Genomic DNA, 57381 nt, shown 5'->3' with positions numbered 1-57381 from the left:
GGCCTTGAAGGTGATGAACCACGCATTGCCCGCCGCCTGGCAAAGCGCTGCTGGCTATATCGGCCTGATGCTCTTCGCCACCTTGACCCTGCGTTGTGGCGCGTTGCTGTTCAACGTCGTGCAGGCGCGCTTGTTTGCAGGCTTGGCCAAGGACATTGTGTATCGCCTGCGCCTGCGCTTGATCGAGCGCCTCAAGTGCATTTCCCTCGGCGAGTACGAGAGCCTGGGCAGTGGCACCGTGACCACGCATCTGGTCACTGACCTGGACACGATCGATAAATTCGTCGGCGAAACCCTCAGCCGCTTTCTGGTGGCGATGCTGACGCTGGTGGGCACCGCCGGCATCCTGATGTGGATGCACTGGCAGCTGGCATTGTTGATTCTGCTGTTCAATCCGCTGGTGATCTACGCCACGGTGCAGTTGGGCAAGCGGGTCAAGCACCTGAAGAAGCTGGAGAACGACAGCACCTCGCGGTTCACCCAGGCGCTGACCGAAACCCTGGAAGCCATTCAGGAAGTCCGTGCGGGCAACCGTCAGGGCTTTTTCCTCGGTCGGCTGGGCAAGCGCGCGCAGGAAGTGCGCAACTACGCCGTCAACTCACAGTGGAAGAGTGACGCCTCAAGCCGCGCCAGCGGTCTGCTGTTCCAGTTCGGCATCGACATCTTTCGCGCCGCCGCCATGCTCACGGTGTTGTTTTCCGACCTGTCCATCGGCCAGATGCTGGCGGTGTTCAGCTATCTCTGGTTCATGATTGGCCCGGTGGAGCAGTTGTTGAATCTGCAATACGCCTATTACGCGGCCGGCGGTGCGCTGAGCAGAATCAACGAGCTGCTGTCGCGTGCCGACGAACCCCAATACCCCGGTGGCGTGGACCCGTTCAAAGGTCGGGAAACCGTGGGCATCGAAGTGCAGGGCCTGAGTTTCAGCTATGGCGAGGAGCCGGTGCTGGAGCAGTTGAACCTGTCCATCTCGCCCGGTGAAAAGGTGGCCATCGTGGGGGCCAGCGGCGGCGGTAAAAGCACCCTGGTGCAATTGCTGCTGGGGCTATACACGCCGCAGGCGGGCAGTATTCGATTTGGTGGGGTGACCCAGCAGGACATTGGCCTGGAAACCGTGCGCGAGCATGTCGCGGTGGTACTGCAACACCCGGCGCTGTTCAATGACACCGTCCGCTCCAACCTGACCATGGGCCGCGAGCGCAGCGACGAGGCCTGCTGGCAGGCGCTGGAAATTGCCCAGCTCGACGGGACGGTCAAGGCCTTGCCCCAAGGGCTGGACAGTGTCCTTGGCCGTTCCGGTGTGCGTTTGTCCGGTGGTCAGCGCCAGCGCCTGGCCATTGCTCGCATGGTATTGGCCGAGCCAAAGGTGGTCATCCTCGACGAAGCCACGTCGGCCCTGGATGCCGCCACCGAATACAACTTGCACCAGGCACTGGCGCGGTTCCTCAGTGGCCGTACCACGCTGATCATTGCTCATCGGTTATCCGCGGTTAAACAGGCCGATCGAGTGCTGGTATTCGATGGTGGCAGCGTTGCCGAAGATGGCGACCATCAGCAACTGATTGCCGATGGTGGGCTGTACGCCAAGCTGTATGGGCATTTGCAGCAGCACTGATTAGCGGCGGGTAAGTTCGATTGGCTGGAAGGTCGCTCGGGTTTTGTGCGCGCTGGATAGGAGGGAGATCCTGCAGTCTCTTCATTGCCTGATCAATTTTCACGATGTCTGTGGCGAAGATAGAGCAGGCTCCGCTCGAGGGTGTCCTGCCGGTGAACAGATTATCGAGTATGTTCGCGCTAGATTCCTTTACGTCTGCCGATACACCGGCATTGGATTTCCAGAGTTCTTGCTACTGGATAAGTCGTTAGCAATCTCTTTCGTCCGGTGTTCAAGCATCAGGGCTTCGCCAGACAGTGCGATGGCACGTGCCTTGGCGTCGTGCAGATGAGTCAGTAATGCACCCAATTCGTCCAAATAGACCCAGATATTGCTGGTATGGCGTTGCAGAAGCATTCGTCGATTGCAGGGTAGAGGCTACTCTTGAAAGGAACTGTCAGTTTCAAGGCCTCTAAAACAATGCTGTCGGTACATATGTAGTGACGTTTGCAACTGTGCCCGCTTGCCGGGATCGACAACCGGCCCTAGTCTAGCTGTAGCGATCTGGCCCGAACGGCAGTCGGGCAGTGTTTGCGCAAGGAATCTCATGAAGCAAAAACGGACTCTCGGAACGCCACGGTTGTTAGGCATTGTCTGGCCATTTATTGCCGTCGTGCTGTTTCAGGCCCTCCTGGGTGGGGTCAGCCTTTATGTGTTGTCGGCGGTTCGTGGCTACGTAGCTGGTGAGAGCCTGTGGTCCAAGGGCCAGAAAGACGCGATTTACTTCCTGAATCTTTACGCTGACGATCACAGCGAGTCGACGTTTCTCAAGTACCAGGGCGCCATGGCGGTGCCTCAAGGTGGCCATGACCTGCGGGTTGCCCTGGACCAGCAGCCACCGGATCTGGAGGCAGCCCGGCGCGGTATCCTCCAAGGGGGGAATCACCCGGACGATGTGGCGCGCGTAATCTGGCTGTATTTGAATTTCCGCCATTTCAGTTACATGGAAACCGCCATTGATCGCTGGACGGTGGGCGATGAGTATCTGGTTCAGCTCGATAATGTCGCTCATGACATGCATCGGCGTATTGCGAGCAATCAAGCGACACCAGCCGATATCCAGCAGTGGAAAGCCCGGATATTTGCCATCAATGAAGCGGTAACACCCGCAGCCAAAGCGTTCAGCGATGCATTGGGCGAGGGGGCGCGAATGATCCTGCGGCTCCTGTTGCTCACTAACCTGGCGACGGCACTTGGGTTGATTGTCCTGGCGTTGTGGCGCACCCATAAGCTTCTGGCACAGCGCCATGCGTTTGCCGATGCCTTGCAGCTGGAAAAAGAGCGCGCGCAAATCACCTTGCAGTCGATCGGTGATGGCGTGATTACCACTGATGTGGACGGCGCCATTGCGTTCATGAACCCGGCGGCGGAGGCGTTGACCCACTGGAAGGCCGAGCAGGCGATAGGCTTGCCCTTGGCGGCATTGTTCAATCTGCTGGATGAGAACGCCCAGGCTGAAGGCTTCACCTTGATCGAGCACATCCTCAGCGGTCAGTTGAGGGGGGGCAGTGAGCATTCCAAGCTGATTCAGCGACTGGACGGCAGTACGGTTTCGGTCGCGCTGGTCGGGGCGCCCATCCACTCAGCCGGTAAAGTCAGTGGCACCGTGCTGGTGCTGCACGACATGACCCAGGAGCGGCAGTACATTGCCAACCTGTCCTGGCAGGCGACCCACGACGCCCTGACCGGGCTGGCCAACCGTAGGGAGTTCGAGTATCGCCTGGAGCAGGCGCTGCACAATCTGGCGCGCCAGCCTGCCCGGCATGCCTTGATGTTTCTCGATCTGGACCAGTTCAAACTGGTCAACGACACCTGCGGGCATGCCGCGGGTGACGAGCTGCTGCGGCATATCTGTGCGTTGTTGCAGTCGGGATTGCGCGAGGGCGACACCCTGGCCCGTCTGGGCGGTGACGAGTTCGGGATACTGCTGGAAAACTGTTCGGCGCAAGCTTCGGAAAAAATAGCCGAAGGCCTGCGCCAGACGGTGCAAAACCTGCATTTTGTCTGGAAGGGTCGGCCGTTCGTGACCACCGTCAGCCTCGGCCTGGTGCACATCGCGCACAATTCGACGACCCTTGAAGCGTTACTGCGTGCCGCTGATATGGCGTGCTACATGGCCAAGGAAAAGGGCCGCAACCGGGTTCAGGTCTATCATGCCGACGATTCGGAGTTGTCCTTGCGCTTCGGGGAAATGGCCTGGGTGCAACGCTTGCATATTGCGCTCGAGGAGAACCGTTTCTGCCTGTACGCGCAGGAAATCGCGGCCCTGGGGCACGTCGACGGTGGCAGGGGGCATATTGAGATCCTGCTGCGGTTACATGACGAAGCCGGGCGGATGATTTTACCGGACAGTTTTATTCCCGCGGCCGAACGCTACGGGCTGATGACATCGCTGGATCGCTGGGTTGTCGAGAACGTGTTCAAGGTTATTGCGCAATCTATTGCCCAAGAGCGCGAAGGGCCGATGGCCATGTGTGCGATAAATCTGTCAGGCATTACCATCGGCGATGATGACTTTTTAATCTTTTTGCGCAAACAATTCATTGCATATGACATTCCGCCTGAAATGATTTGTTTTGAAATCACCGAAACAAGTGCGATCGCCAACTTGGCCAGTGCAATCAAATTTATTAACGAACTCAAAGGCTTAGGTTGCCATTTTTCGCTGGACGACTTTTGTGCTGGAATGTCCTCATTCGCGTATCTGAAACATTTACCTGTAGACTTCCTGAAGATCGACGGGAGTTTCGTAAAGGATATGCTGGACGACCCGATTAACCGTGCAATGGTCGAAGTGATCAATCACATCGGTCATGTCATGGGTAAGCGCACGATTGCCGAGTTTGTTGAAACACCGCAGATCGAGCAGGCACTGCTGGAGATCGGCGTGGATTATGCTCAGGGTTACATTATTGAACGCCCGCAATTGTTTACCTGCGACAGCTTGTTATGTCGGCCCGCCAGACCGCAGCCACTGTTATTCAAGGCGCCTGGCACGTTCCGCTGAAGTCTCTTGCTGATCCGTACAATCACAATCAAAAGGAGTGTGACAGTGATCGATGCATTCAACAGATCCGGCCCGCTTATGGAAGCCGCAAGTTACCCTGCCTGGGCTCAGCAACTGATCCAGGATTGCAGCGAGAGCAAACGCCGGGTTGTAGAACACGAATTGTATCAGCGGATGCGGGATAACAAACTCAGTGCCAGGACCATGCGCCAGTACTTGGTTGGCGGCTGGCCGGTGGTTGAACAGTTTGCCTTGTATATGGCGCAAAACCTCACCAAGACCCGCTTCGCCCGCCACCCGGGCGAGGACATGGCGCGTCGCTGGCTGATGCGCAACATTCGGGTTGAACTCAACCATGCCGACTACTGGGTGCACTGGAGTCGCGCGCACGGTGTCAGCCTCGAGGACTTGCAGGCGCAACAGGTGCCCCCCGAACTCCATGCGCTGAGTCATTGGTGCTGGCATACCAGTTCGGCAGACTCGCTGATTGTGGCCATTGCCGCGACCAACTACGCCATTGAGGGGGCGACCGGGGAATGGTCGGCACTGGTGTGCTCCAGCGGGATCTACGCTGCAGCGTTTCCGGAAGAGGACCGCAAGCGTGCGATGAAGTGGCTGAAAATGCACGCTCAGTATGATGATGCCCATCCGTGGGAGGCTCTGGAGATCATCTGCACCCTGGCGGGTCTCAACCCGAGCAAGTCGCTACAGCTCGAGTTGCGTCAGGCGATCTGCAAAAGCTACGACTACATGTACCTGTTTCTGGAGCGCTGCATGCAATGGGAGCGCGCGGAAAAGGCGCCGGTAGTCCGTGAGCGCAGGGCGTTGGTCGAAAGCTGATCAGTCGTCAATGTGTGGGGGCACCGGGTCTGGGGGTTGAGTGGTGTTCCTGAAAGGCTCAACCGGCCATCGCCAGTCGATTACGCCCCTCGCGCTTGGCCACATACAATGCACTGTCGGCGCGGCGCAACAGGCTTTGCGCGGACTCGCCCGGCAGTAGCGTTGAACACCCGAGGCTGACGGTCAGTTCGATCAGCGTCTCATCGGCCTGGTAGTCTTCGGCTTGCGCGGCATACCGAAGACGTTCCCCCACCATGGCTGCGGCCTCGCGGCTGGTGTTGGACAGCAGGATCAGAAACTCCTCGCCGCCAAAGCGAAATACCATGTCGACGTTGCGCAACTGGTTCTTGATCGAGTTCGCGACGGCCTTGAGTACCTCATCGCCGGCACTGTGGCCGTGGGTGTCATTGATGCGCTTGAAGTGATCGATGTCGAGCATCAGTAGCGACAGCGGCTGCGTGTGCCTGCGGGCCATGTCGATTTCGCGCTGCAGCGTCTGATCCATGGCAATACGGTTGCCGGTACCCGTCAATGGGTCGCGCAGTGCGCTTTGCGTGGCGGCCCGATAGAGCAGGGCATTGCGCATCGGGAACAGTAGGGCCGACAGCAAGGACTCGAGGTTGGCCTGATCCTGTTCGTTGAAGCGCTGATTGCGACGGAACGCCAGTTCGCCCAACTGTTGACCTTCGTGGCTCAGGCTGTAGGTGATCGAGTGATGCCCGCGCTGACCGAATTCCAGCCGAAGGTCGCTGGCCTTGTGCTGGAAGCGCAACGCATCCAGTGGGACCAGGCGTTGAACTTCGCGAAAAAACAGTCCCAAGATACGCTGCGGCTCAAGGCTGGTTTGCAGTTGCAGGCCCATTTGCTGGCGCAGCTGACCCAGGCTGGCAGGGCGCTCCAGAAGGGGAGGGATTTGACCAAAGCCCAGGCGTTGCAATTTAGCGCTATCAAAGTCAATTGCGTCGGTCTGGGGCAGAAATTTCATATGGCGTGAGCCTCTAAGCAGGATGCTGTCTTACAGGCTGGGTGAGAGCGGCATTGGGCTGCACGTCATACTGTTCCATCAGTCTCGTAGGACATTTGGCTTGAGTTTAGACTGCTTTGCCAGGCCGAAGTGTAGGGTTTCCCGAGCACTCACACGCTGCATGTTTATGCAGGATTAGAGCGAAAGTCATGCCATTCGGTTCAGTCGGATAAAAGTCTTTAAAAATCAGTTTGTTAGTTTGAAATGACGAACAGTCTCGAATGCAATGATGGCATTTGATTGGCGGCTATGGCGGCTATGGCGGTCCGGCCGCGCTCAACAACATGCCGCGACGGAATGCCGTCGCGGCAGAGCCCTGTGCCTTAGGGTGTTACTGGGCGTCGAAGGCCTGACCGTTGATGCCGGTGCTGTCCGGGCCCATCAGGTACAGATAGACCGGCATGATCTCTTCCGGTGTCGGGTTGTTGACCGGGTTTTCGCCGGGGTACGCTTGAGCGCGCATGCTGGTGCGGGTTGCCCCGGGGTTGATGCTGTTGGCGCGAACCGGTGCGACGGTGTCGAGTTCGTCGGCCAGGGTCTGCATCAGCCCTTCGGTCGCGAACTTGGATACGCCATAGGCGCCCCAGTAGGCCCGGCCTTTACGCCCGACGCTGCTGGAGGTGAAGATCACCGAGGCGTCCCGGGACAGCTTGAGCAGTGGCAACAGGGTGCTGGTCAGCATGAACATGGCATTGACGTTGACTTGCATCACGCGCATGAAGTTCTCGCCGGACAGTTGTTCCAGTGGCGTGCGCGGGCCGATGATCGAGGCGTTGTGCAGCAGGCCGTCAAGGTGACCGAATTCGGTTTCGATCATGGCGGCCAGCTCGTCGTACTGGTGCGGCAGGGCGGTTTCCAGGTTGAACGGGATCACGGCGGGCTGTGGATAACCGGCGGCTTCGATGTCGTCGTAGACCTGAGTCAGATTGGCTTCGGTCTTGCCCAGCAGCAGCACGGTTGCGCCGTGAGCGGCATAGGTCTTCGCAGCGGCAGCGCCGATCCCGCGACCGGCACCGGTGACCAGGATGACCCGGTCCTTGAGCAGTTCAGGGCGGGCGGAGTAATCAAACATAAAAAACCTCAACAAATCAGTAAGCGGGCCATGGCGACCGCTGTGCGGTCATTCGCGGGCAATTCGGATCGCGAAGACGTCAGTGCTGACAGCTCGACTGCGCCTGTTTAACAGGAGCACAGCGCGCTATCGAGCACCTTGCGCAACTCCAGCGGATGATCCACGACCACATCGGCACCCCAGTGCCTTGGGTTGTCGTCAGGATGAATATAGCCGTAGGTGACCGCGGCGGTCCTGGTGCCGGCGTCGCGTCCCGACTCGATATCGCGCAAGTCATCGCCCACGAACAGCACATCGGCCGGGTCCAGGTCGAGCATGCGGCACGCCAGAATCAAGGGTTCCGGGTCGGGCTTGCTGTTCTTCACGTGATCGGGGCAGATAAGCAGGGCGGAGCGTTCGGCCAGTCCCAGCTGCTGCATGATCGGCTCGGCGAAACGCAGCGGCTTGTTGGTGACCACGCCCCAGATCAGCCTGGATTGTTCGATGTCGGCCAGCAGCTCGGCCATGCCGTCGAACAGTCGGCTGTGCACCGCGCAGCCTGCGACATAACGCTCCAGAAACTCCAGGCGCAACGCCTCGAAGCCTGGCGATTCCGGGTCCATCATGAAGGTCGCGGCGACCATGGCTTTCGCCCCGCCGGAAATCTCGTCGCGGATGCGTTTGTCCGGGATCGCCGGTAAACCACGGTCGGCGAGCATGGACTGGCAGATGGCGATGAAGTCCGGAGCGGTGTCGAGCAGGGTGCCGTCCATGTCGAAAAGAACTGCTCTGATTGCCATGGGCTTACTCCTCGCGCAAGGTCTGGATCATGTAGTTGACGTCAACGTCGCTGGCCAGCTTGTAGTGCTTGGTCAGTGGGTTGTAGGTCAGGCCGATGATGTCCTTGACGGTCAGGCCGGCCGAGCGGCTCCAGGCGCCGAGTTCGGAAGGGCGGATGAATTTCTTGAAGTCGTGAGTGCCGCGAGGCAGCAACTTCATGATGTATTCCGCGCCGACGATGGCAAACAGGTATGCCTTCGGGTTGCGGTTGATGGTCGAGAAGAACACCTGGCCACCCGGCTTGACCATGCGATAGCACGCACGAATCACCGACGAGGGGTCCGGTACGTGCTCGAGCATTTCCAGGCAAGTGACCACGTCGAACTGCCCGGGCATTTCCTCGGCCAGGGCTTCGGCGGTGATCTGGCGGTACTCCACGTTGACGCCGGATTCGAGCTGGTGCAGTTGAGCAACCGCCAGTGGCGCTTCACCCATGTCGATACCCATCACGGTGGCGCCGCGCTGGGCCATGGATTCGCTGAGGATGCCACCACCACAACCGACGTCCAGGACCTTCTTGCCGGCCAGGTTGACGCGTTCGTCAATCCAGTTGACCCGCAGCGGGTTGATGTCATGCAGTGGCTTGAACTCGCTTTCGCGGTCCCACCAGCGATGGGCCAGGGCCTCGAATTTGGCGATTTCAGCGTGGTCGACGTTGCTCATGGGTAATCCTCTGAATCTGAAAAATGCTGCTGTCAGCCTTGAGGTTCAACTCAAGGGATCGTTCTATTCGCTATGACCGCTGATACGCTTGCCCCAGGTGGTGGCGGTAGCGCACAGCTGTTGTTCATCAAGGCGCGTCAGGCGCCGGTCATCGAGCAGTTGCTTGCCGGCCACCCACAGGTGTTTCACGCAGTCCCGGCCGGTGGCATAGATCAGTTGCGAAACCGGGTCGTAGACCGGTTGCTGGGCCAGGCCGGACAGGTCGAAGGCCACCAGGTCCGCGGCCTTGCCGACTTCCAGGGAGCCCGTTTCGGTTTCCAGCCCCAGTGCTCGGGCACCGTTGAGGGTGGCCATGCGCAAGGCGCGGTGGGCATCCAGCGCCGTGGCCGAGCCGGCAACGGCCTTGGCGAGCAGGGCGGCGGTGCGGGTTTCGCCCAGCAAGTCCAGGTCATTATTGCTGGCCGCGCCATCGGTGCCGACGGCGACGTTGACACCGGCCTGCCACAGGCGCTCCACCGGGCAGAAGCCACTGGCCAGCTTGAGGTTGGATTCCGGGCAATGAATGACGCTGCTGTTGCTTTCTACCAGCAATGCCAGGTCTTCTTCGCTGATTTGCGTCATATGAACGGCCTGAAAGCGTGGCCCGAGCAGGCCCAGGCGCGCCAGTCGGGCCAATGGCCGCTCGCCGCGCTGTTCGGCCGACTGCTGTACCTCGAACGCGGTTTCATGAACGTGCATGTGAATCGCGGCGTCCAGTTCCTCGGCGATCACCCGGATTTTCTCGAGGTTTTCGTCACCAACGGTGTAGGGTGCATGAGGGCCGAAGGCAATGTTGATGCGCGGGTGATGCTTGAGGTCGCTGAACAGCTCGACACCCTGGCGGATGGCCTCATCGGCGTCGCTGGCACCGGGAATCGGAAAGTCGAGGATCGGAATGGCGATCTGGGCGCGAATGCCGCTGTTGTGTACGCGCTCACTGGCAACTTTCGGGAAGAAATACATGTCCGAGAAACAGGTGATGCCACCTTTGATTTGCTCGGCAATGGCCAGGTCCGTGCCGTCGCGCACGAAGGCTTCGTCGACCCATTTGCCCTCGGCCGGCCAGATGTGCTGTTCCAGCCAGGTCATCAGGGGCAAATCATCGGCCAGGCCGCGGAACAGGGTCATCGCCGCATGCCCGTGGGCATTGATCAGCCCGGGGCTGAGCAACGTGCCCGGCAGTTCGCGGACTTCGGTTGCCTCAAGCTTCAGGGCTTCATTACGTGGACCGATGAAGGCAATTCGCCCGTCACGAATGCCCAGGCCATGCTCCTTGAGCACCACGCCAGCAGGTTCGACAGGGACTAACCAGGTCGGCAGCAAGAGCAGGTCGAGCGCGGCGGCAGGGTTCGGCATCGGGGGTTCGGTCCAGTGCTTTTATAAAGGATGGCGAAGTATACCCGAGCGTCTTCGCCGGGGGATCGCTATAATCGACGGCTTTTGTTCATGAGTGCGGGGTGAGGGATGCGCGATCGACTGTTGGCAGCCGAGAAAGTGAAAGCCATCGATTGGCGGGACGGCGCCCTGTACCTGCTGGATCAGCGCATTCTGCCATTCGAAGAGCGCTGGATCGCCTATACCAGTGCGGCGGGCGTGGCCGAGGCCATTCGCGCCATGGTGGTGCGTGGTGCGCCGGCCATCGGCATCAGTGCCGCCTATGGCGTGGTGTTGGCGGCGCGTGCGCGCTTTGCCAAAGGTGGCGACTGGCAGGCAGCGCTGGAGGAAGATTTTGCGCTGCTGGCTGATTCGCGACCGACCGCGGTCAATCTGTTCTGGGCGCTGGGCCGCATGCGCGAGCGTCTGGAGCGACTCAAGGGGCACGCCGACCCATTGGCCGCCCTCGAGGCCGAGGCGCTGGCGATCCACGAAAGCGATCGTGAGGCCAACCTGACCATGGCACAGTTGGGCGTGGATCTGATCCGCAAGCATCAGGGCAATGCCCAGGCCATTCTGACGCACTGCAACACCGGCGCGCTGGCCACGGGGGGCTTTGGCACGGCGCTGGGAGTGATTCGCGGGGCGTTTATCGAGGGGATGGTCGAGCGGGTGTATGCCGACGAAACCCGGCCATGGCTGCAAGGCTCGCGCCTGACCGCGTGGGAACTGGCCAACGAAGGTATTCCGGTGACCCTCAACGCCGACTCCGCCGCCGCCCACATCATGAAGACCAAGGGCATTACCTGGGTGATTGTCGGCGCGGACCGCATTACCGCCAATGGTGATGTGGCGAACAAGATCGGCACCTACCAGCTCGCGGTCAATGCCATGCACCACGGTGTGCGCTTCATGGTTGTGGCGCCGAGCTCGACGATTGACATGAACCTGGCCAGCGGCGAAGACATCCCCATCGAAGAGCGTGATGGCAGTGAACTGCTGGATGTGGGTGGCAAGCGGGTGGGGGCGGATGTCGAGGCCTTCAATCCGGTGTTCGATGTCACCCCGGCGGACCTGATCGATGTGATCGTCACGGAAAAAGGCATCGTCGAGCGGCCCGATGCCGCGAAAATGGCGCAATTGATGTGCCGCAAGCGTCTGCATTGAGGGCTTTGGCGCCTGCCAGGTCGCCTTCGCGGGCAGGCTCGCTCCCAAAGGTTGTGTGATTGTCACCGGCCGATGAGGGAGCGGGCTTGCCCACGAAGAGACCCGAAAGCCAATGATCCAGCCTGAATCAGACCCTGATTCTTCATTCAAAGCAGCTCTAAGCCCCTCTGGCCCCCTTCAAGCCTGTCACCGGTCAACTAACTATGCTCCATGCGCATCAGGGGGATAGGTGCGTGGCGGCTCTTGTGATAACATCCGGCGGTTTCCAAGGCAGCCTCGCGGGCTTGCCTTTACTGCGCAGATCCATGGTTTAACTCGTTGATTTGTCGTAAGTCGGTGTATGGCACTCAGCCTGCAGCGGCGAGCTTCGTTCGTCCCATATGGATGTGACGAAGTTTCACCAGAAAAAGGAATCAGGCTTCTCATGGGCGAACTGGCCAAAGAAATCCTCCCGGTCAATATCGAAGACGAGCTGAAACAGTCCTACCTCGACTACGCGATGAGCGTAATTGTCGGGCGGGCACTGCCTGATGCGCGCGATGGCTTGAAGCCCGTGCATCGGCGTGTGCTGTTCGCAATGAGCGAGCTGGGTAACGATTTCAACAAGCCGTACAAGAAATCTGCCCGTGTTGTCGGTGACGTGATCGGTAAGTATCACCCGCATGGTGATACCGCGGTGTACGACACCATCGTTCGTATGGCGCAGCCATTCTCGCTGCGCTACCTGCTGGTAGACGGCCAGGGCAACTTCGGTTCGGTGGACGGCGACAACGCCGCGGCCATGCGATACACCGAAGTGCGCATGACCAAGCTGGCGCACGAGCTGCTGGCTGACCTGCACAAAGAAACCGTGGACTGGGTGCCGAACTACGACGGCACCGAGATGATCCCGGCGGTCATGCCGACCCGTATTCCCAACCTGCTGGTCAACGGCTCCAGCGGTATCGCCGTGGGCATGGCGACCAACATTCCGCCGCACAACCTCGGTGAAGTCATCGACGGTTGCCTGGCCCTCATCGACAATCCCGAGCTGACTGTCGACGAGCTGATGCAATACATCCCCGGTCCGGACTTCCCGACCGCAGCGATCATCAATGGTCGTGCCGGCATCATCGAAGCTTACCGCACCGGTCGCGGCCGCATTTACATGCGCGCCCGCTCGATGATCGAAGACATCGACAAGGTCGGTGGCCGTCAGCAGATCGTTATCACCGAACTCCCATACCAGCTGAACAAGGCCCGTCTGATCGAGAAGATCGCCGAGCTGGTTAAAGAGAAGAAACTCGAAGGCATCACCGAACTGCGCGACGAGTCCGACAAGGACGGTATGCGCGTCGTGATCGAGCTGCGTCGCGGTGAAGTGCCTGAGGTGATCCTCAACAACCTCTACGCCCAGACCCAGCTGCAAGCGGTATTCGGTATCAACATCGTCGCGCTGATCGACGGTCGTCCGCGGATCCTGAACCTCAAGGACCTGCTGGAAGCCTTCGTTCGTCACCGCCGCGAAGTCGTTACCCGCCGTACCGTGTTCGAGCTGCGTAAAGCGCGCGAGCGCGGTCATATCCTCGAAGGCCAGGCGGTTGCCCTGTCGAACATCGATCCGGTCATTGCCCTGATCAAGGCCTCGCCAACCCCGTCGGAAGCCAAGGAAGCGCTGGTCAGCACGCCTTGGGAGTCGTCCGCCGTGGTGGCGATGGTGGAGCGTGCCGGTGCGGATTCCTGCCGTCCGGAAAACCTCGACCCGCAATACGGTCTGCGCGAAGGCAAGTACTTCCTGTCGCCAGAGCAGGCGCAAGCCATTCTGGAGCTGCGTCTGCACCGCCTGACCGGCCTGGAACACGAAAAACTGCTGGCCGAGTATCAAGAGATCCTCAACCAGATCGGCGAGCTGATCCGCATCCTCAACAGCGCCACGCGCCTGATGGAAGTGATCCGCGAAGAGCTGGAAGTGATCCGTGCCGAATACGGCGATGTGCGCCGCACCGAAATTCTGGATGCGCGCCTGGACCTGACCCTGGGTGACATGATCCCGGAAGAAGAGCGCGTCGTGACCATTTCCCACGGTGGCTATGCCAAGACCCAGCCATTGGCTGCGTACCAGGCCCAGCGTCGTGGCGGTAAAGGCAAGTCGGCAACCGGCGTCAAGGATGAGGACTACATTGCTCACCTGCTGGTCGCCAACAGCCACACCACGCTGCTGCTGTTCTCCAGCAAGGGTAAGGTCTACTGGCTGAAAACCTACGAAATTCCGGAAGCCTCCCGCGCTGCCCGTGGTCGTCCGTTGGTCAACCTGCTGCCGCTGGATGACGGTGAGTACATCACCACCATGCTGCCGGTCGAGGAATACACCGAAGGTCACTACATCTTCATGGCGACCGCTAATGGCACCGTGAAGAAGACCCCGCTGGAATCCTTCAGTCGTCAGCGCAGCGTTGGCTTGATCGCGCTGGAGCTGGATGAAGGCGACGTATTGATCAGCGCTGCCATTACCGATGGCGAGCGTGAAGTCATGCTGTTCTCCGACGGCGGCAAGGTCACTCGCTTCAAAGAGTCCGACGTACGTGCCATGGGCCGTACCGCTCGTGGTGTGCGTGGCATGCGCCTGCCGGAAGGCCAGAAACTGATTTCCATGCTGATCCCGGAAGAAGGCAGCCAGATCCTCACGGCTTCCGCGCGTGGTTTCGGTAAACGTACCGCCATCACCGAGTTCCCTGAGTACAAGCGTGGCGGCCAGGGCGTTATCGCCATGGTCAGCAACGACCGTAACGGCCGTCTGGTCGGTGCAGTCCAGGTGCTCGACGGTGAGGAAATCATGCTGATTTCCGACCAGGGGACCCTGGTGCGTACCCGGGTTGACGAAGTGTCGAGCCTGGGTCGTAACACCCAGGGCGTGACCCTGATCAAGCTGGCCGGCGATGAAACGCTGGTAGGCCTGGAGCGGGTTCAGGAACCGTCGGAAGTCGAAGGCGAAGAGCTGGAAGGCGAAGAGGGTGCTGAGCTTGACGGTGTCGTACTCGATGCCGGTGCCGAGCCGGATGACGGTGTTGAAAGCCAGCAAGCCGACGCAGCTGACGAAGAAGAGCCGCAAGACTAACCAAATCGTAGCAGGGCAGAGTGTTTGCTCTGTCCGCTACCGTGATTGCATAGCGAGAGTGGATGTGAGCAAACGAGCCTATAACTTCTGCGCAGGTCCCGCTGCGCTGCCTGAAGCTGTCCTGTTGCGTGCCCAGTCCGAGTTGCTCGACTGGCATGGTAAAGGCCTCTCGGTCATGGAAATGAGCCATCGCAGTGATGAGTTCGTGTCCATTGCCACCAAGGCCGAGCAGGATCTGCGTGATCTGCTGAATATCCCCTCGAACTATAAAGTGCTGTTTCTGCAAGGCGGCGCCAGCCAGCAATTTGCTCAGATCCCTCTGAACCTGTTGCCGGAAAACGGCTCGGCCGACTATATCGATACCGGTATCTGGTCGCAGAAAGCCATCGAAGAAGCCTCGCGTTTTGGCCGCGTCAACGTTGCTGCTACCGCCAAGCCTTACGACTATTTCGCAATCCCCGGTCAGAACGAATGGAAGCTGTCGCAAGACGCGGCCTACGTGCACTACGCGCCGAACGAAACGATCGGCGGTCTGGAATTCCAGTGGGTCCCGGAAACCGGTGATGTGCCGCTGGTGGCCGACATGTCTTCGGACATTCTGTCGCGCCCGATCGATGTGTCGCGTTTCGGCATGATCTACGCCGGTGCGCAGAAAAACATCGGTCCGAGCGGTATCGTCGTCAATATCGTGCGTGAAGACCTGCTGGGCCACGCCCGTTCGCTGTGTCCGACCATGCTTGACTACAAGGTCGCGGCTGACAACGGCTCGATGTACAACACCCCGCCAACCCTGGCCTGGTACTTGTCCGGTCTGGTATTCGAGTGGTTGAAGGAGCAAGGTGGTGTAGAGGCCATCGGCAAGCTCAACGACGTCAAGCAGCGCACTCTGTACGACTTCATTGATGCCAGCGGCCTGTACAGCAACCCGATCAACAAGGCTGACCGCTCGTGGATGAACGTGCCGTTCCGTCTGGCTGACGATCGTCTCGACAAGCCGTTCCTGGTGGGTGCCGAGGCTCGCGGCTTGTTGAATCTCAAGGGTCACCGTTCGGTAGGCGGCATGCGTGCCTCTATCTACAACGCCGTCGATATCAACGCCGTCAATGCGCTGGTTTCGTACATGGCAGAGTTCGAGAAGGAACATGGCTAATGTCTGAGCAAGAACTCAAGGCACTGCGCCTGCGCATTGATGCTCTGGACGAGAAGGTCCTGGAGCTGATCAGTGAGCGTGCACGCTGCGCCCAGGAAGTCGCGCGAGTAAAGATGGCCTCGCTGGCCGAAGGCGAAGTGCCGGTGTTCTATCGTCCTGAGCGTGAGGCTCAGGTGCTCAAGCGCGTCATGGAGCGCAATCAGGGGCCGCTGGGTAACGAAGAGATGGCGCGGTTGTTCCGCGAAATCATGTCCTCGTGCCTGGCGCTCGAGCAGCCGCTGAAAGTGGCTTACCTCGGCCCCGAGGGGACCTTCACCCAGGCGGCGGCCATGAAGCACTTCGGTCACGCGGTGATCAGCAAGCCGATGGCGGCGATCGACGAAGTGTTCCGTGAAGTGGCGGCCGGTGCGGTGAACTTTGGCGTGGTGCCGGTGGAAAACTCCACCGAGGGTGCTGTCAACCACACCCTCGACAGCTTCCTCGAGCACGACATGGTCATCTGTGGCGAAGTCGAGTTGCGTATTCACCACCATTTGCTGGTCGGTGAAAACACCAAGACCGACAGCATCAGTCGAATTTACTCCCATGCCCAGTCCCTGGCGCAGTGCCGTAAATGGCTGGATGCCCATTACCCGAACGTCGAGCGCGTGGCGGTATCGAGCAACGCTGAAGCGGCAAAGCGGGTCAAGGGTGAGTGGAATTCGGCAGCGATTGCCGGTGACATGGCCGCGGGCTTGTACGGCCTGACCCGCCTGGCCGAGAAAATCGAGGATCGCCCGGATAACTCCACGCGATTCTTGATGATCGGTAACCAGGAAGTGCCACCGACCGGCGACGACAAGACGTCGATCATCGTGTCGATGAGCAACAAGCCGGGCGCGCTTCACGAATTGCTGGTGCCATTCCATGACAACGGCATCGACCTGACGCGTATCGAGACCCGTCCCTCGCGCAGTGGTAAGTGGACCTATGTGTTCTTCATCGACTTCGTCGGCCACCACCGCGATCCGCTGGTAAAAGGTGTGCTGGAGAAAATCAGTCAGGAAGCAGTGGCACTTAAAGTGTTGGGTTCCTACCCCAAAGCAGTTCTCTAAGGGCGTTAACAATGAGTGGCGACTTCCTCGCTCTGGCACAGCCGGGCGTGCAACAACTTTCGCCTTACGTTCCGGGCAAGCCCGTGGACGAACTGGCTCGTGAGCTGGGCATCGATCCGGCCGGCATCGTCAAGCTGGCGAGCAACGAAAACCCGCTGGGGGCCAGTCCCAAGGCGCTGGCGGCGATTCGCGACGAGCTGGCCGAGCTGACCCGTTATCCGGACGGCAATGGCTTTGCCCTCAAGACCCTCCTGGCTGAGCAATGCCGGGTCGAGCTCGATCAGGTGACGCTGGGCAATGGCTCCAACGACATTCTGGAGCTGGTCGCACGTGCCTACCTGGCGCCGGGCCTCAACGCAGTGTTCAGTGAGCATGCATTTGCGGTCTATCCGATCGTTACCCAGGCGGTGGGCGCTGATGCGCGAGTGATTCCGGCCAGGGACTGGGGGCATGACCTGCCGGCCATGCTGGAGGCTATCGATAGCAACACCCGCGTGGTGTTTATCGCCAACCCGAACAACCCGACCGGGACCTGGTTCAGTGCCGAGGCGCTGGACGAGTTCCTGCAGGACGTGCCTGAGCGTGTACTGGTGGTGCTGGACGAGGCCTACATCGAGTACGCCGAAGGCAGTGATCTGCCCGATGGCCTGGACTTCCTCGCGGCCTACCCGAACCTGCTGGTGTCCCGCACCTTCTCCAAGGCCTACGGCCTGGCGGCGTTGCGCGTGGGTTACGGCTTGTCGACCGCGGTGGTTGCCGATGTATTGAACCGCGTTCGTCAGCCATTCAACGTGAACAGCCTGGCGCTGGCAGCGGCCTGTGCGGCATTGAAAGACGAAGAGTACCTGGCTGAAAGCCGTCGCCTGAACGAATCCGGCATGCAGCAGTTTGAAGCGGGTTTTCGTGAATTGGGCCTGGGCTGGATTCCTTCCAGGGGCAACTTCATTTGCGTGGACCTGGGGCAGGTCGCTGCGCCGATCTTCCAGGGGCTGCTGCACGAAGGTGTGATCGTGCGTCCGGTGGCCAACTACGGGATGCCGAATCACTTGCGCATCACCATTGGCCTGCCAGCGGAAAACAAGCGCTTCCTCGAGGCGCTGAGCAAGGTCCTGGCTCGTGGTTGATGTGATTGCCGTGCAACCTGCTGTACCTGTGATCGGTCGCCTGGTGGTGGTCGGTCTCGGCTTGATTGGTGGATCCTTTGCCAAGGGCTTGCGTGAAAGCGGGCTGTGCCGTGAAGTGGTGGGGGTCGATCTTGATCCGCAATCGCGAAAGCTGGCGGTCGAGTTGGGGGTGGTGGATCGTTGTGAAGACGATCTCGCTGCTGCCTGTGTCGGCGCCGATGTGATTCAGTTGGCGGTACCGATCCTGGCCATGGAAAAACTGCTGGCGTTGCTGGCAGGCATGGAGCTGGGCGGGGCGATCCTGACGGACGTCGGCAGCGCCAAGGGCAATGTGGTGCGCGCCGCGACCGAGGCGTTTGGCGGCATGCCGGCACGCTTCGTTCCCGGGCATCCGATTGCCGGATCCGAGCAGAGCGGGGTAGAAGCCTCCAATGCCCAGCTGTTCCGTCGACACAAAGTGATTCTCACGCCTCTGGAGCAGACCGATCCGGCAGCCCTGGCGGTGGTCGACCGGCTGTGGCGCGAACTGGGCGCCGATGTCGAGCACATGCAGGTCGAGCGTCATGACGAAGTGCTGGCAGCGACCAGCCATCTGCCGCATCTGCTTGCGTTCGGCCTGGTCGACTCGTTGGCCAAGCGCAATGAAAATCTTGAGATCTTCCGTTACGCTGCGGGCGGTTTCCGCGATTTCACAAGAATCGCCGGTAGCGACCCGGTCATGTGGCACGACATCTTCCTCGCTAACCGCGAGGCTGTCCTGCGTACACTCGATACATTTCGCAGCGATCTCGACGCCTTGCGCGACGCGGTCGATGCAGGGGATGGGCATCAATTGCTGGGCGTATTCACTCGCGCCCGGGTTGCCCGCGAGCATTTCAGTAAAATCCTGGCCCGTCGGGCCTATGTGGACGCTATGAATTCCAACGACCTGATTTTCCTGGCACAACCTGGTGGCCGCCTGACTGGGCGGATTCGTGTACCGGGCGATAAATCGATTTCCCACCGTTCGATCATGCTCGGCTCCCTGGCTGAAGGCGTGACCGAAGTCGAAGGTTTTCTTGAGGGCGAAGACGCCCTGGCAACCTTGCAGGCTTTCCGCGACATGGGTGTGGTGATCGAAGGCCCGCACCATGGCCGTGTGACCATTCACGGGGTTGGCCTGCATGGCCTGAAACCGGCACCTGGTCCGATCTACCTAGGTAACTCCGGCACCTCGATGCGTCTGCTGTCTGGCCTGTTGGCTGCGCAGAGCTTCGACAGCACTCTGACCGGTGACGCATCGCTGTCCAAGCGCCCGATGAATCGCGTCGCCAACCCGCTGCGTGAAATGGGCGCCGTGATCGAAACCGCTGCTGAAGGTCGTCCGCCGATGATCATTCGCGGTGGCCACAAGCTCAAGGGGCTGACCTACACCATGCCGATGGCCAGTGCCCAGGTGAAGTCATGCCTGTTGCTGGCGGGGCTGTATGCCGATGGTAAGACCACGGTGACCGAGCCGGCGCCGACCCGCGACCATACCGAGCGCATGCTGCGCGGCTTCGGTTATCCGGTCAGCGTTGACGGGGCAACCGCTTCGGTCGAGTCCGGCCACAAGCTGACCGCGACTCACATCGAAGTGCCGGGTGATATCTCCTCGTCCGCCTTCTTCCTGGTGGCGGCCTCGATTGCCGAGGGTTCGGAGCTGGTGCTGGAGCATGTCGGCATCAACCCGACCCGTACCGGCGTGATTGATATCCTGCGCTTGATGGGGGCAGACATTACCCTGGAAAACCAGCGTGAAGTCGGTGGCGAACCTGTGGCTGACCTGCGCGTGCGAGCGGCTAGACTCAAAGGTATCGAGATTCCGGAAGCGCTGGTTCCTTTGGCGATCGACGAGTTCCCGGTGCTGTTCGTTGCGGCGGCTTGCGCTGAGGGTCGGACCATTCTGCGTGGTGCTGAAGAGTTGCGGGTCAAGGAGTCGGATCGTATCCAGGTCATGGCGGATGGCCTGTTGGCACTGGGCGTCAAGTGCGAACCCACGCCGGATGGCATCATCATCGATGGCGGCCAGATCGGCGGCGGCGAAGTGCATGGCCACGGCGATCACCGGATTGCCATGGCGTTCAGTGTTGCGTCCTTGCGCGCCAATGCGCCGATTCGCATCCATGACTGCGCCAACGTCGCGACGTCCTTCCCGAACTTCCTGGCGCTGTGTACCCAGGTTGGAATCCGCGTTGCCCAAGAGGCCCAGTCGTGATCAATATTGCTCCTGTCATCACCATCGACGGACCTAGCGGTTCCGGCAAGGGCACCATCGCCGGGATGCTGGCCAGGCGCCTGAACTGGAATCTGCTGGATTCCGGTGCGCTGTACCGTTTGCTGGCGTTCGCGGCGCGTAATCATGGTGTCGACCTGACCAATGAAGAGTTGCTCAAGAAACTGGCCGCTCATCTGGATGTGCAGTTCATCGCGGCGACGGACGGTCAGTTGCAGCGAATCATTCTGGAAGGCGATGAAGTCAGCGACGCCATCCGTACCGAAACCGCCGGTGCCGGTGCCTCCCAGGTTGCCGCGCTGCCCGCGGTCCGTGAGGCGCTGTTGCAGCGTCAGCGCGCTTTTCAGGAAGCGCCGGGCCTGGTAGCCGACGGTCGGGACATGGGCACGGTGGTGTTTCCCGATGCGCCGTTGAAGATTTTTCTGACCGCCAGCGCCGAGGAACGGGCGCGTCGTCGATATTTGCAGTTGAAGGGCAAAGTCGAGGGTGTTAGTCTGTCGAGTCTGCTAGATGAGATCCGTGTGCGCGATGAGCGCGACACCCAGCGAGCGGTAGCCCCGCTCAAGCCGGCGGTCGACGCGATTCAGCTGGATTCCACGGAGTTGTCCATCGATCAGGTGCTGGAACGCATCATGAGCGAAATCACCCTTCGCGATATCGCCGGGTGACCAAGAAGGCCGTAGGGGACCAGTCATAGTCCTGCGGTGCTTCTTTTAAATGAAACTAACCCACACCGTCTGGGGTGTGGAGATGGGCGTATTCTTCGCCCTTATCGACAGGAATTAAAATGAGCGAAAGCTTTGCGGAACTCTTTGAAGAAAGCCTAAAAACCCTGAACCTTCAGGCAGGCTCCATCATCACCGGTGTTATCGTTGATATCGATTACCAAGCTCGCTGGGTAACCGTTCACGCTGGCCTGAAGTCTGAAGCACTCATCCCGCTTGAGCAGTTCTACAACGACGCTGGCGAACTGAACATCAACGTCGGTGACGAAGTTCACGTTGCTCTGGACTCGGTTGAAGACGGCTTTGGTGAAACCAAGCTGTCCCGTGAAAAAGCCAAGCGCGCTGAATGCTGGATTGTTCTGGAAGCAGCCTTCGCAGCCGAAGAAGTGGTCAAGGGCGTTATCAACGGTAAGGTTAAAGGCGGCTTCACTGTCGACGTTAACGGCATCCGTGCGTTCCTGCCAGGTTCTCTGGTTGACGTTCGTCCAGTGCGCGACACCACGCACCTGGAAGGCAAAGAGCTGGAATTCAAGGTCATCAAGCTGGACCAGAAGCGCAACAACGTTGTCGTTTCCCGTCGCAGTGTCCTGGAAGCCGAGAACTCCGCCGAGCGTGAAGCTCTGCTGGAATCCCTGCAGGAAGGCCAACAAGTCAAAGGTATCGTCAAGAACCTCACCGATTACGGCGCATTCGTCGATCTGGGTGGCGTCGATGGCCTGCTGCACATTACCGACATGGCTTGGAAGCGTATCAAGCATCCTTCCGAAATCGTCAACGTTGGCGACGAGATCGATGTCAAGGTTCTGAAGTACGATCGCGAGCGCAATCGTGTTTCCCTGGGCCTCAAGCAACTGGGCGAAGATCCATGGGTTGCTATCAAAGCCCGTTACCCAGAAAGCACTCGCGTTACCGCTCGTGTAACCAACCTGACCGACTACGGCTGCTTCGCTGAGCTGGAAGAAGGCGTTGAAGGCCTGGTACACGTTTCCGAAATGGACTGGACCAACAAGAACATCCACCCTTCGAAAGTCGTACAAGTCGGCGACGAAGTGGAAGTCATGGTTCTGGACATCGACGAAGAGCGTCGTCGTATCTCCCTGGGCATCAAGCAGTGCAAATCTAACCCATGGGAAGATTTCTCTGGCCAGTTCAACAAGGGCGATAAAATCTCCGGCACCATCAAGTCGATCACCGATTTCGGTATCTTCATTGGTCTGGACGGCGGCATCGACGGCCTGGTTCACCTGTCCGACATCTCCTGGAACGAAGTGGGCGAAGAAGCCGTACGTCGTTTCAAGAAGGGCGACGAGCTGGACACCGTTATCCTGTCGGTTGACCCAGAGCGCGAGCGTATCTCCCTGGGTATCAAGCAGCTGGAAAGCGATCCGTTCTCCGAGTACGTTCAAGAGAACGACAAAGGCGCAATCGTTAAGGGCATCGTGAAAGAAGTTGACGCTAAAGGCGCCATCATCACTCTGGCCGACGATATCGAAGCGACTCTGAAAGCCTCCGAAATCAGCCGTGACCGCATCGAAGATGCACGTAACGTTCTGAAAGAAGGCGAAGAAGTAGAAGCCAAGATCATCAGCGTTGATCGTAAGAGCCGTGTAATCCAGCTCTCGATCAAGTCGAAAGACGTTGAAGACGAGAAAGAAGCCATCCAGAGCCTGCGCGACAAGCCAGTAGCTTCGGATGCTCCAGTAGCCACCACCCTGGGTGACCTGCTGCGTGCTGCACAAGCGGAAAAACAGAACTAAGTTCTGACTTTCTGTAAAAAAGGGCGACTTCGGTCGTCCTTTTTTGTGCCTGCGATTTGTGGTTTTGAGTGTGTAGTTGGCAATCATTGAAACCAACTCCTTGAAATGCTGTCTTTTCTTTGACGGAACATCCCTTTGTTTGGGCTAGGCTTACCTGAAGCCAACGGCAATCGGGCGGCTGCCCGGTCTAAGGATGTGAATGAGCAGGTTCGTTTTCGTACTTGTTGTGCTGGCTGTGACAGGCTGCACCACCAATGTGAAGACCCATGCAGTGCGTGGTGTCAGCGGGATCGAGATCGATTGTTCAGGGTTGGGCTCGGGGTGGGACAAGTGCTACAAGCGAGCCGAGAGGGAGTGCAAGGAGGCAGGGTATAAGGTTGTTGTCAGGTCCAGTGATGCCAAGGAGGAGGGTGAGGACTATCCATTTGGCTGGAATCCCGCGGGGTATCTGACGCGGACCATATTGGTTGTCTGCAGGTGAGTGTGCGGGATGTGTCGCCTGTGTCGGCCCGGCCCTGCACCCGAACCGTGTCCATTTTTTGGTGGATGAGCGGTAGCGCAGATAAGTCAATGCCTGGGCTGTTCAAATTCCTTCGGGCATGCTAAAACCTTTGAAGCGCTGATCTAGCTGCTTGAAAAAGAAGGGAAAAATATGACGAAGTCGGAGTTGATCGAACGAATTGTCACCCATCAAGGGCTGCTCTCATCCAAGGATGTGGAACTGGCCATCAAGACCATGCTTGAACAAATGTCCCAATGCCTGGCTACCGGCGATCGTATCGAGATCCGTGGTTTTGGTAGCTTCTCCCTGCACTACCGTGCACCTCGCGTAGGCCGTAATCCGAAGACTGGCCAGTCCGTCAGTCTGGATGGGAAATTCGTTCCTCATTTCAAGCCGGGTAAAGAGCTTAGGGATCGCGTGAATGAGGAAGAGGATGAAGGGCTTTAGTTAGGTAGGAGGTGAGGGAATGTCGGTATTGATGCGTTGGGGGGGAGTCGCTTGTATTCTGGTTTTTGGACTTATGGTGCTTGCGTTTTTTTTGGAGAATCAGGAACCCTCTAGTCTGCAGCTTTTTGGCTGGTCGACGCCTTTCCTTCCTATCTCGGTATTCATCGGGAGTTCCCTGCTTGCCGGTATGTTGATTGGCTCGATTCTCACCTGGCTCAGGTTCAGTGTTTTCAGAAAAAAATAGCCATGTCAATGACGGCTTCGCACATAAAATAATCTAATCTGAATTGCTTAACGGCGCGGAGCTTGTGTACTCCGCTGTTACAATAAGTCTCTGATGAAAGCGCGGCATGTAAATAATCGTTCTTCCATTCAGATGTGCATGAGTTTAAGTAAACGCGCGCATCACGTGAGTGGTGCGTTGTACTGAATAGAAGGGCGAGAAAGGTATGCAAAGTAGTTCGGCAGGGGCTTGCAGCAGTTCGGAGATTGATCTCCAGGCATTGGTACGCTCGCTCTGGAAACGAAAGTGGCTTGTTTTAAGTATTGCATTGGTGACCACATTGGTGGCGGCTGTGTATGCGTATACAGCTAAGCCAGTTTATGAGGCCAAGATTTTTTTGGTGCCGCCCACAGCAAATGACATTGCTAGTATCAATTACGGCCGCACACAGGATTCTGATCTGGAGCCCTTGAAGGTCAAGGATGTATACCAGGTATTTCTACGATCACTCGACTCGGAAACTCTTCATCAGGATTTTTTCAAAAGTGTCTATTTACCGTCGCTTTCTGATGATGAGCACGAGGGGGGGCAAGATTCGCTGTATTTTCGCTACCTAAAAAAATTGCAAGTTAAGCTTCCGACAGAAGATGCTGGTGATAGAGCCTATGTTGTTATGGAAAATGATAGCCCCGATGAAGCGTTGAGTTGGGCTAAGGCTTATGTTGATCATGCGTCCGTGATGGCCAAGGCTGAAATATATAAGGACGTTTCCAGCGAAAGTGCCGTCCATGCACGTAACCTTTCTCAGCAAATTGATTCTTTGCGCGAACGTAGTCTGAAGCTCCGTCAGGACTCTATGACCCGATTGCGGGAAGCATTGCGCGTGGCGGAGGCCATTGGTCTGGAGAAGCCGCCGATCATCACGGGTAATCCCGCCGTTGAGTTAGCTGGAAGTATGGATGGGCAAGTTCTTTATATGCGCGGTTCAAAGGCACTCAAGGCAGAAATTGAGAACCTGGAGCGACGTGAGTCCGACGACCCATTCGTGACAGACCTGCGTAGACTTCAGTCAAAATATGATCTTTACAAAGAGCTTGAAGTCAATAAGCCCGATATTTCGGTTTACAGGCAAGACGGTGTTGCTGAGCGCCCTGATTCACCAGTCAAACCGAAAAAGGCGCTGATAGCTGCTCTGGGTCTAATATTGGGTTTGATGGCTGGTGTGGGGATTGCTCTTGTCCTTTACCTCTTGGATAAAAAACACTCAACCCCCCGCCCACTCGCTTGAGGGGTGTCGCCAGCCTTTCTGGGGGGGAGTGTTGTCAGAAATGGCAACATAGTGTTTTTCGGGAGGGTGTGAACCCGATTGATCAGGCAGCGTCCTGGTTGGCCGGTCGAGTTACCGGCCGGCCAGTATGATTTCCGACACGGTGCTGTTCGGATCCTCTCCCACTGCTCGTATAATCCCAATCGTTTTTTTGGGGGGGGCTCTAGGACAAGCTAATTTTTTGGAGGGGGGGGCAGAACTCCCAAAGACGAATCCAGATGAGACTACATCACTGCTGTATGTTGGTGTACGCCATATTTCATGCTGTGAGTAAAGTTGTCGTGTGCTTGGTACAAGGGTGACGAGGTTGAAATGATGGGTGTAAAAGTAATACCTTTTTTTATTGTGTTGTTCTCATGTGTATTGATCGTGTTAGGTGATTTGAGAAATATTATTACTCCAGCGGGTTACTGGGGGCTTTGGGGGGGCGTGCTTTGTGTCGGTCTTTTGTCTGGTGGATGGAGCAAGCTGAGGTCTGATTGGGCGTTGATCGGTGTTTCGTTCGGTTTTTTAGTTCTAATCGTATCGCTTTTAGTCGCCAGTTTGACCAATACCGATGAATATACAGCTTATCAGGCTTTAAAGTATCTGGTTATATATGCTGTGATGATTGTGATCTTTAAGAGTTCGCAGTGTCTGAGTATCGATCAACTGTACCGCATATCGGCGGTTGTTACATTGGTCGGGCTGTGTGTTTTTCTTCTCTGTAAGTATGTATTTCCAGATTATTATATCTTGCTAGGAGATGGGCGGCAGGGGAGCGTATTTGCGTTTCCTGGCGTCCTCTGGAAAACCAGTGCTTTTTTTGTTTCTTTCATTATTGCTGGAGTTTGTACTCGTCCATTTTTTAAATGTGTGAGTTCTATATTGATAATACTGGGCGCAGTATATTTGCTATTGGCTGATTCAAGTCGTACCGGGTTTCTGTGGTTCTCAGTAATAGTCGCTGTGTTTGCAGTGCTGCAGTTTATACTAAAGACTGGTCGATTCATGTGTGTGGCGTCTATTATTGCTGTTTTGGCTTGTGTGGTAGTTGTTTTTAATTCGGAGGTGATTTATCAGGTTGTAACTGGTGATTCCTTTTTGGTGATCAACAGGTTGTTTGAGGGTGACCCCATTCGAGCAAAAATGATTGCCGATGGTGTTATAAATGCAGAAGCCTGTCTTCCTTTGGGATGTGGTTTCGGGAGTTCTACTTCATTGGTCAATGATGAACCTATGGTAGTGCATAATACCTACTTGGCAGTCTTGGGCGATCTTGGGGTGCTAGGCGGTGTTGGACTTCTAATAGTTATAATGTCGCCAATAGTTGTATTTGTTTTACGAGAATGGGAGGGGGCTGCGGCGCGTGGATCCAGTATTTATTATAGGGTTGCCGCTTTCCTTGGCGTTTTATGTTTTTGTTTTGTGTTGTTGTTTCACCCTCTAAGTTCGGAGATGTCTGAGTGGGGGTATTGGGCCGTTATGCTATCTTGGTTGTCTCGCTTGTCAAATATGAAGCCTGGCGAAATAAATAATGACTTACATGGCCTTGGATTACAGAGAGTTTAAATTTGAAACGTCTGTTGAAAAATATGGGGTTGCTTTTTTTTGCGCAGCTTTGTGGGTACTTGATTCCTATACTCGAAATTCCAGTGCTGGCGCGGGCCCTTGGAGTGCAGGAGTATGGGAAGGTGGTGCTTATCCAATCTGTCGCTTTACTAACATCACTGCTCGTTGAGTATGGGTTTTCCTTAAGTGGGTCGCGACAGATTGCTATCGCTCGCGATGAAAGGGGCGCGCTTGCGCGCATCTTTGGCGAGGTTCTTTCTGCGAAGTTGATGATTTTTTTTGTTGTGTCCATGGTAGGGGTGATTGTTTTTCTAGTACAGGGATCGGTATTTTATGACCGTGAATTGGTTTTTATGGGGTTTTTGTATTTTCTAGCATTTGGGTTCAGCCCATTTTGGTTTTTTCAAGGGTTGGAAAAAATCACTGTTGTAGTTGTAGTTGAAGTTACTTTGCGTTTTGTTGGTTTGTTTTTGTTGTATGTTTTCATACGAGGGGAGCAAGACGCGGTATTAGCACTTGGTATTATGGCAGGGTTCGGTTTGCTGAATACATTGGTCGGTAATGTGATGTGTGTCAGCAAGGTTGGAAGGTTTTATCTGAGTTTTGTCGGTGGATTACATCAGATTAAGCTGGGCTTTCATGTTTTTGTATACAAAAGTTCGAGTAACATACTTATGAGTGCGGGGCCGTCTTTGGTGGGGGCGACTTCAGGGCATATTGCGGTAGCCTCTTATGTTCCAGCCGAGAAGATTATTCGAGGCTTTGTTGGTTTTGTGAATCCGATTTTGATTGGCCTCTATCCCTATCTGAATCGTCAATTTCAATTCTCGCAAGGCAATACTATGCGGTTGTCGTGGATGATTGTAGTCGGGATGTTTGTTGCTGGTGTTGTGGCGGCAGGGCTAATATTTTTCATCGGGGACTTTTTGATTTTAAAGGTGCTAGGCGCAGGTTTCATGGTTGCCAGCGATATTTTGAAAACGTTTGTTTGGATTATTCCATTCAGGTTGGCCAACCAGGCATTGGGTCTCTGTATGCTGATTCCGATGGGAAGGGATAAAGTGACCAGCTTCCTTATGATGTCTTCTTCGATAATGTCTATGCTCTTGGCTGCGATCATGTCGGTTTGGTATGGTGTCGATGGGGTTGTAATGGGATTTGTAATAGCTGAAATATGCTTGTTTTTTGCATTGTTCACAGTTGTATTTGAAGGGAAAAATAAATATCAGAATAAGGAGGGCGTGTGATAACAATTTTGACTCCGACTTATAATCGTGCAATGACCTTGCCTCGCTTGTACGAAAGTCTCTGTGCTCAAACGTGCAAGAACTTCGAGTGGTTGGTTATCGATGATGGAAGCCAAGACGAAACACAGCGCCTGCTGCTTGAGTATTCTCATATTGCACCGTTTAAAATGCGTGTTTTGCACCAAGCTAACTCAGGAAAGCATGTTGCTCTAAACTTAGGGGCACGAAATGCGAATGCACCATGGGTTTTCATAGTTGATAGTGATGATTCGTTGGTTTCTCGGGCTGTTGAGTGTGTAATTGATGCCTTATCTCATGTCAGTGATGAGAATGTTGTCGGTCTTTGTTATCGCCGGGCGTATTTTGATATGCGATTTATTGGTCGTGATGTCGATTGCTCTGACACCCCGGTTGTTATGAGTCCTACCGAGGCTGGTCATTTTTTCAAAGGTGATCTTGCCTACGTTTTCAAAGTTGAAGCTTTGTTAAATAATGCGTTCCCCGTGATTGCTGGTGAGCGGTTCGTTCCGGAGTTATATGTTTGGAATAAAATTGGTGATGAAGGGAGTATTTATTATTATGGAAATACCGCTATTTATCTCTGTGATTATCTTGAGGATGGCTATTCTAAGAACTTTTCTTCTAATTTGAGGCGGAATCCGAAAGGGTTTTTAACTTTTTACTGGGCGCAAATAGCCCGAGAAAATAAGCTTTTGTTTAAGGCTAAATACGTGCTTCGTTCCGTTCAATGCTATTTTTACGCGTTGCTCAATAGGTTCTCATGAGAATATTATTTTTCATTACCAGTTTGGATGTGGGTGGCGCCGAACGCCAGGTTCTGGACTTGGCTCAACGTCTTGATTCAGAGAATCACCAAGTCCTGGTAGCCTATCTAACAGGGGGCGCAGCATTATTGCCTACCAATACCACACTTAAAACAGTGGGTTTTCAAACTACCAAGTCATTTTCCAGTCTTGCGCGAAGCTTCTTTCTTTTGCGAAAGACTATTAAAGCCTTCAAGCCGGATGTGGTTCACAGCCATATGGTTCATGCCAATCTGTTGGCTAGGCTTGTGAGGGGCGTGACCTATATTCCGCGGTTGGTATGTACCGCCCATAATACAAATGAGGGTGGGCGGATGAGGATGTTGGCTTATCGAGCCACAAACTTTCTTGCCGATGTCACCACGAACGTCAGTCGGGATGCCGTTGAGGCATTTGAGGCGAAGGGGGCCATCAAGCCCGGTCAGATGCTGATGATCCCTAACGGAATTGATACTGACAGGTTTACGTTTAACGAGTCGTTACGTGTAGCCATTCGGGATAGAGAAGGTATACAACTTGGTGAGAAAGTTATTCTTGCTGTGGGGCGCTTCGCGGAGGCGAAAAACTATCCTGGGTTACTCCATGCTTTCGCAACCTTGTGCAAAAACGACAGTAGTTTGAAACTTTGGATTGTTGGCGATGGAGGGCTGAGAGAGACGCTGGTCGCTCTTGCGAATAATCTGGGTGTTTCCCAACGAATCAAATTTTTCGGCGTAAGAGATGATGTCGCAGATTTTTACGGTGCTGCTGACATCTATGTGCTTTCGTCTCTGTGGGAAGGATTTGGTCTCGTTGTTGCTGAAGCGATGTCAGCAGAGAGAGTTGTTGTAGCTTCCGACTGCGGCGGGGTAAAGGAAGTGATAGGTGATCAGGGGATTTTAGTGCCCCCGGGCGATTCAGATGAGTTGGCGAAGGCTATACGATCGGGGCTCAACATGGATCCGGCATCGGCGACGGCAATGGGGCAGCGAGCAAGGCAGCGGGTGATTGATAACTATTCTCTGGATAGGGTTGTCAAGAGATGGATTGAGCTGTATCAATCTTGAGTGCATTGCGGGTCAGGCGCTCGGTTAGCATCGCTCCATGAAAGCAGGCATGCTATCTTGCTTGTATTGATCTCCGTGCATGAGCTTCGTGTTTCATGTTTTGGTAGGGTAACGGGCTAGCTGCATTGTGATTATGGATAAGTCCATTGTGAGCCTGTCGAGACTTTAATGGATGTTGGGTCAAATGAAAATAGCATTAGTTGGAACGACGGCAGCTTGTGTTCTCGGATTTCGAGCTGATTTGATCGGAGCGCTGGTGAAAGAAGGTCATCAAGTATTCGCTTTTGCTCTTGATTATGACACTGATACACGAGCTAAAGTCAGGCAGCTTGGGGCCGAGCCGGTAGACTATGAATTTAGTCGTGCCGGGTTGAACCCGTTAGGTGATCTTGTCAATACTTTTAAGTTATCCAGGCAACTAAAGCATATTGCACCTGATATTGTATTTAGCTATTTCGCGAAGCCAGTGATTTTTGGAACCCTAGCCGCTAAGTTGGCAGGGGTAAAGCGCCGTTTGGCAATGCTCGAGGGCCTCGGTTATGTCTTTACGGAGCAGCCAGGTGGCGCCTCGTTAAAGGCTAGATTGTTAAAGAAAATACAGGTTTTTCTTTACAGGGCATCCTTTCCGTTTCTTGAACGCTTGGTGTTTTTGAATAAAGACGATTGTGCCGACCTGGTTGAGCGATATCGAATAAAAGTATCTACCGTTAGTGTGCTTGGTGGTATAGGGCTAAAACTTTCAGACTATCCTTATTCTACCCCTCCTAAAAGTCCAGTTAGCTTCATATTTATCGGGCGCTTGTTGGCTGAAAAAGGGGTAAATGAATTTGTTGAGGCAGCACGGTTAGTCAAAGCGCAATGTGCTGACGCTCAGTTTGTCATGTTGGGCGGTCTCGATGAAACTAATCCAGGCGGGTTGAATGCCGACGGCGTTCGCTCTCTTATCGATGAAGGATTGGTTGACCACAGAGGCCATGTTGAAGACGTCGTGAGTTGGATTACGGACTCGAGCGTGTTTGTCTTGCCATCCTACCGGGAAGGTGTTCCTAGAAGTACTCAGGAGGCAATGGCCGTTGGTCGAGCGGTTATCACAACGGACGTGCCAGGCTGTAGGGATACCGTCGTCAACGGTGTTAACGGCTTTATAGTACCACCATGGTCGGCGAAGGATTTAGCTGAAAAAATGATGTATTTCATTAATAATCCAGACCAGATAGAAACGATGGGGTTACAGAGCTATAAGATTGCGCAGCATGATTTTGATGCAGCAATTGTTAATCAGCGATTGATGGGTTACTTCGCATGATTTTTAGAGATGAAGTCAGTTTCTGCGCTATTGTAGTTTCGGTGAGTGAATGGAAAATTTAAGTAAAAAAATACTGCTGACCGGCGCGACAGGGTTTGTCGGGGGGGCGATTTTACGTTACCTGTCCGACCGTCAAGAATACAGTGTCCGTGTAGCGACCCGAACGCGTTCTGCTTTTTCAGGCGCGGCTTATGACTCGGTATTGTTCGATGACCTGAATTCAACGCAGTCCTGGACCCACGCACTTGATGGGGTTGACGTGGTCATTCACTCGGCGGCGCGCGTACACGTCATGACTGAAACTGCGTTGGACCCGTTGTCTGAGTTCCGAAAGGTGAATGTCGAAGGTACGTTGAATCTTGCGAGCCAATCAGCCGCGTCTGGTGTAAAACGCTTTATTTTCATAAGCTCAATAAAAGTTAATGGCGAAGAAACAACTCTTGGGAATCAGTATACGGCTGATGGACCGGTACAGCCAGTTGATGAGTATGGCATCTCTAAGTTTGAGGCCGAAAGTGGCTTGTTGAAAATTTCCACCGAAACGGGCATGGAGGTTGTGATCATCAGACCTGTATTGGTATATGGGCCCGGTGTTAAAGCAAATTTTCTCAGTATGATGAAGTTTGTTGATAAGGGTATACCTCTTCCATTCTCATCAATTGATAATAAAAGAAGTTTTGTATCTCTCGAAAATCTCGTCGATTTCATTGCTCTTTGTACGAGGCACCCAGCGGCAGCCAATCAGGTATTTCTCGTCAGTGACGGGGAGGACTTGTCCACGCCCGAGTTGTTGGAGAAGATGGCGAAAGCACTCGGGAAAAAGGCAACCCTGTTACCCTTTCCAGTGAGCTTGATGAGGGGGATCGCGCGGCTCTTGGGCAAAGAAAAAATAACAGATCGCCTTTGCGGTTCGCTTGAAGTTGATATTAGCAAAAATCGAGAACTCTTAGGTTGGATCCCACCGGTAAGTGTTGACAATGCATTGCTTAACACGGCCAAGCATTATCTAGGAACCCGTAATCCATGAGCGTCTGGTTCGTATTACCTATTATTTTCCTGTGTTCTCTTTTTTTGACTGGGAGACTTCGTAGCTATGCACTCTCGCATAGTCTTATCGATGTACCGAATGATCGTAGCTCACATTCTATCCCCACGCCCCGAGGCGGAGGGGTAGCTATTGTATTGAGTTTTCTTGTATTTCTACCGTTTCTAGCCTTTGAGGACCTGCTGTCTTGGGAACATACGGTTGGTCTGCTCGGCGCGGGAGCGGGTATCGCGGTGCTGGGTTTTTTGGATGACCATGGTCACATTGCTGCCCGGTGGCGATTGCTAGGACACTTTAGTGCCGCCTGTTGGGCTTTGTACTGGGTCGCAGGTTTGCCACCATTGTCGTTGTTTGGGCTGCGATTAGATCTTGGGGCGTTCGGTTACGTTATAGCCGCGTTGTACTTGGTTTGGATGCTGAATCTTTATAACTTCATGGACGGCATCGATGGTATTGCCAGTATTGAGGCGGTAACGGTTTGTCTGGCAGCGGCCCTTCTTTATTGGGTCAGTGGTTTCACTGAGTTAGTCTGGGGGCCCTTGCTGCTTGCTTTCGCCGTGCTTGGCTTTCTCTACTGGAACTTCCCTCCGGCGCGAATTTTCATGGGGGACGCAGGGAGCGGCTTCCTCGGGATCATCCTGGCCATTTTTTCATTGGAGGCGGCTTCTGTATACCCTGATTTCTTCTGGGTTTGGTTGATTCTGCTCGGTGTCTTTATCGTTGATGCGACAGTGACATTGATACGCCGGCTATTTAGAGGTGAAAAGGTTTACGAGGCGCACCGCAGTCACGCCTATCAATTTGCATCACGTCAACTCGGCAAGCACCGACCGGTATCGTTGGCGGTCGGAGTAATCAATATCTTTTGGTTGCTTCCGTTAGCCTATTGCGTGACGACGGACATCCTGGATGGGGCTGCTGCATTGCTAGTTGCTTACGTTCCTTTGGTCATCGTGGCGATCAAATACAACGCAGGGATGCTGGAAGCGCGTTAATGAAGCGTACTCATTGGCTATCAGATACACATACAATGGCATTTATGTTGGAGTGGGTAAGGTGTTCGGAGGATTTATGGATAGATTGAGAGCGTTCCTTCTGGGCTTGCCCCGTCGCCAGAAGCGGCTGCTTCAAGTCCTCACCGATACGTTGTTGGTCTGGCTTGCTCTGTGGATGGCATTTGTAGTGCGCCTGGGGGTGGATGAAATCATTAACCCGTTGACTCACCACACTTGGTTGTTCGTTAGCGCACCTGTCGTTGCTATCCCACTGTTCATACGGTTTGGTATGTATCGAGCAGTTATGCGCTATTTTGGCAATGATGCGTTGATTGCAATTATCAAGGCAGTAACACTGTCGGCACTGATTTTGGGAATAGTAGTTTATTGGTATAGCAATCATCAAAGCGTTGTTCCGCGCTCAATAATATTCAACTACTGGTGGCTAAGCCTGATGATGGTCGGTGGCTTGCGTTTGGCCATGCGTCAGTATTTTCTTGGAGATTGGGTTGCCGCAGCGCGACATGTTCCTTTTGCGAGTCGTGATGACGGGCTCACTCGTGTTGCCATTTATGGTGCGGGTGCAGCGGGCAATCAGCTTGTCGCGGCGTTACGGATGGGGCGCGTCATGCGACCGGTGGCGTTCATTGATGATGATAGCGGAATAGCTGACCGCGTTATTTCAGGCCTTCAGGTTTACAAGCCAAAGCACATCCAGCAAATGATTGATTCCACTGGAGCTCAAGAGATTCTACTGGCTATTCCGTCATCAAATCGGGCCCGTCGTAGAGAGATTTTGGGGTTCTTGGAAGGGTTTCCTCTACATGTTCGTAGCGTGCCAGGATTTATGGACTTGGCGAGCGGGCGGGTAAAAGTTGATGACATCCAGGAAGTTGACATCGCCGACTTGCTCGGTCGCGATTCGGTGCCTGCTCAGTCGGACTTGCTTGAGCACTGTATTAAAGATCAGGTCGTATTGGTGACGGGTGCCGGTGGGTCGATCGGTTCGGAACTGTGTCGTCAGATACTGACACAGCGCCCGAGGCTACTTCTGCTGTTCGAGCACAGTGAGTTTAACCTCTATAGCATCTTGTCAGAGTTGGAGCAGCGTGTTTTACGTGAGTCGTTGTCGGTAAGGGTGTTACCAATACTTGGATCCATACGCAATCAGGAAAAGTTGCGTGATGTAATGAAAGTATGGCATGTCAACACGGTTTACCATGCCGCAGCATATAAACATGTCCCAATGGTGGAGCACAATATTGCGGAGGGTGTGCTGAACAATGTCATGGGTACGCTCAATACCGCTCAGGCTGCGTTGCAAGTTGGTGTTGCGAATTTTGTATTGATCTCTACTGACAAAGCTGTTCGCCCCACCAATGTTATGGGGAGCACTAAGCGTTTGGCTGAACTCACCCTGCAAGCCCTAAGTCAGGAACTGGCACCGGTTCTATTTGGAGATGGTTCCAGTGTTTCACAAGTAAACAAGACTCGCTTTACAATGGTGCGTTTTGGTAATGTCTTGGGGTCTTCCGGTTCGGTAATTCCGCTTTTTCACAAACAGATAAAGTCGGGTGGGCCATTGACGGTTACCCATCCAAAAATCACACGTTACTTCATGACTATCCCTGAAGCGGCTCAGTTGGTAATCCAGGCAGGATCCATGGGCCAAGGAGGGGATGTTTTTGTATTGGATATGGGTGAGCCAGTACGGATTGTAGAGCTGGCTGAAAAGATGATTCATTTGTCAGGGTTAAGTGTACGCTCAGAGAAAAATCCTCACGGAGATATAGCTGTCGAGTTTACCGGGCTTCGACCAGGTGAAAAGCTTTATGAAGAGTTATTGATTGGTGACAATGTTGCAGCCACTCAGCACCCGATGATCATGTGTGCTAATGAGGATCATCTGCCTTGGGATGTTCTCAAGGTAAAATTGGCTGAATTGCTTCACGCTGTCGATCAAGATGATTACTCACGGGTTCGTCAGTTATTACGCGATACCGTGAGTGGTTATGCGCCAGACGGTGACATAGTCGATTGGATATATCAACAAAAGCGCCTTGACCCTTGAGTTTTGGGTGGTAGTGAGTTGGGCTTGATATTGAGTGTCTTGATTTGGTTTTTGGAGCCTGGTTGTAAGCGTTTTAGAATATTGCGTAGCCCGTATGCATTGGCAAGTACGGGTTGCGCAAGCTAAATTGATTTTATGACTTTAGATTTCTTAGGGTTTAGGTGTTAGAACAGGGTCGCAGTTCGCAGTGCAGTAAGTTCTGTGGGCCACCTATGAAGGTGGATGGTGTGTTTCTAGTATCTCTGGCTTTGTACTGTTCGGTCTTTTATATTTTAGTTTTTTTGGGCGCTCAGGAGTTTTGATATTCCGACACTCATTGGTGTAGTGTCTGAAAAATAAATCGTTGTAGTAGGCAGCTATTGTCGGTTCTTGAGTGTCGTATGTCGCCAGCACGAGCAGGCTGGAAGCAAGCCTTTCTGTGCTTGCTCGCTAAAGATGCTGATGACGCCTGAATATGGTGAAGAAGGGTCTTGGTGTGGGCCGAATATATTAAAGAAGCGAAATATAGTGGGTTCGAGTGAGTGTGCCCGACGATAGAAGTCTAAGTAGTGCTCACTTGCCAGTTTGTCCAAGGCATAGGGTCTTAATGGTAGCTTGGGTGTGTCCATCATTGATGGCCTCTCCTTCACCGTTATTGCCATATATAACGGCGCTAGATGCAAAGATCTGCCTTACGGCCTTTCATCGCATGTGATACTAATTCTGCGTCGGCGACATTACCTTCGATCAATTACACCCATGGATTGCCCATTGGTAAGTTATGTCGTTTTCCAGTGCTCAAGTTATCGAGAATTCGGACCGGATAGCCTTTTACGATTAAGGATTCTGTCAGAGGTGAACCAATGAATCCGGCACCGCCGGTGATCAGAATAGGGACGTTGGCCATAATGTTATCTTTCCAAAAAATAGGCGAGCCCACCCACGGCTTGAGTGACGCTGGGCTTGTGAATTTCGGAGCGCTTGTATGGATGCGAGTTGTCGATGTAGCAAGTTTTCGTTTCGGTATTTTGGCGACGATACCTGATGAGCAAATGTCCCACAGCCATGCAACTCAATCGAGTGATGTGATCTTCACAGGATGATTCGATCTGAAAGATATTTGCCGTCGCCTGATTGTTACACATTCTGCAACGGACACATTTTTGACAGAATCGCCCCATGACCTAGGTTTGGGAGGCAGCCTCGTAAAGCTGCTTCTTCCCTAACGATGTCATGGAGTGTCACTTATGCGTACAGGTTACTTCCACTCTCTGGTTTTCGCCCTGATGACCAGCCTTTCCACTACCGCACTGGCGGCGCCAGCGGCAAAAACAGACGCGGGTGCTGCACCGGCGACGGTGCAGGCGGTATCGTCGGTCGGGTCCGCAAAGGTTGATTTGAACAAGGCGGATGCCGTGACCTTACAGCGAGATCTCCAGGGAATCGGTGAGGCCAAAGCCAAGGCGATTGTTGCGCATCGTGAAAGTAATGGTCCATTTACATCGGTGGACGAGTTACTGGAGGTCAAGGGTATTGGCAAGGCGATCCTGGACAAGAATCGCGACAAGGTTGCAGTGAACTGATACGTAGATGGGGGTGCAGGGCCGGTCATCGATCGGCCTTTTTTGTGTCTGACGGTTGAGTCTCTGTGAAGTGACGCCACGTCGCCATTTGTCTGAAATGAAATATTACGAGTGTAATATTGTCGTTGGATCATGCCTATAATCAATCCGCCAACCCATTCGGCATTCCGCGAGTGGGGGCATCCAGGTTTCCTATGGCATCTTCCAGGAGTACGGCTATGAATTCTGTTCAGTCCAAAGGTACAGCGCTGATTACCGGGGCTTCTTCTGGCATAGGCGCTATCTACGCCGAGCGCTTGGCGGCTCGTGGTTTTGACTTGCTATTGGTGGCTCGCGATGAACAACGGCTGCAAAGTGCTGCAATGCGCTTGCGGGCTGAGCATGGCGTGCAGGTGGAGGTGTTGAAGGCGGACCTGACGCTCAAGGCGGATGTGATTGGCGTCGAGCAGCGCCTGCGCAATGATGCGAGTATCAGCCTGCTGCTGAACAACGCCGGTGTTGCGGCCGATGGGACTTTGGCGGACGCAGACCTGGATCAACTGGAGCGGATGATTCAGCTCAATGTGGTGGCGGTGACGCGTTTGGCCTCGGCGGCCGCGGCGAGTTTTGCACAAGCCGGCAGAGGAGCCATTATTAACATTGCCTCGGTGGTTGCCCTGTTCCCTGAGCGTTTCAACGCGACCTACAGTGCGAGCAAGGCTTACGTGCTGAGCCTGACGCAGTCCCTCAACGCGGAGCTCAATGGTTCGGGTGTTCAGGTCCAGGCTGTTTTGCCGGGTGTGACGCGTACCGAAATCTGGGAGCGTTCAGGGATCGACGCCAGTGCCATACCGGCGGAGATGGTCATGGAGGCTGGGGAGATGGTCGATGCGGCGTTGTCCGGGTTCGATCAGGGGGAACTGGTCACCATTCCTTCGCTACCCGATGCCGCGGACTGGGAAGCTTTTGTTACCGCGCGCCACGTGATGGGGCCGAACCTGTCCAGGAATACGGCGGCTTCGCGCTACAAGTAAGGGCGCTCTTCACTCGACCTGTTTTTTAAGATGTTCGCGGGTGACATCGAGGATCTGCCGGGCCAGCTCCGGGTTTTCGACACTGCGTGACAACAGCAATGCGCCGACCAGGGTCGACATGATGATCAGGCTTTGGTCGGCGGCATTCTCTGTGTCCAGCGCGTGCTCGACCTGTTCGAGTCGCGCATTGAGTACCGCGTCGCTGGTGGGACTGGCCTGGCCACGCAAGCCCAGCTCCGAAGACATGGTAGGCAACGGGCAGCCCTCATGGGGAGAGGAGCGGTGCCACTCGGACAGATAGGCGTCGATGAAGGCTTCCAGGGGGCGGTTTTCGGCGAAAAGCTGCGCGCAACGGACACTGACTTCCTCACCGGCCGCTTGCAGGGCTTTCTCCACCAACTCGTCCTTGGACTTGAAGTGAGAGTAAAAGCCACCGTGGGTCAGGCCCAGGGCTTTCATCAAAGGTTGCAGGCCGGTGGCGCCGATACCGTCGCGGCGAAAGCGTGCAGCGGCTTCCTTGATAATGCGCTGATGGGTCTGGGCTTTATGGTCCTGCGAGTAGCGCATCTGAAAATCTCCACGGCGATGCGCCATCTTAACCAAGGTAAATAAGATGGTGACTGTACTTTTACTTCTATAAGCATGCAGATGCGTCCAACGTGTCAGCAACGCGTACAAACAGGTGGCACGAATAGTGATTACTCATTGACTGACGATTGTTCAACAATTGCGAGGTAATGAGTATGAGTAGCGAATTGTCCCTGGCAGACCACATCACATTGGAGTTGCGTGCCGACATCATTGGTGGCCGTTTGCTTCCAGGCAAGGCGCTTGTAGAAGCGGACCTGGTGCTCGCTTACAACGCTTCGCGCAACACCATCCGCGAAGCGCTGCACCGCCTGGGGCAGGAAGGTCTCACCCGGTATGTACGGCATAAGGGCGTGATGGTTCGCCAGCCGGGGGCCGAGCAGGTGCGCGATCTGTTCAAGGTCCGGCGTACGCTGGAGCTTCAGGCGATCACCGCCGGCCGGCCCCTGTGCGAGTACCAGTCCGATCACATGCTTGAGGCGATCGAGGTCTCGCAACTGGCCCGCGAGCGCGAGGACTGGCGGGCGGTCGCTACCCACAGCCTGCGTTTTCATCAACATATTGTCGGTTTGTTGAGCAGCCAGCTGTTCGACGAGTTCTTCACCACTATTGTTGCGCAATTGCGTCTGGTGTTCAGCGCGGCGCCGGATGAGTCACGTTTCCAGGCGCCGTGGCTTGATCGCGACCGGCGTATTCACGAATTGCTGGTTGAGGGCAACAGGTCCGGTGCCCTGGAGGCACTGGGCGACTACCTCGACGACTCCGAGCAGCAACTGCTCGCTGTGTTTAACCCTCCTGCCCGCTACTGATCAAGGACTGCCGCCATGTACAAAGACTATCCCGCCGCTTATCAGGTCAGCAAAGGCTCTGCGTTGCAGGTCGATACGGCCTTTTACGAGCGGATACGCGATACGCCCCAAGGTCGCACCCTGATCGAGCAATTCGAGGTGCCCATTCGCAGTGGGCGGGCTTGGCATGTGCCGGCAGGCCATGTGTTTCGGGTGACCACACCCGTCGGCCCGCAGGTGGGGGATTTCAACGTCTGGAATGCCCATGACCCCCGTGAGCGACTGTGGGCCGCGCGAACCCGGCAACTGCAGGGCGCGCATGTCAGCACCCATGATCGGCTCTGGTCGAACCTGCCGTTTCTACGACCCTTGGTGACGATTACCGACGACAGTCTGGCCCATTACGGCATCGACGAGCACGGTGGTCGCTTGCACGATCTGCTGGGCACGCGTTGCGATCCTTACGTGAACAAAATGCTCACGGGCGAGGACTTTCATCACCATTGCCATTCGAACCTGACCCGCGCGGTACTGCCCCATGGCTTGACCGAGTTCGACGTGCATGACGTGCTGAACATCTTCCAATGCACGGGGCTCAACCACGATGACCTGTATTTCATGAAGGCTTGTCCGGCGCAGAAGGGCGACTACCTGGAGTTCTTTGCCGAGATCGACTTGCTGTGTGCGTTGTCGACCTGCCCGGGAGGCGATTTGTCGCTGGCAATGTGGGGGCCTGAGGCGCAAGACCCGTTAAGCGTCTGCCGGCCGTTGGGGGTGGAAATCTATCGCCTGGACGATGACCTGCTCGACGGCTGGCACCAGCCTGAACGGGCGGCTTACAAAGGGCAGCACGGACTGCACATCGCCAAGGCGGATTGGCAGGTGTAGAGAATGTCGTGGCGAGGGGGCAATTCCCTCGCCACGTTTTTCAATCAGCGATCCTGAGCGTCCTTGGCGTCCATTTCCGCATTACGCTCAGCCACGCGCTTACGCTGTTCATCGGTCAGCTCCACCTTGTTCGCGGTGTCGCGCAGCAGCATCAGGCCACCGACGATCGAGCCGATTGCAAGTATCAGAATCAACCAGCCATACCAGGGCATAGGGCTCTCCTTAAGTGCAGGCGTCAACGCCGTGCTTATCCATTTTGAGTCACTGCGTTTCTCAGTGGTTCCATTCTAGGCCGTTTCTGCGAGGTTGACCTCTTCAACGTCCGATCGGCATGGTTTCGCCCGGAGCACGCTGGCTAGCGATGGCCGGGTTCCATCCGCTGTAACAAAGCCATAAAGCCACTCTTTACGCTTTCTTTATGTCACGCCCACCCCCTCGCTCTCGCTCCTTTACAGCCTTCCTGCGGACAATGCCTCCACACGCGGCAATCGCCGTATGACGGAGAAATTCCATGAGCGTTCTGGACGGGGTGTCCCTGCTATTGGCGGTTGGACTGTTCATCTATCTATTGGTCGCGCTGTTGCGCGCGGATCAGCACTAGGAGCGGCTATGCACAGTTATGACTATTGGCTGATCCTTGCCTTCTTTGCCGTGGTGCTGGTGCCGGCACCGTTTCTGGGGCGCTTCTACTACAAGGTGATGGAAGGCCAGCGCACTTGGCTGACGCCGGTTCTGGGGCCGGTGGAGCGCGGCTGTTATCGCGTGGCCGGGGTCGACCCGAAGCGTGAACAGAGTTGGCAGAAGTATGCCCTGGCGTTGCTCGCGTTCAACCTCGCGGGCTTTTTGCTGTTGTTCGCGATCCTGCTGTTCCAGAACTACCTGCCGCTCAACCCGCAGCATTTGCCGGGACAGGAGTGGACCCAGGCCTTCAACACCGCGGTCAGCTTCATGACCAACACCAACTGGCAGTCCTACAGCGGTGAGGCCACCCTGAGCTACTTGAGCCAGATGGTTGGCCTGACCGTGCAGAACTTCGTCAGTGCGGCCACCGGCCTGGCGGTACTGGTTGCGTTGTGCCGCGGTATCAGTCGCAAATCGGCGCAAACCCTCGGTAACTTCTGGGTCGACATGACCCGCGCCACGCTCTATGGGTTGTTGCCGCTGTGCTTGCTGCTGGCGTTGTTCCTGGTCTGGCAGGGTGTGCCACAAACCTTCGCGCAGTATGTGAATGCGCTGACCGTGCAGGGCGTTGACCAGGTGATTCCACTGGGGCCTGCGGCCAGCCAGATTGCAATCAAGCAACTGGGTACCAACGGTGGTGGCTTCTTCGGTGTCAACTCGGCGCATCCGTTCGAGAACCCCACGGCCTGGAGCAACCTGTTCGAGGTCGCCTCGATCATTCTGATTCCCGCAGCGCTGGTGTTCACCTTCGGGCATTACGTCAAGGATCTGCGCCAAAGCCGGGCCATCATCGGCTGCATGCTCGCGCTGTTCCTGATCGGCGGTGCAGTGTCGCTGTGGGCTGAAAACCAGCCGAACCCTAGCCTGAGCAATGCAGCGGTCGAGCAAGCCGCACCGCTGGAAGGCAAAGAAGCACGCTTCGGGACCACCGCGACCGTGCTGTGGTCGGTGACCACCACGGCCGCCTCCAACGGCTCGGTCAACGGCATGCATGACAGCCTCAACCCACTGAGCGGCATGGTTGCACTGGTCAACATGATGGTCGGCGAAGTGATTTTCGGCGGTGTCGGTGCCGGCCTCTACGGCATGTTGCTCAACGTCCTGATCGCCGTGTTCCTTGCCGGCCTGATGATCGGGCGCACACCGGAATACCTGGGCAAGAAATTGCAGGCCAGGGAAGTCCAGTTGCTGGTGGTGACCTTGCTGGTGATGCCGGTTGGCGTGTTGGTGCTTGGTGCCCTGGCGGCAAGCCTGCCTGGCCCGGCAGCCACCATCAGTAACCCCGGCCCCCACGGTTTCAGCCAGTTGCTGTACGCCTACACCTCGGCCAGCGCCAACAATGGCTCCGCCTTTGCCGGCCTGGGTGCCAACACGCCGTTCCACAACCTGATGCTGGGGCTGGGCATGTTGATCGGGCGCTTCGGCTACATCCTTCCGGTTCTGGCGCTTGCCGGCAGCCTGGCGATGAAGAAGGCCGCGCCGATTGGCCAGAACAGCTTCCCTACCCATGGCCCGCTGTTCGTCACTTTGCTGACCGTGACCATTTTGTTGGTGGGTGGCTTGACCTTCCTGCCGGCCCTGGCGCTGGGTCCTATCGCTGATCACCTGAGCATGGGCTTCTAAGGAATCCATCATGAATATGCACGTTCCTGCCTCAAAACAAGCCGCCCCCGCCCAATTGGCCGAGGCACCGAAAACCTCGATTTCGGCCCTGTGGCGACCGGCGCTGGTGCAAGCGTTCGTCAAGCTGGACCCGCGGCAGCTCAAGCGTTCGCCGGTGATGCTGGTGGTCGAACTGACGGCCATCCTCACCACGGTGTTGTGCTTTATCCCGGACACGGCGGTGCCATCCTTTGTCGCGGCGCAAATTGCCCTGTGGCTGTGGTTCACCGTGTTGTTCGCCAACTTCGCCGAGGCGCTGGCCGAAGGTCGTGGCAAGGCGCGCGCCGATAGCCTCAAGGCCGGCAGCGAAGGCCTGAGCGCGCGGCGCAAACAAGCTGATGGCCGCTTTCAGGTCGTGCCAGCGAGCTCATTGCGCAAGGGCGATGTGATACGGGTTGAAGCCGGGGAGATGATTCCCGGTGACGGTGAAGTGATCGAGGGCATCGCGGCGGTCAACGAAGCGGCGATTACCGGCGAATCCGCACCGGTGATTCGTGAGTCCGGCGGTGATCGTTCGGCAGTCACCGGCAATACCCGGTTGGTCTCCGACTGGTTGCTGGTGCGCATCACCGCCAACCCGGGTGAGTCGACCCTGGACCGCATGATCGCGCTGGTGGAAGGTGCCAAGCGGCAGAAAACGCCGAACGAAGTGGCGCTGGATATTCTGCTGATCGGCCTGACCATGATCTTCCTGGTGGTGGTCGTGACCCTGCAGCCGTTCGCCCACTTCGCCAGTGGCAACCTGCCGCTGGTGTTTCTGGTGGCACTGTTGGTGACGCTGATACCTACCACCATCGGTGGCTTACTGTCGGCCATCGGTATTGCCGGCATGGACCGCTTAGTGCGCTTGAACGTCATCGCCAAATCCGGTCGTGCGGTGGAAGCCGCGGGTGACGTGCATGTGTTGATGCTGGACAAGACCGGCACCATCACCTTCGGTAACCGTCGTTGCAGCGCTATTTACGCAGCGCCTGGTGTCAGTTCCAAGGAGCTGGCCGAAGGGGCGCTGTTCGCCTCGCTGGCCGATGACACGGCCGAGGGCAAGTCGATTGTCGAGTACCTGCGCGGCCTTTATCCACAGGCCGAGCCGTCCGCTGAGGCGCTGACCGCCGTGCCATTCAGCGCCGAGACCCGCTTGTCCGGTGTTGACTATCAAGGCCGTGTCTATCGCAAGGGGGCCGTGGATTCGGTGCTGGCGTTTGTTGGCCTGACGCGTGCCGACATGCTGCCGCCGATGTCCCGGGAAATCGACAAGATCGCCCAGAGCGGTGGTACGCCGTTGCTGGTGTGTGCCGATGGCAAGTTGCTCGGCGCGATCCACCTCAAGGACGTGGTCAAGCCGGGTATCCGTGAGCGTTTCGCCGAGCTGCGCAAGCTGGGGATTCGCACTGTCATGGTCACCGGCGACAATCCGTTGACCGCCGCCGCGATTGCCGCTGAAGCCGGCGTGGATGACGTGTTGGCCGAGGCCACACCCGAGAAAAAACTCGCCCGCATTCGTCACGAGCAAAACGACGGTCGTCTGGTGGCCATGTGTGGCGACGGCGCCAACGATGCTCCTGCACTGGCTCAAGCGGATGTCGGGATGGCGATGAACGACGGCACGCAGGCCGCTCGCGAAGCGGCGAACATGGTCGATCTCGACAGCGATCCGACCAAGCTGTTGGACGTGGTGCAGATCGGTAAAGAGTTGCTGGTTACCCGTGGTGCGCTGACGACGTTCTCCATCGCCAACGACGTCGCCAAGTACTTTGCGATCCTGCCGGCCTTGTTCGCCTCGATTTATCCACAGCTGGGCGTGCTGAACATCATGCACTTGAGCAGTCCACAAAGCGCGATTCTGTCGGCCATCGTCTTCAACGCCCTGATCATCGTTGGATTGATCCCGCTGGCGTTGCGCGGGGTACGTGTGCAGGCCGCGAGTGCGGCGCATCTGTTGCGTCGTAACCTGCTGATCTACGGCGTGGGTGGCCTCGTGGTGCCGTTCGTGGGCATCAAGCTGATCGACATGCTGCTGACGGCGCTGCACCTGGTGTAACTGCTGCACGCCGCGCCCAGGGCGTGGCGTTCACCCTGAATTGAGGTTATTGACATGTCCACAATGATTCGTCCGGCCTTGAGCCTGCTGGTCCTGATGACGCTGGTCACGGGCGTCGCTTATCCACTGGTGGTGACCGGTATCGCCCAGGTCGCCTTCCCCGATCAGGCCAATGGCAGCCTGGTGCGTGATGCCGATGGCAAGGTTCGTGGCTCTTCCCTGATCGCCCAGGATTTCGTCGGTGACGCCTGGTTCCACCCACGGCCATCGGCCGGTGCGTTTGCCACGGTTGCCAGCGGCGCCAGCAACCTAGCGCCGAGCAATCCGGCCTTGGCGACGCGGGTGATCGACGACGCCAACAAACAGTTGGTCCCAGGCCAGGGGCCGGTTCCCCTGGCGTTGCTGACCACGTCCGGCAGTGGCCTCGATCCACACTTGCCACCTGCCGCGATTACCTATCAACTGGCGCGGGTGGCAGCAGCGCGTGATGTGCCGGTTGCCACCTTGCAACAGTTGCTCGATGCCCACATCGAACAGCCATTGGTGGGACCACCAGTGGTCAATGTGCTGGAGTTGAACCGGGCACTGGAAGCATTGTAGAAACGTGATTGACCGGGACGCCGAGCGTCCCGCTCTGCATTCCCGCGCCAAACCCGGGAACGAACAACCTGAAAGAAAGAGACCCTGATGAGCGACTCCGGCCGCGCCGATGCACTGCTAGCTGAACTGCCCCGCGACGGTCGCGGTCGACTCAAGGTTTTTCTGGGCGCCGCCCCCGGTGTCGGCAAGACCTACGCCATGCTGCAGGCCGCCCACACCCAGTTGCGTCAGGGCGTGAAAGTCATCGCCGGGGTGGTGGAAACCCATGGTCGCGCCGAGACCGAAGCGCTGCTCGCCGGCTTGGCGCAGCAACCCCTGGTGCGCTCCGAATACCGTGGCGTGATGCTGGAGGAAATGGACCTCGACGGCCTGCTCAAGGCCAGGCCGAAACTGGTGCTGGTGGATGAACTGGCACACAGCAATGCCCCCGGCAGCCGGCATGCCAAGCGCTGGCAGGACATCCAGGAGCTGCTTGCGGCGGGGATCGACGTGTATACCACCGTCAATGTCCAGCACCTTGAAAGTCTCAACGATCAGGTGCGCGGTATCACCGGCGTTCAAGTGCGTGAAACCTTGCCCGACTGGGTGCTGCAGGAAGCCTACGAGCTGCTGTTGATCGACCTGCCTCCGCGTGAACTGCTGGAGCGCCTGCGTGACGGCAAGGTCTACGTGCCCGAACAGGCGCGGGCGGCTATTGATGCCTTCTTCACCCAGACCAACCTCACCGCGCTGCGTGAGCTGGCCATGCAAACGGCGGCGGCCCAGGTCGATGATGACCTCAGTCGCGGCTATCGACAGCTGGGGCAGGCGGCCCCCGCAGTACGTGGTCGCTTGCTGGTGGGGGTGGACGGCGATGCCCAGGCTGAGCGCCTGGTGCGTCACGCCAGTCGGGTTGCGCAGCGCCGGCATTTGCCCTGGAGCCTGGTGCACGTGGATAACGGCCGCGTGGGCGATGAACAGTCGCGCTTGCGGCTGCAAAATGCCCAGCAATTGGCGGAACGGCTGGGCGGGGAGGTGGTACTGCTGCGCGCCGGTGAAGTGGCGAAAACCCTGATCCAGCACGCCGCCGAGCGGCGTGCCAGCCTGCTGTTGGTCGGTCAGTCGCGCCCGCGCCTGCGTCGTCGAGTGTTGGGCGGCGGGTTGGCGTCGCGCTTGTTGCGCAATGCCCGAGGTCTGGAAATCAACGTTCTGGACAGCGACGAGCAACAGTTCCAGCCACGTCAGCGTTCGGTGCAGTCGCTGGTCTGGTTCGACTATGCGCTGGCGCTGCTGGCAACGGTGCTGGCCACCGGTATTGCGTGGGCGGTGTCGAGCCTGCTGCCGTTGCCGAACATTTCGCTGGTGTTCCTTGCGGCGGTGTTGCTGGTGGCGGTGCGCAGCAGCCTGGGACCGGCGCTGGCGTGCGCGGCGTTGTCCTTTCTGACCTACGACTTTCTGTTTATTCCACCGACCTTCTCCTTCGCGATCCAGCGTGAAGAGGATGTGCTGACGTTGCTGTTTTTCCTGTTGATGGCGGCGCTCACCGGCAACCTGGCGGCGCGCCAGCGGCGACAGTTGCAGGCATTGCGCGACACCCAGGAGGAAACCAGCGAGTTGCTCGACCTGTCGCGCAAACTCACTGCGGCCACCGACCGGCAGGCCGTGGTCAGCGCGGCCGCGCAGCACCTGGTGGGCTGGAGCGATATGCAACTGTGCCTGGTCAATCGTGACGGGCAGGCGGGCTGGAAGGTCGAAGCCGGTGGTCCGTTGCAGTTTTCCGACGCCGAGCGCGCCGCGGCCGATTGGGCCTGGCAGCACGATCAACCGGCCGGTATGGGCACGGGCACCTTGCCGTTCGGCCGCTGGTGGTGGTGGCCGTTGTCGATCGACGACGGGCCGTTGGGCCTGCTCGGTGTTTGCCCGAAGGAGGGACAGTCGCTCAGTGGCCAGCGCCGGCGGTTGCTGACCGCATTGAGCCAACCGCTGGCTCAAGCGTTGGCCCGTGCCCAGTTGGCCGAAGACCTCGAAGCGGCACGCCTGCACGGTGAAACCGAACAACTGCGCAGCGCTCTGCTGGCTTCGGTATCCCACGATCTGCGCACGCCGCTGACCTCCATGCGCGGCAGTATCGACAGCCTGCTGGCACTGGGTGAGGCGATTCCGTTGGCGGATCGTCGCGAGTTGCTTGAAGGTACCCGGGATGAAGCCGAGCGCCTGGATCGCTACATCCAGAACCTGCTGGACATGACGCGCCTGGGGCACGGCGCATTGAAGCTGGCGCGGGACTGGGTGTCGCCTGCCGATATCGTCGGCAGCTCGCTTAACCGCCTGCGCGCGGTGCTGGCACCCTTGCAGGTGAGCACCGAGGTGCCGGGTGAGCTGCCGCTGCTCTTTGTGCATGCGGCATTGATCGAGCAGGCGCTGGTCAACATACTGGAAAACGCCGCACGCTTTTCACCGGTCCATGGCCGCTTGCAACTGAGTGCCGGTGTCGGCGACAGCGAACTGTTTTTCTCCGTGAGTGATGAAGGCCCGGGTATTCCCGAGGAAGAGCGGGCGAAGATCTTCGACATGTTCTACACCGCCGCCCGGGGTGATAGAGGGGGGCAGGGGACGGGCCTGGGCCTGGCGATCTGTCAGGGCATGGTCGGTGCGCACGGTGGGCGAATCAGCGTGGCCGACGGCATTGACGGGCGCGGCACCTGCATCACCATTCACCTGCCGTTGCAGGAGCAGCCGGGGATGGACAGTGAAGCTTGATGCGACCTGCGCTACGCTTGCGGCTCTTTGTTTGCCATTTTCTCTTATTGATGTGAATCCATGAGCCAGACCGCGACCATCCTGGTCATTGACGATGAACCGCAGATCCGCAAATTCCTGCGCATCAGCCTGGCCTCCCAGGGCTACAAAGTGCTTGAAGCCGGCACCGGCAACGAAGGCCTGGCCCAGGCCGCGCTGAACAAACCGGACCTGCTGGTGCTCGACCTCGGCCTGCCTGACATGGACGGCCAGCAAGTGCTGCGCGAGTTTCGCGAATGGTCGATGGCGCCGGTGCTGGTGCTGTCGGTGCGCGCCAGCGAAGGGCAGAAAGTCGAAGCCCTGGACGGCGGCGCCAACGACTATGTGACCAAGCCGTTCGGCATCCAGGAGTTTCTGGCGCGGGTCCGTGCACTGTTGCGTCAGGCACCTGCGGGCGAAGCCCGGGAGGCGGCGTTGTCCTTCGGTCCGTTGACCGTGGACCTGGCGTACCGACGGGTGCTGCTCGATGGCGCCGAGGTGGCGTTGACCCGCAAGGAGTACGCCGTGCTGGCGCAATTGGCGCGCCATGCCGGGCGGGTCATCACCCAGCAGCAACTGCTCAAGGATATCTGGGGCCCGACCCATGTCGAGGACAGTCATTACCTGCGGATCGTGGTCGGGCACCTGCGGCAGAAACTGGCAGACGATCCGACCCGCCCCCGGTTCATCCTGACCGAGGCGGGGGTGGGGTATCGGTTGTTGAGCGAGGGGAGCCAATGATCCCGCCCGGGATGCGGGCTCCTCAGTCGCGCTCGTTCTCGTAGCGATCCAGGGTGTCGCGGGCAATTTCCCGTCCCAGGGCGATCAGTTCCGGTGCCTTGTAGAACTCGAAGAACCGGCAGACCCGCTTCGGTACGTTGATCAGGATGTCCGGTGGATAACCGGCGATCTTGTATTGCGCCAAGGAGGTTTGCATCACCTCGAAACTCTGGTTGATCAAGTCCAGCAGCGAGGCCGGACCGACGTTGTCGATGATGAACGACCCCGTGGCGGATTTCGGAGCGCCTTCGTTTTCCGGGCTCGCGGCGGGTTGCTGGGCTTCGGGGTCAGGGGACTCGATCCACGGATTGATCTCGGCGGCCTCACTGCGCAGTGCTTCCTGTTCCAGCAGCAGCAATTGTTCGGCTTGTTTACGGCGAAACGGCAGGTGCGAACCCACGGAGTTGATCAGACTGTCGAACCGGCTTTTGAACGCGGCGGGACGCTGGATCACCGGCAGTTGGTAATGCTTCTGGTTGGTGGAGTTGAGGTTGACCGCGATGATCAGGTCACAATGGCTCGACACCACCGGCACGATTGGCAGCGGGTTGAGCAGGCCGCCGTCTACCAGCATGCGGTTGCCTTGCATGACGGGCGTGAACAGGCTCGGAATGGCCGCCGAGGCACGCATGGCCTGGTGCAGGCAACCTTCCTGGAACCAGATTTCCTGCTGGTTGGTCAGGTCCGTGGCCACGGCTGTGTAGGGGATGCGTAATTGTTCGATATTGATCTCGCCGACGATCTTGCGGATTTGCCCGAAGACTTTCTCGCCACGAATGGCGCCCAGGCGAAAACTCACGTCCACCAGGCGCAGCACATCGAGGTAGTCCAGGCTTTCGATCCAGTCGCGGTAATCGTTGAGTTTGCCGGCGGCATAAATGCCACCGACCACCGCGCCCATGGAGCAGCCGGCAACACAGGCAATGTCGTAGCCACGGCGTTCAATTTCTTCGATGACCCCAATATGGGCATAGCCCCGGGCGCCACCTGAGCCCAGCACCAGTGCGACACGCTTTTTCATGTACTCGTCCTTACGTCAAACAGGCCTCAACAATGCACCCATCGAGGGGCGTGCTTCAATCATGTTGATCGGGCGTGCATGATGCGCGTCGTTTTTTCGACATTCGATGACGGCACATGAGTGCCCTGGCGGACGCTATAGTTTCCAGCGACGCTGCAAGGCACTTTTGGCCGCGTTGACCGTCTTACCCCGCATGATTGTTTTTTTACCTTGAGGTGTCATTGATGAAAGCCTGGATCTGTCTGCCATTGATTGCGTTGGTACTTGCCGGTTGCGCGGGTAAAACCGCCTACCGTGACAGTTGTGGTAGCCAACTGGATGCGGCCTGGAAAGAGCTGGATCTGGCCAAGGCCGAAGGGTTTGCCGGTACCGTGAGTTATTCCAAGGCGTTGTCGTTGCTGACCGGGGCCAAGACCCAGCAGCAGTTCGAGGCCTTCGAAGGTTGCGCCAACAAGGCCCAGAAGGCGCGCTTCTATATCCGTGAGTCCCGCGCGGGTCGTTGAGCCATCCATGACCTGGCGCAATACAGGTGCCAGGTAGCCGGCCCAGTATGGGCCTATGCTTGTGCTCTGGTGTGGATGCCTGACCTGGGAGAAGACGATGTCTGCGTTGGTAGATCGGTTAGTGTCCCGGGTCCTGGGGCTGGAGGTGCGTTTGCTGGCCTGTCAGGCCCGGCTGAGTGCGAGCACCGACGCCGAAGCGCTGCATGACTTGCGCATCTCGGTTCGCCGTTTGCGCAGCCTGTTGCGACCCTTGCGGGGCTTGCCCGGGGTTGAGCAACTGGAGGCGGCCGCGGCGGCGGTCGGCACCCTGACGACCCCTCTGCGCGACCGTGAAGTGCTGGCTGTCTATCTGCTGCAGCATGGGCAGCGGCAAGCGGCCGAGCATCGCATGCTGCAGATGAGCCAGGCGTACCCGGCGGTAGCGGACAGCCCGCAGCTGGCGCAGTTGATGATGATCCTCGACGCGTTTCCGCGTTTTCTACGCGCCTGTGAGCGCCAGGGGTTGCTTAAAGGCTTGCGCAGGCGTATCGAGAAGCGTCTGGCCAAGCAGTGGAAAACCCTGGATGACACCCTGCACGATCCCGCCCACGACCGCCACCGCCTGCGTCTGTTGATCAAGCGGGTGCGCTATGCCATCGAAGCCTACCCCGAGCTGGATCGCCTGCCGGCGGCCGCCACGGCACGGCTCAAGGCGGCACAAGGCGCCCTGGGGGATTGGCATGATTGTTTGCAATGGCTGGCGCGGGCCGAGCATGAGCCCGACTTGTCGCCCTGCGTGGCGGGCTGGAAGGTGACCATGGCCACGGCTGAAAGCCGTGCCGATCGAGTGCTCGACAAACTCAGTGCGGCCTGTTTCAAGTCTTGAACATGGGGCATTGCCCGAGCATCCGGCCTATCTGTCCGTTTCTTTGGCCGGAATAGGCGCTGTACCAGGGGCGAAGGCTGGTTAAGATCCGTCAGTCTTTTCCTAGCCTTGAGGTGTTCATGCGCTTTTCAGAATTACTCGACGCCGTGCGCAACTCGCCTGATGAGCTGGTGATACCGGCGCAGTGGGGGCAGGGCCGCGCCAGTTTCGGTGGCCTGGTGGCCGCGCTGCAGTACGAAGCCATGCGCGCGAAAGTGCCGGCCGAACGCCCGGTGCGCTCGTTGGCGATCACCTTTGTCGGTCCGGCCGAGCCCGGTGTTCCCATCCGCTTCGAAGTGGAAGTCTTGCGTGAAGGCAAGGCGGTCAGCCAGGTACTGGGTCGAGCACTGCAAAATGGTCAGGTGGTGACTGTGGTGCAGGGCAGCTTCGGTGCCTCGCGTCCTTCCGAAATCGCGGTGACGGCCCTGCCGGCACCCGAGATGATGCATTGGGACGATTGCCAGGAGCTGCCCTACATCAACGGCGTGATGCCTGAGTTCATGCGCCACCTGGCGATGCGCTGGGGTGTCGGTGGCATGCCGTTCACCGGCAACAAGTCCCGGGACATGGGGGGCTGGGTTCGCTTGCGCGGCGACGTGAAGGATGAGCCGGTGAGCGAAGCGCACATTCTGGCGCTGGTGGACGCCTGGCCACCGGCCTTGTTGCCGCACCTGGCGAAGCCCGCGGCAGGCAGTACCCTGACCTGGACCATCGAATTCGTACAGCCCTTGCTGGCCGTGAGCACGCTGGACTGGTGCAAGTACCATGTGGAAATCGAGCATGCCCGTGATGGATACGGGCATGCCGCCGCCGCGTTGTGGAACCAGGAGGGCGAGTTGATTGCCCTCAGCCGACAGACCGTGACGATTTTCGCTTAACGATCTTTATGGCGGTGGCGTTCGCACCAGGCGCGCCACCAGCGGCCACTGAAGAGAAAGCGCGGGAACGTCAGGAACTGCTCCACCAGCAAGCGCGACACCGCATCCTTGCGATCACTGAATGGCTCGGAGGCCTGCGCCTCCAGCCTGTGACCATGACGCTGCAAACCCAGGGCTGCCAGCAGGCCGACAATGCCGATGGCGACGTTCCCAAGATTCAGGCTGAACACCCCGGAAACGATCAGCAAAAATGCCAGGATGAACAGCGGCACGGCAATCAGGTGCAACACCAGATTGGTCGGATGCTGGTGATTGTTCGGGTACACCCGCCATTGCCAAGCGGGGAGGTTGGGGTGACGTTTGCCCATCGTGATAGTCCTCGATCCGTGAAACTCATACCTGAAGAATAGGCGGGGTAGAGGTCGACGGCGAATCAAGGTTGGCTATCGAAGTGATAGGCGGTCATGGCCAATGATGAGGGTGCCCCGGGTTAAAGCTTCAGTTGCCCGATGGCCTTGCTCAACTCGCCCGCCAGTGTTGCCAGCTCATTGCTGGTGGTGGCCGAGTCCACGGTCTGCTGTACGGTTGACTCGGTGACGTCACGAATACTCACCACGGCGCGGTTCATTTCTTCGGCGACCTGGCTCTGCTGCTCGGCGGCCACCGCAATCTGGGTATTACTTTCACGCATCTGTGCTACGGCGCTGGTGATCTGCGCCAGTGCGACATCCGCCTCCCGGGCCTGTTGCATGCAGTCGTCGGCCTTGTAGGAACTCTCCTGCATGAAGTCCACTGCGTCCCGGGTACCGGTCTGCAAGGTCGACACCATGCGAGTGATTTCGTCGGTAGAGGCCTGCACGCGCTTGGCCAGGTTGCGCACCTCGTCGGCAACCACGGCGAAGCCTCGACCCATTTCCCCGGCCCGCGCCGCTTCAATGGCGGCGTTCAGGGCCAGCAGGTTGGTTTGCTCGGCGATGCTATGGATCACGCTGACCACGCCATTGATTTTCTGACTGTCCTCGGCCAGGCGTTGAATCATCTCGGCGGTTTGCTGCACGCCGGTGGACAGCCCGGCAATCGATGTTTGCACCCGACCCACCACCTCCTGACCACTGCCGGCGAGGGAGTCGGCGGTTTTCGACAGGTCACGCGTGGCGCCGGCATGCTGGGCGATGTGATACACCGTGGCCGACATCTCATTGATAGCGGTGGCGGCCTGATCGGTTTCGCTCTGCTGGCCGAGCATGCCCTGGCGTACATCGTTCATGCTGCTGGCCAGGCGAGCCGCGCCGACATCCAGCTGGCGCGCCGTGTGGGCCACGGTGCTGACCACCCGTTGGTAGCCGGCCTGCATGGCGTTGAAGGCGCTGGCCATCTGCCCGACCTCATCGGTGCAGGACAGCGGCACGCGTGCCGACAGGTCGCCGGTTTTTTCCACATGCAGCATGACGTCCTTGAGGGTGTTGAGTTGGCTCAGCAGGAAGCGGATCAACAGCTGCGAGGCACAGAGCATCGCCAGCATGAGGATGAACACGGCCATTGCATAGTTGGCAAAGCGATCGCTGAACACCTGGCTCAGGCTCGGGCCATAGGCCAGGACGGCGGTGTATTGGTCATTGCCCCGCGACACCACTTCGGCGCCGATCAAGTGTGTTTCGCCGAACAGCGGCAAGGGGTTGATGTCGACCCAGCCGTTGGCGTCGATCAATTGGGACAGAGGCTGATCATTGAGCCTGGGTGTCTGGCCCTTGCTGAAGTTCAGCAAGGTATCGGCCTGGGGCAGTGCCTGACCGGCGGGCCACGCCGTGATCAACCGTGCCTGAGCGCTGGCCGCCTGCTGTGAAGCCTGGTTGCGCGCCTGTTGTTCCAGCTGCACGGCATACAGTACCAACAGCAATGTGGTGACGAAAGCGACGGCGTTGACCGCCCAGAATTTGTATTTCAGCGAGATATTGCTAAGCCAGGCACCCATGGAAGGTCTTCTCTGATAGCGGAAACAGCATTGGCAAGGTGCCACTATTGTGCCGCTACTCAGGAGAAAAATTTTTGATGTGGATCAAGTCCACAGGGCGGCGCAGAGGCGCACCGACTCAATCAATCGCAGGCAATGCAAAAAACGCCCGTGCGCAGGCGGTGCTGTGTGCCGCCAGATCTTCCAGGGACTCGCCACGGTGCAGCGCGACTTCACGCAGTACTTCCGTCAGGTACGCCGGCTCATTGCGACCGTTCTTCGGCTTAGGGCGCAAGCTGCGGGGCAACAGATAGGGCGCATCGCTTTCAAGCATCAAGCGTCCACGGGCAATCTCGCGCACCAACGGGTGCAAGTGCGTGCCCCGGCGTTCATCGCAGATCCAGCCGGTGATGCCGATGTGCAGGTCCAGATCGAGGTAACTGAACAGCGCCTTCTTTTCACCGGTGAAGCAATGCACCACGGCCGCCGGTAACTGGTCTCGGTAATCACGCAGGATTTCCAGCAGGCGCTGGCTGGCGTCACGCTCATGCAGGAACACTGGCAATTGCAGGTCGACGGCCATTGCCAGGTGCTCTTCGAGTACCTTTTCCTGTTGCGGGCGCGGCGAAAAATCGCGATTGAAATCCAGCCCGCATTCACCCACCGCCCGCACGTTCGGCTCTTTGAGCAAACGGTGTAAACGCTGAGCGCTGTCGGCATTCCAGTCGCTGGCGGAGTGTGGATGAATGCCGGCGGTGGTGAACAACCGCTGCCCGGTTTCGTCCAGTTGCTGGCACAGTTCCAGGGCCTGCTCGCTGCCCTCGACACTGGTGCCGGTCAGCACCAGTTGGCAGACGCCAGCGGCATAGGCACGGTCCAGTACCGCCTGGTGTTTGTCGGCGAAACTGGGGTTGGTCAGGTTGACGCCGATATCGATGAGTTGCATGGTGCTACCCTAGGCCTGCGGCCGGAAAGCATACCAGAGCTGTCGATTTATAAGAAAAACCAAGAACTACAACGAGTTATAGCTGTCTTTTGATGCCGAAAATGCACTTCGGCGGTTTTTTCCGTCGCCGATTGACGCTTTCGCACCCTTGCCAGCGCTCCAGGCGCTCTGTTTCTGTCGACCTGCTGCGGCCTTCCTTGTGCAGCGGGACAGTATTCTTTCCGGAGAACGGATGACGCGACTCCAGGTTTTGCTACTGCTGTGCTTGTCGATGCTGCTGCCGTTGCCGGCGGTTGCCCGGTTGGCAGGGCCCGTGGAAGCCGTTCAGCCAGGTAAGGTCCGGGATCTGGAGCAGATCCGCAGCAGCCGTGTGTTGCGGGTGCTGGTCAACCAGAGTCGCAACAGTTCCGGTGAAGTCCAGGGCCAGAGCATTGGCGTTGAGTACCATCGCTTACGCGCCTTCGAGCAGTACCTCAACGGTCGCGCCCGTGACGGCCAGGAAATTTCCCTCAAGATCATTCCCAAGGCCAAGGACCAACTGCTCGGCGCCTTGCAGCGCGGAGAAGGGGACCTCGTGGCACCTGGGGAGTTGCTTGATCTGCAAAGCGCTCGTGGCGTGACGACCAGCGAGCCGATTGTCAGCAATGTGCCGTTGCTGCTGGTGGGGATCAAGGGCGAGCGCCGCTACACCCGGCTTGAGCAACTGTCCGGCAAAACCCTGGCCTTGCCTGCCGGCAGCGCCGCCGGTGAAGCCATCAATCAGATCAACCAGAAGCTGGCGCTGCACAAGTTGCCGCCGGTCAAGATCGAATGGGTCGACCCGAGCCTGGCGGTCGAAGATGTTCTGGAGATGGTGCAGGGCGGGATTTTTCAGCTGACCATTGTCGAGCAACCGATCGCCGAGCGTTGGGGCAAGATCCTGCCCAAACTGCGTTTTGACCGGCAAGTGGTGATCAGTGAGCCGGGCGAGGAGTTCTGGTTCGTGCGTCGCGATGCATCGATGTTGCGGGCCAGCATTGACCGCTTCCTGGGTAGCTACAAGACACCGTCCGACCAGGATGTGGCGTTCCTGCGCATCTATCGGCGCTTGTACCAAGTGCGCAACCCTCTGGCCCGGGCCGATCGCCAGCGTCTGGAGAAGGTGCGCACGGTCTTGCAGAAACATGCCCGCGAGCAGGGCATGGACTGGCTGAATCTGGCCGCGCTGGCCTTCAAGGAGTCGGCGCTGGAACCCAACGCCCAAAGCGGCAGCGGCCCGACCGGGTTGATGCAGATCACCCCGTCGGCGGCGCAACGGGTCGGGGTCAACAATATTCAGTCCCTGGACAACAATGTCCAGGCCGGGGCCAAGTACCTGGCGTTGATCCGTCGCAAGTTTTTCGCCAGCCCCAAGCTCAATGAACGCGAGCGCATGGCCTTTGTCCTGGCCGGCTACAACATCGGCCCGGAACGGGTCCAGGCCATGCGGGCCGAAGCCAGACGGCGTGGCCTGAACCCCAATCAATGGTTCTTCCAGGTCGAGCGGGTTGCGTTGGAGCAGGTGGGGATGGGACCTGTCAGCTATGTTAACAGTGTGAACAAGTACTACTTGGCCTATGACCGGGAACGGGAGTCGCTGGAGGCCCAGGGGCAGAAAGTGGTCTCACGCAAATGATCAGCTAAACTGATTGGTATGGCGGATTTTTTGCGCTTTTAACATGAGGTTTACTGATTAATATAGCGACCAACCCACACACACTCGCAATGGATGACAGAGCATGAGCACATTGATCAACAAGGTATTTTCTACTCGCGCTGGCTACGGCCTGACCGTTTTGCGGATTTTCGTCGGCATCATCTTCGCTGCCCACGGTTCGCAGAAACTCTTTGGCATGTTCGGTGGCTATGGCATTGCCGGGACTGCGCAGTACATGGAAAGCCTGGGCCTGGCACCGGGCCAGTTGATGGCGACTCTGGCCGGTGGTACGGAATTTTTCGGTGGCCTGGCATTGATCGTTGGGCTGCTGGTGCGTCCGGCGGCATTGGGCCTGGCCTTCCTTTCGCTGGTGGCGATCTTCTCGGTGCACATCGGCAACGGCCTGTTCATGGCCAACAACGGTTATGAATTTGCCCTGGCACTGCTCGGCGGCAGTTTCGCCGTACTGATCGAAGGTGCCGGCAAGCTTTCACTGGATCGCGCCATCGCGGACTGAGCGCTCTGGCTCAACGAAAAGGCCTGCATTGCGCGGGCCTTTTTTGTTGCGTGCGCCAGGCATGGCGCGTTGCGCGTAAGCGCAACCAGTTTGGCTATGGTGGCCACGCTGGTGACTTGGAGGTGCAAGTCCTCTACACACCCGGCAAGGGGAAGTGTTAGCCAGAGGCAAGGGTGTCGCGGGTGACC

At 57.3% G+C, this 57381-nt stretch carries 49 protein-coding genes and 1 pseudogene (1 of these 50 only partly in view); 37 read left to right on the top strand and 13 right to left on the bottom strand.

Annotation, left to right across the window (positions count from 1 at the left end; genetic code table 11):
* On the top strand, positions 1–1615 hold the 3' portion of the coding sequence (locus CKW29_RS03330; protein WP_095147949.1) for an ABC transporter ATP-binding protein. 203 nt of this gene lie to the left of the window's left edge; only the last 1615 of its 1818 coding nucleotides appear in the window; the start codon falls outside the window, past its left edge; it ends in the stop codon at positions 1613–1615.
* Positions 1616–1804: 189 nt separating this feature from the next.
* Here CKW29_RS03330 and CKW29_RS03325 read toward each other — a convergent pair whose 3' ends face one another.
* Positions 1805–2011: a hypothetical protein gene (locus CKW29_RS03325; protein ID WP_095147948.1), complete on the bottom strand. Its 207-nt coding sequence runs from the start codon at positions 2009–2011 to the stop codon at positions 1805–1807.
* A gap of 190 nt (positions 2012–2201) precedes the next feature.
* Between CKW29_RS03325 and CKW29_RS03320 the strand changes: the two genes are divergently transcribed.
* Both CKW29_RS03320 and CKW29_RS03315 read left to right on the top strand, forming a co-directional pair.
* Positions 2202–4661, top strand: coding sequence for an EAL domain-containing protein (locus CKW29_RS03320; RefSeq protein WP_095147947.1), 2460 nt, complete (start codon positions 2202–2204; stop codon positions 4659–4661).
* A gap of 78 nt (positions 4662–4739) precedes the next feature.
* Positions 4740–5501 carry a TenA family transcriptional regulator gene (locus tag CKW29_RS03315; RefSeq protein ID WP_371850638.1) on the top strand — a complete coding sequence of 254 codons (762 nt, stop codon included), beginning with the start codon at positions 4740–4742 and terminating at the stop codon, positions 5499–5501.
* 58 nt (positions 5502–5559) lie between these two features.
* Here the strand turns inward: CKW29_RS03315 and CKW29_RS03310 are convergent, their stop codons facing one another.
* The 5 genes from CKW29_RS03310 to CKW29_RS03290 form a co-directional block, all read right to left on the bottom strand.
* Positions 5560–6486 carry a GGDEF domain-containing protein gene (locus tag CKW29_RS03310; RefSeq protein ID WP_095143926.1) on the bottom strand — a complete coding sequence of 309 codons (927 nt, stop codon included), beginning with the start codon at positions 6484–6486 and terminating at the stop codon, positions 5560–5562.
* A gap of 370 nt (positions 6487–6856) precedes the next feature.
* Complete coding sequence (locus CKW29_RS03305) at positions 6857–7597, bottom strand: YciK family oxidoreductase (RefSeq protein ID WP_095143925.1); 741 nt, start codon at positions 7595–7597, stop codon at positions 6857–6859.
* 107 nt (positions 7598–7704) lie between these two features.
* On the bottom strand, positions 7705–8376 hold the full coding sequence (gene mupP / locus CKW29_RS03300) for an N-acetylmuramic acid 6-phosphate phosphatase MupP (protein ID WP_095143924.1): 672 nt from the start codon (positions 8374–8376) through the stop codon (positions 7705–7707).
* Between the two features lie 4 nt (positions 8377–8380).
* Positions 8381–9079: a bifunctional 2-polyprenyl-6-hydroxyphenol methylase/3-demethylubiquinol 3-O-methyltransferase UbiG gene (ubiG, locus tag CKW29_RS03295; protein ID WP_095078309.1), complete on the bottom strand. Its 699-nt coding sequence runs from the start codon at positions 9077–9079 to the stop codon at positions 8381–8383.
* 63 nt (positions 9080–9142) lie between these two features.
* Entirely contained in the window at positions 9143–10474 is a 1332-nt protein-coding gene (locus CKW29_RS03290; RefSeq protein WP_095143923.1) for a TRZ/ATZ family hydrolase, read from the bottom strand.
* Positions 10475–10582: 108 nt separating this feature from the next.
* On the opposite strand from CKW29_RS03290, the gene mtnA reads away from it, so the two are divergent.
* The 19 genes from mtnA to CKW29_RS03190 all read left to right on the top strand — a co-directional run bounded on the left by mtnA (position 10583) and on the right by CKW29_RS03190 (position 35441).
* Positions 10583–11659, top strand: coding sequence for an S-methyl-5-thioribose-1-phosphate isomerase (mtnA, locus tag CKW29_RS03285; protein WP_095147946.1), 1077 nt, complete (start codon positions 10583–10585; stop codon positions 11657–11659).
* Positions 11660–12083: 424 nt separating this feature from the next.
* Entirely contained in the window at positions 12084–14753 is a 2670-nt protein-coding gene (gyrA, locus tag CKW29_RS03280; protein ID WP_095143921.1) for a DNA gyrase subunit A, read from the top strand.
* Between the two features lie 64 nt (positions 14754–14817).
* Positions 14818–15903 (top strand): 3-phosphoserine/phosphohydroxythreonine transaminase, encoded by a 1086-nt coding sequence (gene serC, locus CKW29_RS03275; RefSeq protein ID WP_095143920.1) that lies wholly within the window; start codon positions 14818–14820, stop codon positions 15901–15903.
* Complete coding sequence (pheA, locus tag CKW29_RS03270) at positions 15903–16997, top strand: prephenate dehydratase (RefSeq protein WP_007939916.1); 1095 nt, start codon at positions 15903–15905, stop codon at positions 16995–16997. The genes serC and pheA overlap by 1 nt, the downstream gene beginning before the upstream one ends.
* Before the next feature lie 11 nt (positions 16998–17008).
* Positions 17009–18121 (top strand): histidinol-phosphate transaminase, encoded by a 1113-nt coding sequence (gene hisC / locus CKW29_RS03265; RefSeq protein WP_095147945.1) that lies wholly within the window; start codon positions 17009–17011, stop codon positions 18119–18121.
* 28 nt (positions 18122–18149) lie between these two features.
* Positions 18150–20357 (top strand): bifunctional prephenate dehydrogenase/3-phosphoshikimate 1-carboxyvinyltransferase, encoded by a 2208-nt coding sequence (locus CKW29_RS03260; protein WP_095148017.1) that lies wholly within the window; start codon positions 18150–18152, stop codon positions 20355–20357.
* Entirely contained in the window at positions 20354–21043 is a 690-nt protein-coding gene (cmk, locus tag CKW29_RS03255; RefSeq protein WP_095147944.1) for a (d)CMP kinase, read from the top strand. Before CKW29_RS03260 ends, cmk begins: the two co-directional genes overlap by 4 nt.
* A gap of 119 nt (positions 21044–21162) precedes the next feature.
* Positions 21163–22857 (top strand): 30S ribosomal protein S1, encoded by a 1695-nt coding sequence (gene rpsA / locus CKW29_RS03250; protein WP_095078303.1) that lies wholly within the window; start codon positions 21163–21165, stop codon positions 22855–22857.
* A gap of 199 nt (positions 22858–23056) precedes the next feature.
* On the top strand, positions 23057–23338 hold the full coding sequence (locus tag CKW29_RS03245; RefSeq protein ID WP_095143917.1) for a hypothetical protein: 282 nt from the start codon (positions 23057–23059) through the stop codon (positions 23336–23338).
* Positions 23339–23509: 171 nt separating this feature from the next.
* On the top strand, positions 23510–23806 hold the full coding sequence (gene ihfB, locus CKW29_RS03240) for an integration host factor subunit beta (protein ID WP_095143916.1): 297 nt from the start codon (positions 23510–23512) through the stop codon (positions 23804–23806).
* Between the two features lie 449 nt (positions 23807–24255).
* On the top strand, positions 24256–25317 hold the full coding sequence (locus tag CKW29_RS03230; RefSeq protein WP_095147943.1) for an LPS O-antigen chain length determinant protein WzzB: 1062 nt from the start codon (positions 24256–24258) through the stop codon (positions 25315–25317).
* A 351-nt stretch (positions 25318–25668) separates the two neighbouring features.
* A complete protein-coding gene (locus tag CKW29_RS03225; protein ID WP_095147942.1) occupies positions 25669–26907 on the top strand; it encodes a hypothetical protein in 1239 nt (412 codons plus the stop codon).
* Between the two features lie 2 nt (positions 26908–26909).
* A complete protein-coding gene (locus CKW29_RS03220; protein WP_095147941.1) occupies positions 26910–28154 on the top strand; it encodes an oligosaccharide flippase family protein in 1245 nt (414 codons plus the stop codon).
* Positions 28151–28939, top strand: coding sequence for a glycosyltransferase family 2 protein (locus CKW29_RS03215; RefSeq protein WP_095147940.1), 789 nt, complete (start codon positions 28151–28153; stop codon positions 28937–28939). The genes CKW29_RS03220 and CKW29_RS03215 overlap by 4 nt, the downstream gene beginning before the upstream one ends.
* Positions 28936–30024 carry a glycosyltransferase gene (locus CKW29_RS03210; RefSeq protein WP_095147939.1) on the top strand — a complete coding sequence of 363 codons (1089 nt, stop codon included), beginning with the start codon at positions 28936–28938 and terminating at the stop codon, positions 30022–30024. Before CKW29_RS03215 ends, CKW29_RS03210 begins: the two co-directional genes overlap by 4 nt.
* A 184-nt stretch (positions 30025–30208) precedes the next feature.
* Entirely contained in the window at positions 30209–31330 is a 1122-nt protein-coding gene (locus tag CKW29_RS03205; protein ID WP_095144068.1) for a glycosyltransferase family 4 protein, read from the top strand.
* Between the two features lie 49 nt (positions 31331–31379).
* Positions 31380–32357: an SDR family oxidoreductase gene (locus tag CKW29_RS03200; protein ID WP_095143909.1), complete on the top strand. Its 978-nt coding sequence runs from the start codon at positions 31380–31382 to the stop codon at positions 32355–32357.
* Positions 32354–33370: a glycosyltransferase family 4 protein gene (locus tag CKW29_RS03195; RefSeq protein ID WP_095143908.1), complete on the top strand. Its 1017-nt coding sequence runs from the start codon at positions 32354–32356 to the stop codon at positions 33368–33370. The genes CKW29_RS03200 and CKW29_RS03195 overlap by 4 nt, the downstream gene beginning before the upstream one ends.
* A 76-nt stretch (positions 33371–33446) precedes the next feature.
* Positions 33447–35441: a nucleoside-diphosphate sugar epimerase/dehydratase gene (locus CKW29_RS03190; protein ID WP_095143907.1), complete on the top strand. Its 1995-nt coding sequence runs from the start codon at positions 33447–33449 to the stop codon at positions 35439–35441.
* Between the two features lie 407 nt (positions 35442–35848).
* On the opposite strand, the pseudogene CKW29_RS03185 reads toward CKW29_RS03190, so the two are convergent.
* Positions 35849–36327 (bottom strand): annotated as a pseudogene (locus tag CKW29_RS03185) (NAD-dependent epimerase/dehydratase family protein); the annotation flags it as partial.
* Between the two features lie 340 nt (positions 36328–36667).
* Between CKW29_RS03185 and CKW29_RS03180 the strand changes: the two are divergent.
* Both CKW29_RS03180 and CKW29_RS03175 read left to right on the top strand, forming a co-directional pair.
* Positions 36668–37003: a helix-hairpin-helix domain-containing protein gene (locus tag CKW29_RS03180; RefSeq protein ID WP_095143906.1), complete on the top strand. Its 336-nt coding sequence runs from the start codon at positions 36668–36670 to the stop codon at positions 37001–37003.
* Between the two features lie 218 nt (positions 37004–37221).
* The gene (locus CKW29_RS03175; RefSeq protein ID WP_095143905.1) at positions 37222–38016 is read left to right on the top strand and encodes an SDR family oxidoreductase; all 795 of its coding nucleotides are present in this window, start codon (positions 37222–37224) and stop codon (positions 38014–38016) included.
* A 9-nt stretch (positions 38017–38025) separates the two neighbouring features.
* Here the strand turns inward: CKW29_RS03175 and CKW29_RS03170 are convergent, their stop codons facing one another.
* Positions 38026–38583 carry a TetR/AcrR family transcriptional regulator gene (locus tag CKW29_RS03170; protein WP_095143904.1) on the bottom strand — a complete coding sequence of 186 codons (558 nt, stop codon included), beginning with the start codon at positions 38581–38583 and terminating at the stop codon, positions 38026–38028.
* 176 nt (positions 38584–38759) lie between these two features.
* On the opposite strand from CKW29_RS03170, the gene CKW29_RS03165 reads away from it, so the two are divergent.
* Positions 38760–39413 carry a GntR family transcriptional regulator gene (locus tag CKW29_RS03165; protein ID WP_095147938.1) on the top strand — a complete coding sequence of 218 codons (654 nt, stop codon included), beginning with the start codon at positions 38760–38762 and terminating at the stop codon, positions 39411–39413.
* Positions 39414–39428: 15 nt separating this feature from the next.
* The gene (locus CKW29_RS03160) at positions 39429–40280 is read left to right on the top strand and encodes a DUF1989 domain-containing protein (protein ID WP_095143902.1); all 852 of its coding nucleotides are present in this window, start codon (positions 39429–39431) and stop codon (positions 40278–40280) included.
* Between the two features lie 44 nt (positions 40281–40324).
* Here CKW29_RS03160 and CKW29_RS03155 read toward each other — a convergent pair whose 3' ends face one another.
* Positions 40325–40492 (bottom strand): DUF2897 family protein, encoded by a 168-nt coding sequence (locus tag CKW29_RS03155; RefSeq protein WP_095078634.1) that lies wholly within the window; start codon positions 40490–40492, stop codon positions 40325–40327.
* A gap of 299 nt (positions 40493–40791) precedes the next feature.
* On the opposite strand from CKW29_RS03155, the gene kdpF reads away from it, so the two are divergent.
* The 6 genes from kdpF (at position 40792) to CKW29_RS03125 (ending at position 48759) form a co-directional block, all read left to right on the top strand.
* On the top strand, positions 40792–40881 hold the full coding sequence (kdpF, locus tag CKW29_RS03150) for a K(+)-transporting ATPase subunit F (RefSeq protein ID WP_019692955.1): 90 nt from the start codon (positions 40792–40794) through the stop codon (positions 40879–40881).
* Between the two features lie 8 nt (positions 40882–40889).
* Positions 40890–42584: a potassium-transporting ATPase subunit KdpA gene (gene kdpA / locus CKW29_RS03145; RefSeq protein WP_095143901.1), complete on the top strand. Its 1695-nt coding sequence runs from the start codon at positions 40890–40892 to the stop codon at positions 42582–42584.
* A 10-nt stretch (positions 42585–42594) separates the two neighbouring features.
* Positions 42595–44661 carry a potassium-transporting ATPase subunit KdpB gene (gene kdpB / locus CKW29_RS03140; RefSeq protein WP_095143900.1) on the top strand — a complete coding sequence of 689 codons (2067 nt, stop codon included), beginning with the start codon at positions 42595–42597 and terminating at the stop codon, positions 44659–44661.
* A 54-nt stretch (positions 44662–44715) separates the two neighbouring features.
* Positions 44716–45261: a potassium-transporting ATPase subunit KdpC gene (gene kdpC, locus CKW29_RS03135; protein ID WP_095147937.1), complete on the top strand. Its 546-nt coding sequence runs from the start codon at positions 44716–44718 to the stop codon at positions 45259–45261.
* Positions 45262–45348: 87 nt separating this feature from the next.
* The gene (locus CKW29_RS03130) at positions 45349–48000 is read left to right on the top strand and encodes a sensor histidine kinase KdpD (protein ID WP_095143898.1); all 2652 of its coding nucleotides are present in this window, start codon (positions 45349–45351) and stop codon (positions 47998–48000) included.
* Positions 48001–48060: 60 nt separating this feature from the next.
* Positions 48061–48759, top strand: coding sequence for a response regulator (locus tag CKW29_RS03125; RefSeq protein ID WP_095147936.1), 699 nt, complete (start codon positions 48061–48063; stop codon positions 48757–48759).
* 22 nt (positions 48760–48781) lie between these two features.
* Here the strand turns inward: CKW29_RS03125 and CKW29_RS03120 are convergent, their stop codons facing one another.
* Complete coding sequence (locus CKW29_RS03120) at positions 48782–49819, bottom strand: patatin-like phospholipase family protein (RefSeq protein WP_095147935.1); 1038 nt, start codon at positions 49817–49819, stop codon at positions 48782–48784.
* Between the two features lie 224 nt (positions 49820–50043).
* Between CKW29_RS03120 and CKW29_RS03115 the strand changes: the two genes are divergently transcribed.
* From CKW29_RS03115 to CKW29_RS03105, 3 genes are all read left to right on the top strand, one after another.
* Positions 50044–50322 (top strand): hypothetical protein, encoded by a 279-nt coding sequence (locus CKW29_RS03115; protein ID WP_095078641.1) that lies wholly within the window; start codon positions 50044–50046, stop codon positions 50320–50322.
* Positions 50323–50419: 97 nt separating this feature from the next.
* The gene (locus CKW29_RS03110; RefSeq protein WP_095147934.1) at positions 50420–51187 is read left to right on the top strand and encodes a CHAD domain-containing protein; all 768 of its coding nucleotides are present in this window, start codon (positions 50420–50422) and stop codon (positions 51185–51187) included.
* A gap of 119 nt (positions 51188–51306) precedes the next feature.
* Positions 51307–52104, top strand: a complete 798-nt coding sequence (locus CKW29_RS03105) for an acyl-CoA thioesterase II (protein WP_095143894.1) — start codon at positions 51307–51309, stop codon at positions 52102–52104.
* On the opposite strand, the gene CKW29_RS03100 is transcribed toward CKW29_RS03105, so the two are convergent.
* The 3 genes from CKW29_RS03100 to CKW29_RS03090 all read right to left on the bottom strand — a co-directional run bounded on the left by CKW29_RS03100 (position 52101) and on the right by CKW29_RS03090 (position 55001).
* The gene (locus CKW29_RS03100; RefSeq protein ID WP_095147933.1) at positions 52101–52472 is read right to left on the bottom strand and encodes an Mpo1-like protein; all 372 of its coding nucleotides are present in this window, start codon (positions 52470–52472) and stop codon (positions 52101–52103) included. The two genes, CKW29_RS03105 and CKW29_RS03100, sit on opposite strands and share 4 nt — an antisense overlap.
* Before the next feature lie 122 nt (positions 52473–52594).
* Entirely contained in the window at positions 52595–54076 is a 1482-nt protein-coding gene (locus tag CKW29_RS03095; RefSeq protein ID WP_095143892.1) for a methyl-accepting chemotaxis protein, read from the bottom strand.
* 118 nt (positions 54077–54194) lie between these two features.
* Entirely contained in the window at positions 54195–55001 is an 807-nt protein-coding gene (locus CKW29_RS03090; RefSeq protein ID WP_095143891.1) for a TatD family hydrolase, read from the bottom strand.
* 232 nt (positions 55002–55233) lie between these two features.
* On the opposite strand from CKW29_RS03090, the gene CKW29_RS03085 reads away from it, so the two are divergent.
* Positions 55234–56655: a transglycosylase SLT domain-containing protein gene (locus tag CKW29_RS03085; protein WP_095143890.1), complete on the top strand. Its 1422-nt coding sequence runs from the start codon at positions 55234–55236 to the stop codon at positions 56653–56655.
* Positions 56656–56758: 103 nt separating this feature from the next.
* A complete protein-coding gene (locus tag CKW29_RS03080; protein ID WP_095143889.1) occupies positions 56759–57193 on the top strand; it encodes a DoxX family protein in 435 nt (144 codons plus the stop codon).
* Positions 57194–57381 lie beyond the last annotated feature (188 nt).

The sequence above is a fragment of the Pseudomonas sp. Irchel s3a18 genome (assembly GCF_900187535.1).
Taxonomy (GTDB): Bacteria; Pseudomonadota; Gammaproteobacteria; order Pseudomonadales; family Pseudomonadaceae; genus Aquipseudomonas.
This window is presented reverse-complemented; position numbering and strand designations above follow the sequence as displayed.

Excerpts from the sequence above, each read along its gene's own strand:
- rpsA (WP_095078303.1), top strand. The coding sequence starts at position 21,163 with ATGAGCGAAAGCTTTGCGGAACTCTTTGAAGAAAGCCTAAAAACCCTG.
- CKW29_RS03170 (WP_095143904.1), bottom strand. The coding sequence starts at position 38,583 with ATGCGCTACTCGCAGGACCATAAAGCCCAGACCCATCAGCGCATTATC.
- CKW29_RS03155 (WP_095078634.1), bottom strand. The coding sequence starts at position 40,492 with ATGCCCTGGTATGGCTGGTTGATTCTGATACTTGCAATCGGCTCGATC.
- CKW29_RS03245 (WP_095143917.1), top strand. The coding sequence starts at position 23,057 with ATGAGCAGGTTCGTTTTCGTACTTGTTGTGCTGGCTGTGACAGGCTGC.
- CKW29_RS03105 (WP_095143894.1), top strand. The coding sequence starts at position 51,307 with ATGCGCTTTTCAGAATTACTCGACGCCGTGCGCAACTCGCCTGATGAG.
- CKW29_RS03125 (WP_095147936.1), top strand. The coding sequence starts at position 48,061 with ATGAGCCAGACCGCGACCATCCTGGTCATTGACGATGAACCGCAGATC.
- CKW29_RS03165 (WP_095147938.1), top strand. The coding sequence starts at position 38,760 with ATGAGTAGCGAATTGTCCCTGGCAGACCACATCACATTGGAGTTGCGT.
- CKW29_RS03310 (WP_095143926.1), bottom strand. The coding sequence starts at position 6,486 with ATGAAATTTCTGCCCCAGACCGACGCAATTGACTTTGATAGCGCTAAA.
- CKW29_RS03190 (WP_095143907.1), top strand. The coding sequence starts at position 33,447 with ATGGATAGATTGAGAGCGTTCCTTCTGGGCTTGCCCCGTCGCCAGAAG.
- CKW29_RS03095 (WP_095143892.1), bottom strand. The coding sequence starts at position 54,076 with ATGGGTGCCTGGCTTAGCAATATCTCGCTGAAATACAAATTCTGGGCG.
- CKW29_RS03320 (WP_095147947.1), top strand. The coding sequence starts at position 2,202 with ATGAAGCAAAAACGGACTCTCGGAACGCCACGGTTGTTAGGCATTGTC.
- CKW29_RS03115 (WP_095078641.1), top strand. The coding sequence starts at position 50,044 with ATGAAAGCCTGGATCTGTCTGCCATTGATTGCGTTGGTACTTGCCGGT.
- CKW29_RS03175 (WP_095143905.1), top strand. The coding sequence starts at position 37,222 with ATGAATTCTGTTCAGTCCAAAGGTACAGCGCTGATTACCGGGGCTTCT.
- mtnA (WP_095147946.1), top strand. The coding sequence starts at position 10,583 with ATGCGCGATCGACTGTTGGCAGCCGAGAAAGTGAAAGCCATCGATTGG.
- kdpB (WP_095143900.1), top strand. The coding sequence starts at position 42,595 with ATGAATATGCACGTTCCTGCCTCAAAACAAGCCGCCCCCGCCCAATTG.
- CKW29_RS03195 (WP_095143908.1), top strand. The coding sequence starts at position 32,354 with ATGAGCGTCTGGTTCGTATTACCTATTATTTTCCTGTGTTCTCTTTTT.
- CKW29_RS03090 (WP_095143891.1), bottom strand. The coding sequence starts at position 55,001 with ATGCAACTCATCGATATCGGCGTCAACCTGACCAACCCCAGTTTCGCC.
- gyrA (WP_095143921.1), top strand. The coding sequence starts at position 12,084 with ATGGGCGAACTGGCCAAAGAAATCCTCCCGGTCAATATCGAAGACGAG.
- CKW29_RS03200 (WP_095143909.1), top strand. The coding sequence starts at position 31,380 with ATGGAAAATTTAAGTAAAAAAATACTGCTGACCGGCGCGACAGGGTTT.
- pheA (WP_007939916.1), top strand. The coding sequence starts at position 15,903 with ATGTCTGAGCAAGAACTCAAGGCACTGCGCCTGCGCATTGATGCTCTG.
- CKW29_RS03085 (WP_095143890.1), top strand. The coding sequence starts at position 55,234 with ATGACGCGACTCCAGGTTTTGCTACTGCTGTGCTTGTCGATGCTGCTG.
- CKW29_RS03210 (WP_095147939.1), top strand. The coding sequence starts at position 28,936 with ATGAGAATATTATTTTTCATTACCAGTTTGGATGTGGGTGGCGCCGAA.
- CKW29_RS03230 (WP_095147943.1), top strand. The coding sequence starts at position 24,256 with ATGCAAAGTAGTTCGGCAGGGGCTTGCAGCAGTTCGGAGATTGATCTC.
- hisC (WP_095147945.1), top strand. The coding sequence starts at position 17,009 with ATGAGTGGCGACTTCCTCGCTCTGGCACAGCCGGGCGTGCAACAACTT.
- CKW29_RS03180 (WP_095143906.1), top strand. The coding sequence starts at position 36,668 with ATGCGTACAGGTTACTTCCACTCTCTGGTTTTCGCCCTGATGACCAGC.
- CKW29_RS03205 (WP_095144068.1), top strand. The coding sequence starts at position 30,209 with ATGAAAATAGCATTAGTTGGAACGACGGCAGCTTGTGTTCTCGGATTT.
- CKW29_RS03130 (WP_095143898.1), top strand. The coding sequence starts at position 45,349 with ATGAGCGACTCCGGCCGCGCCGATGCACTGCTAGCTGAACTGCCCCGC.
- mupP (WP_095143924.1), bottom strand. The coding sequence starts at position 8,376 with ATGGCAATCAGAGCAGTTCTTTTCGACATGGACGGCACCCTGCTCGAC.
- CKW29_RS03315 (WP_371850638.1), top strand. The coding sequence starts at position 4,740 with ATGGAAGCCGCAAGTTACCCTGCCTGGGCTCAGCAACTGATCCAGGAT.
- CKW29_RS03160 (WP_095143902.1), top strand. The coding sequence starts at position 39,429 with ATGTACAAAGACTATCCCGCCGCTTATCAGGTCAGCAAAGGCTCTGCG.
- CKW29_RS03325 (WP_095147948.1), bottom strand. The coding sequence starts at position 2,011 with ATGCTTCTGCAACGCCATACCAGCAATATCTGGGTCTATTTGGACGAA.
- CKW29_RS03110 (WP_095147934.1), top strand. The coding sequence starts at position 50,420 with ATGTCTGCGTTGGTAGATCGGTTAGTGTCCCGGGTCCTGGGGCTGGAG.
- CKW29_RS03120 (WP_095147935.1), bottom strand. The coding sequence starts at position 49,819 with ATGAAAAAGCGTGTCGCACTGGTGCTGGGCTCAGGTGGCGCCCGGGGC.
- CKW29_RS03100 (WP_095147933.1), bottom strand. The coding sequence starts at position 52,472 with ATGGGCAAACGTCACCCCAACCTCCCCGCTTGGCAATGGCGGGTGTAC.
- CKW29_RS03305 (WP_095143925.1), bottom strand. The coding sequence starts at position 7,597 with ATGTTTGATTACTCCGCCCGCCCTGAACTGCTCAAGGACCGGGTCATC.
- CKW29_RS03290 (WP_095143923.1), bottom strand. The coding sequence starts at position 10,474 with ATGCCGAACCCTGCCGCCGCGCTCGACCTGCTCTTGCTGCCGACCTGG.
- CKW29_RS03225 (WP_095147942.1), top strand. The coding sequence starts at position 25,669 with ATGATGGGTGTAAAAGTAATACCTTTTTTTATTGTGTTGTTCTCATGT.
- kdpC (WP_095147937.1), top strand. The coding sequence starts at position 44,716 with ATGTCCACAATGATTCGTCCGGCCTTGAGCCTGCTGGTCCTGATGACG.
- kdpF (WP_019692955.1), top strand. The coding sequence starts at position 40,792 with ATGAGCGTTCTGGACGGGGTGTCCCTGCTATTGGCGGTTGGACTGTTC.
- ubiG (WP_095078309.1), bottom strand. The coding sequence starts at position 9,079 with ATGAGCAACGTCGACCACGCTGAAATCGCCAAATTCGAGGCCCTGGCC.
- CKW29_RS03080 (WP_095143889.1), top strand. The coding sequence starts at position 56,759 with ATGAGCACATTGATCAACAAGGTATTTTCTACTCGCGCTGGCTACGGC.
- ihfB (WP_095143916.1), top strand. The coding sequence starts at position 23,510 with ATGACGAAGTCGGAGTTGATCGAACGAATTGTCACCCATCAAGGGCTG.
- kdpA (WP_095143901.1), top strand. The coding sequence starts at position 40,890 with ATGCACAGTTATGACTATTGGCTGATCCTTGCCTTCTTTGCCGTGGTG.